The following is a 52,408-nucleotide window of genomic DNA, read 5'->3' as shown; positions in this document are numbered from 1 at the left end:
CCGCCGCCTGTCGGCGCCACCGATACAGCTGAAGAGGGCGGCGATCGGCGTCCCCGTCGACACCAGTTCGGCATACTCACACATGTGCCCGGGATCAATCAGCATCGTGCCATCGTCGATGAGGCTCTCAAGGCACTCGGCAAGGACTGGGATGCGTGGCCGGGCGTTCTCACAGCCTCGCGACTGGACCCATCAACCCGATTGTCGGGCGTCCTTGTGCTGCTCGCGGCAGTGGAGACCTTCGCAGCCCGTCCACAGATCGTGACGATCGACCCCTCCGACGAGACCCTCGACTGGCTCGGTCGAGCACGCGAGCCCTGGGCAAGCGTGGCGCGGATGCGACTTCCGTGGACAACGACCACCGCCACCACGGCGGTCTGGGCCGTGACCAACCGCGGCCTTTATGACGATCGACGGATCGCAATCGCACTTCGCGGCGCCCGACAGATCTGCTCCGAGGGGAAGGCAGATATCGGCCTACTCGACGCCCTTGCGGAGTGCGTCGCGTATCTGCAGGCGATCGAGCGCACCGCACGCTGGGAGCCACAGCTAAGAGAGCTGCTCAGCCTCGCAACACGGGTCATCACATCAGCCACGCCGCCCGAGATCCTCGACCTCTCGATGCTGGTCGACGGGGACACATGGGCCGACCCGGCGCGAGAGGCAGCTCGCTCCTTGCCGGCCGAGGACATCGCTCCCCTCGTCCGCCTGCTCAGCGACCTCGGGCCTCGACGGCCGCCGCAACGATGGCTACGCGACGTCGAGACCACGCTGAATCCACCGTCCGCGCGGCAGCTCCTGCACCGCTGGACCGAGCTGGCCAGCGCGGCGGACATCGTCCCCGAGTGGCCCGGCTCGATCGTCGGCGACTGCCGCGGCACCCTCTTCGTCGGAAGCAACGCCGACATCGTTCGGGCAGCCGTCTGGGCCACCAGTGTCCTGCGGGACGAAAGTTGGCCTGTCGAGCACCTCGTCGTTCTGGCCAGGCGCGGTGAGCTTCACAACGGTGCGCCGCAACTGCCCGAGCCGCTGGCTCTCAAGGTGGCAGCCGCGGCCGTCGACGCGCTCGCCGCCCGCGGCACCCCCGCCGACCGCATCGCCCTGGTGGGCCTCCTGACCGCACTACGGCGCCGCGATCTCACGAAGAAGGTCACCAACGCGCTGGGCGGCTCTCCCACCTGAGCGCGTGCGCGCGCTGAGCCCCGTGACAGAGCCGTCGAGCTACGGGTCCTTCCCTGCGCGGTATCGATATGCGGCATATCGCCGCCTGAGCGTCTGGCGAGGATGCTCTTGAGACGGGGTCGGACTTCGGTCTTGATCTCGACCTGGCAGATACCTACACAAGCCCGGCCGTGGCTCGGGTCTCGGCGCGCAAACCCGCCAAGGCGTCGAGGACCGCAGCCTCGAATGCGGCTGTCGCGGTCACCTCCGGAAAGCTGCCGCCGTTGTGGATGGCATCCCAAGCGGCGTCGGCCCGCTCCACTACGTTCTCGGGCGCAAAAAGTCGAACGGCCTCAAGCGCCTGAGCGGTCGATGTCGTCCATGGGTGCTGCCGCTCAACGGCCGCCAGATGCGCCGCGCGACACGCCTCGATGATCGCTTGGTCGCCGCCCGACTGGGCGTTGAGCAAGGAGTAGGTCGCACGGGAAATGGCGGAGTCCGCGGACATGAGTTCGCGACCGGCGTGCACTAAGGACGCCACCGCGTCGACGTAATGCTGGCGGCGCCAGATCACGTCGGCTCGCTTGTTGGCTCGTCTCTCCGCCTGGAAGTCGGAGATCGTCTTCAGTAACCAGCCGACCACAACGCCGGCGAAGCCGGTCAGAACCGCAAGCACGGCGTCACCCTGGCATACAAATCGGTCCGCGCGATACAAGTTGGCCATCGCAGGAACATGGGCGATGACCTGAGCGATGTCGGCAAGTGACGAGTCGAGTTCTGCGATGGCTGGCGTGCTTAGCCGCCGGCACCATTGCACTTTTGGTCTCGTGCTCGCGGGTGCTTTACGAGGTGCGGCCGCGAACGCGCGCGGCGGCCAGGGGTTCGCGCTCGCTGGCGGCGCGCGCCTCACAGTCAGTCCGCCGCTTGTCCGCGCCCATCCCTGACGTCCGAATCTGCAGCCGAGATCGGATGCAGCCAGGCGGCTTAGCGTCCCCAGACCTCGCAGGGATCTCCCTACCCGCACCTATCGTTTTGCGATAGGTTCCGCCCATGGCGAGGTCGGTCGTACTTCTCAAGGCGGTCATCGTCGCGGTCGTTGGCTGGTTGGTCCTCATGCAGGTGCTGGTGCTGCCGTGGACGGCTGGGACCTACGCCTTGAGGTATCCCGAGTTCGCCTGGATGCGATCACCGCTCCTTGTCCTCTCGATCGTGGCCCTGGCAGTCGTCGAGTTCGGCCTGCTCGGCGTTTGGCGGCTGTTGACGTTCGTCAGCGAGGGCGTCTTGTTCTGCTCCCCCGTAGCGGACCGCTGGGTGACCCGTGAGATCGGAGCGGTGGGGTTCGTGACGGTCCTCGGCGCGGCGATGCTGGTCATCATCGATCAGCCGATCGGCGTCGTCCTGTTGCCGGTCGAGGTGCTCCTCGGCGTTGCCGCGGTGCTGCTGGTCATCGTGCTTCGCGGCCTCCTTCGTGCGGCCGCCACTCAGCATCGTGAGCTGGAGTCGGTCGTCTGATGACGGTCGTGGTCGACCTCGAGCCGATGATGACCCTTCGAGGCATGGGCGTCGCCCAGCTGGCCAGCCTCATCGGCATCACACCCGCGAACCTCGCCGTGTTGAAGAACGGCCGAGCGAAAGCCGTACGGTTCACCACGCTCAATGCGCTTTGCGAGGTGCTCGATTGCCAGCCGGGCGACATCGTCCGGTGGGTCCCAGATGCTCCCGGTGAGCGCGACTGACCGCGTGGTGGCCCGCTTGCTGGCACGTCAAACGGTGAGACTCCTCACCGTGGTGCCAAGGAACAGACCCAGGAGGTGGCAGCGCTGTACGAGTCATGGCTGATCTCTTCGACCCCCTGAACGTCGGCGCGTGGACGCTGCCGAACCGGCTCGTGATGGCGCCGCTGACCCGCAACCGTGCCGAGGGCACCGTGCCCGGCAACCTTGCGGTGGAGTATTACTCCCAGCGCGCCTCCGCCGGCCTGATCATCACCGAGGGCAGCCAGCCCACCGCCGAGGGCCAGGGCTACCTGAACACCCCCGGCTTCCACTCCGAGGAGCAGCTCGCCGGGTGGCGCCGGGTCGCCGACGGCGTACACGCGAACGGCGGCCGGATCGTCGCGCAGCTGATGCACGCCGGACGGATCTCCCACCCTGACAACACCGGCGGTGAGGAGGTCATCGCCCCCAGCCCGGTGGCGGCCCCGGACGAGATGTTCACCGCCGAGGGGATGAAGCCGTTCCCGACTCCGCGCGAGATCACCGTCGAGGAGATGCCCTCGATCGTCGAGGGCTACGTGCAGGCCGCCCGCAACGCGGTCGAGGCCGGCCTCGATGGTGTCGAGGTGCATGGCGCCAACGGCTACCTCATCCACCAGTTCCTAGCGCCCGGCTCCAACCACCGCACGGACGAGTACGGCGGCTCGCCCGAGAACCGGGTCCGCTTCGCCCTCGAGGTCACCCGTGCGGTGGCCGACGCGATCGGTGCCGACCGGGTCGGCATCCGCATCTCGCCCGCTCACAACATCCAGGGCGCCACCGAGGAGGACCCGGCCGACGTCGCCGCGACCTACCGGCTCCTGGTCGAGGGCCTCGCGCCGCTCGGACTGGCCTACCTGAGCATCCTCGCCGACCCGAAGCAGGACCTGATCCAGGAGCTGCGCCGCTCCTTCGGCGGCGTGGTCATCGCCAACGACGGCTTCGGCGAGATCACCACCCGCGAGTCGGCGCAGGAGATCCTCGACAAGGACCTCGCCGACGCGGTGGCCGTCGGTCGGCTCTTCCTGGCCAACCCGGACCTGCCCGCTCGGTGGCGGACCGGCGCCGAGCTCAACGAGCCGAACCCCGACACCTTCTACGGCGGTGGCGCCGAGGGCTACACGGACTACCCGTTCCTCGACAGCTGATCAAGACGATCGCCCACCCGCGCGGCGGCGGCGGCGGCGAAGGTCAGACTCCGGGAAGTCGCCCACGTACGCCTCGAGGTCACGGGCCAGCCCCGGATCTGTCGACTGAGCCAGATCAACCGAGGTGACCCGCTGTGCACCCGCGCCGTATCGCCGCGTGTGCAGCCTTCTGCGCTGGACCCGTCACTGACGTGCTCGGGTCACCCTGCGGCGGTGCGCGCCGGTTCCTCCACGAACTCTTGGATCCGGCGCGCGCTGTCGACATGGTCCGCGGTCCAGATCAGCCGCACCGTGTGCCCACGGACCGATGCGTCGGCTGTCGTCACAGACTCGACGGCCTCCCGGAGTGCCTCGGCGAGCCGGTGGTCGGAGGCATCGGCCCTGGGCAACGCGCGCGGCACGGTCCCAGCGCCGGTCATCGCCTTGGCCATCGCAGCGAACCAGTCGGTCACCCGCTCCGTCATGACGATCAGCTCCACCTGCGCTTGCGAGACGTCGACGCCAACGCGCTCCTCGTCGCCCCAGAGGTCGGACACGGACTGGGCGGTCAGTCGCATCCCCGCGACTCCGGTCAGCAAGGATGCGACCTCGGCGAGGCTCAGTCGCTTGCGGCCACGCTCAGCAAGGTATTGCCGGAACGCATCGTCGAGACGACGGGCCGCAGCGGCGGCGCGTAGTGCGGCCCCCTCCGCCTCTGTTCGAGATCCATCGAGAGCGGTTCCATCCTCGACGGCCGTCCGCAGGTAGTCCGCGCACTCGGCGTAGGCCTCAGCCAAGGCCTGGCGGAGGACTCCCCCGGCACCTCTGGGCCAGAACACCGTCCCCACGACGAGGCTGACCGCACAGCCGATGGCCACGTCCTCGACACGGACCAGGCCGACCTGCCACCCGGCCGGGCTGATGATGTTGAAGAGGATCAGGAGCGTGACGGTGAACCCCGCCTGCCCCGCGGCGAAGGAGATCGCAGGTGCGACGCCGGCGGCAAGGATCGCGACGGGAAGCAGCACCCACAGCACAGGAGTGTTAGCGCCGATCACCAGAATCAGAACGGCCGCGATAGCGAACCCGATCGTGGTGCCGACGAGCCCGCGGACCGCGCTCTGCCCGGTGCTGAGCGCGTTGGACCGGAGCACCGACAGCGTGCCGAGGACGATCCAGAACGAGTGCTGCACCCCGCTCAGATGCGCGACCGCGACGGCACCGGCCAGAGCGACAGCGCCGCGGAGGCTGTTGCGCAGCCAGACCGAGTGCGGCTCGATGTGTGCCAGCGCCCGCTTCTGTGCCGAGGCGATCGCCCCTTCCAAACCCCGCGGTTGCTGGCCGAGCAGCTTGCGCCACCAGGAGCGCTGCTCAGCCGCCGTGGTGATCGCGATGTTCGCCGCGATGGCCCGCACGGCGAAGGCGAGCTCTTGGGCGCGGTAGCTCGGTCCGAGCGAGTCACCGAGCTCCATCGCGATGTCTGCACTCCTCGGCATCTCGACGACATCGAGAGCCGCCGTCTCCATGGCTCGGCGGGCACGGGCCAGGTCGTCGAGATGGTCATCCAGGCTGTCCTGCGGAGGCTGCTCGATGCTGAGAGCCTTGCCGGCGTGGTCAAGCAGCACGGCGGCTGCCGACTTGACCTCACGCACGGTCGGGTCGATCCGACTGGGTCGAGCGGCCGCGGCGTTGTCGAGGATCACGCTCAGCCAGATCAGCTCATCGACCAGCCGAACCACCGCGCGGTTCGCCGTGCTCAGCCCGGACGGTCGGTACGGCGTACCGAGGAACGTGCTGCGCAGATGCGCCACCGCTGCGTCAGACCGAGCGACTGCCTCCTCGACGTCCTCGCCATCCTGACCGTGCCGGCGCGCGACCTCAGCGGCCAGTCGTGCCGACAGCTGCCGGCAGGCCTCGGATGCCGCGGCGCGCAGTGGTTCGGTGCGGGGTGCGGGCCACAGCAGGGTCACCGCAGGCAGCGACACCGCCCCTGCCACCAGCCAGCCCAGCAGCCGGTCCGGGATCGCCGCCGGCGGAGCCGGTGTCGCGACAGGGAGGATGAAGGCCAGCAGGATCGCCGTACTCGCCGCCGCCAGTACCGAACTCACCACGCCCGCGAAGAGCACCGCGAACCCCACCACGAGCATCGTGGCGGTCGCCAGCCACGGATCACGTGAGACCAGCGTGGCGAGCGAGAGGAGTACGCAACCCACCCCGATCAGCGAGATCTGCGCTGCCAGCCGCTCACCGAGAGTTCCGCCGAAGTCGGCGAGCAACAGCATCGCGAACGACCCGAAGCCTGCGAACGTCGCCACCGTCGGGTTCCCGTTGACGTGAAGGACCACCGCGAAGAGCGCCGGCATCACGATGGCAGTCCTGGCTGCACGCCGAGTCGCGCGCAGGTTTCCATCTCGAGCGAGCAACCAGTCGCGAACCTGCCCCACCATGCCTCCGCCGCTCGAGGAGCGACCAGTCTCGTCGGTGAGCGCTGCCACGGCTACCCCTAGCGCGCGCCATCCGATGTGCGACGCAGACCTCCAACCTGCATCACACCGCCGCCAGTCGGCCGCAACCGACGTGCCGGGTCTGGCACTGGACGCCGTCTTCGGCTGGCGAGTTTGGCCTGCTGGTCGCCGGTGCCGGTCAGTTGCCGCCGGCAGGGAGTGCCTCGAGCATGACATCGGGGTGGTCGCGCGCGGTCGTCTTGGCCCGCCACTGGTCGACGAAGAGCGCGAGGTGGGTGCCGTCGCTGCGCTGCAGGACCTCGACGCCCCGGATCCCGGCCAGCGCGACGGCACCGCGGGCATCGGTACGCCGGGCCACCTGGTAGTCGAGCCGCGAGAAGCGGATGGGAGCGTTGAACTCGTTGGTCATCCGGTCCTCGACCACCTCGAACTGCATCGGCCCGACCGCCGCGAGGACCGGGTTCTGGTCACCGCGAAGGTCCGAGCGCAGCACCTGGACGACGCCCTCCTGGTCAAGCTGCTCGATACCGCGGCGGAATTGCTTGTAGCGGCCGATGTCGCCGGCGCTGGCGGTCATGAAGTGCTCGGGGGCGAAGGTGGGCACGGGCGGGTACTCGATCGCCGGGCCGATGTACACGGTGTCGCCTACCCGCAGCGCAGTCGCGTTCACCAAGCCGATGATGTCGCCGGCCTCGGCAGTCTCGACCGACGTCGTCTCGCGACCGAAGACCGCCTGGGCGAACTTCGTCGCGAAAGGCCGGCCGGTGGCAGCGTGAGTCACGACCATCCCGCGCTCGAACGAGCCGGACACAACCCGCGCGTAGGCGAGGCGGTCGCGGTGGGCGGCGTTCATCCCGGACTGCACCTTGAAGACGAAGGCGCTGAAGTCGTCGGTGACCTGGCGGACGGCGCCGTCGACGCCCGTGGTCGCGCCGGGAGCCGGGGCGAGTTCGAGCAGCGAGTCGAGGAGCTGGGCGACGCCGAAGTTCTGCAGCGCCGAGGCGAACATGATCGGCGTAGTGGCCCCGGCAAGGAACCGTTCCTGATCGTGGTCGGCCTCATCGAGCTTGAGCAGCTCGTGCTCCTCGACCGCGGCGGCCCAGGCCTGGGCGTCGACCTCCTCCACCTCGTTCGGCCCGATCCGTCGCTCGGGGGCGCGCGTGGCGCCGCCGGCGGTGCGGGTGTACTTCACGAACTCGCCCGTGCGACGGTCCAGCACCCCGCGGAAGTCTCCGGCCTCGCCGACCGGCCACGTCAGCGGTGTGGGGCGGAGCCCGATCTTCTCGTGGATGAGGTCCATGAGCTCCAGCGCGGAGAGGCCCGGCCGGTCCCACTTGTTGATCACGGTAATCACCGGGATGCCGCGCAGCGCGCAGACCCGGAACAGCTTGAGCGTCTGAGGTTCGAGGCCCTTGCCCGCATCGACCAGCATCACCGCCGAGTCAACGGCGGAGAGCACCCGGTAGGTGTCCTCGGAGAAGTCACTGTGACCGGGGGTGTCGACCAGGTTGACCACGTGGTCGCGGTAGGCGAACTGGAGCGCGGCCGAGGTGATCGAGATCCCGCGGGCCTTCTCCATCGCCATCCAGTCGGACACCGTGCCGCGCCGGTCGCCCTTGCCGTGGACGGCTCCGGCCTCGTTGATAGCCCGGGCATGCAGGGCGAGCGCCTCCGTCAGGGTCGACTTACCCGCGTCGGGGTGGCTGATGACGGCGAACGTACGGCGGGGGCGGGAGTCGGGCACCGGAAGAACCTAACGGTCGACCGGTCACTCCCTCGACTCGTGCGGGGCCCTTTCGCTCCGCCGCAGTCGAGAACGATGACGATTCTTGTCCCGGCTAGGTCGATCGGAGCGTCGTGGCGCGCGCTTGACGATGTGATGAGGCGAAGAAGGAGGCGGGGGTGGAGCCGGCGAGTGATCGGGCGGTCTGATGCGCTCGGTCAGAGCATCTCGAGGGGCCGCGGGCCGCGCGGCGGGGGGAAGGCCTCGTCCAGCATGCGCAGGTCCTGCTCGGTCAGACGCAGGTCGACAGCGGCCCGGTTCTCCAGCACGTGCTCGCGCGTACCGGCACGGGGGATCACGTTCACGCCGTCCCGGGCCATCACCCAGGCGAGCGCTACCTGCGCCGGGGTGGCGTCGTGCCCGTTCGCGACCGCGGTGATCATCGGGTGGCGCAGCAGGCGACCCTGCTCGATCGGCGAGTACGCCATCACCGGAAGCCCGTGCGCCCGCAACGTCCGAAGCAGGTCATACTCGATTCCCCGGCGGGTCAGGTTGTAGAGCACCTGGTCGGTCTGGACCGCCTCCCCACCGGGAACGCTCAGCAGCTCGGCCATGTCCCGGACGTCGAAGTTGCTGACGCCCCAGTAGCGGATCGTGCCGAGCCGGACCAGCTCCTCGAAGGCGCGCACCGTCTCCTCGAGCGGTACCTGGCCACGCCAGTGCAGCAGATACAGGTCGAGCCGCTCGGTGCCGAGCCGCCTGACGCTCTGGCGACACGCCTCGATGGTGCCCGCGTACGTCGCGTGTGAGGGTAAAACCTTGCTGACCAGGAACACCTCGTCCCGGCGTCCCGCGATCGCCTCGCCGACCAGCGCCTCGGCCGCGCCGTCGCCGTACATCTCGGCGGTGTCGATCAACGTGAGCCCGTGGTCGATGCCCAGGCGCAAGGCAGCCAACTCCGAGGCACGTCGGGCCGGACTCTCGCCCAGGTGCCAGGTGCCCAGACCCATCACGGGAATGGACTCGCCAGCAGGCAGCCGCACCATCGGGATGGACTCCATCGGCATCACCGGCCCCGCAGTTCCTACGCCGTTACGCGCCAGCCTAGCTCTTGCTGGCCGGCACGTGGCGGGTTGGGCGAGACCGCTGGCATTTCAACGTCACCGACGTACGGCGCGGACCGGGGAGATCCAGATGGCATGCGACCTGCGGAAACAGGCCCCATTCAGACGTTGAAGCGGAACTCCACCACGTCACCGTCGGCCATGACGTAGTCCTTGCCCTCCATCCGGACCTTGCCGGACTCACGGGCCTTCACCATCGAGCCGGCGGCCACCAGGTCCGAGAACGAGACGATCTCGGCCTTGATGAAGCCCTTCTGGAAGTCGGTGTGGATCACGCCTGCGGCCTCCGGGGCAGTGTCGCCCTTGCGGATGGTCCACGCGCGGGCCTCCTTCGGCCCTGCGGTGAGGTAGGTCTGCAGGCCGAGGGTGTCGAAGCCGACCCGGGCCAGCTGGTTGAGGCCGGACTCGCCGATGCCGAGGTCGGCGAGCATCTCGGCGGCCTCGTCGTCGGTCATCTCGATCAGCTCGGACTCGATCTTGGCGTCGAGGAAGATCGCCTCGGCCGGCGCGACCAGCTCGCGCATCGACTGCTTGAGCGCCTCGTCGGCGAGCTCGTCGGTGTCGCAGTTGAAGACGAAGATGAACGGCTTGGCGGTCAGCAGCGAGAGCTCGCGCAGCAGGGCGCGGTCGATCGAGGTGGCGATGATCGGCGTACCGGCCTCGAGGGCCTCCTTCGCCGCCTTGGCCGCCTCGAGGTTGGCGACCAGGTCCTTGTTCTTGCGCGACTCCTTCTCCAGCCGCACGATCGCCTTCTCGACGGTCTCCAGGTCGGCCAGGATCAGCTCGGTCGAGATGGTGGAGATGTCGTTGCCGGGGTTGACCTCGCCGTCGACGTGGGTGACGTCGTCGTCGCGGAAGACGCGGGTGACCTGGCAGATCGCGGCCGACTCACGGATGTGCGCGAGGAACTTGTTGCCCAGGCCCTCCCCCTGCGACGCGCCGCGGACGATGCCTGCGATGTCGACGAACTCCACCGTTGCGGGCAGCACCCGCTCGGAGCCGAACAGCTCGGCCAGCGTGCCCAGCCGCTCGTCCGGTACGCCGACGACGCCCACGTTGGGCTCGATCGTCGCGAACGGATAGTTCGCGGCGAGCACGTTGTTCTTGGTCAGCGCGTTGAAGAGCGTCGACTTGCCCGCGTTCGGGAGACCGACGATGCCGATGGTGAGAGCCACGGGAGACGAGTCTAGAGACTGCTGCGCCCGCTCACCGATTCGGTGGGCGGGCGCCACCGGCCTCCCTTCCACCCGAGCCATTGCTGGTGTTGGCTGGCCGCATGACCGTCGCGATCCACACCATCACCTTCGACTGCGCCGACGCGCTCACGCTGGCGCGGTTCTGGGCGACCCTGACCGACTGGCACGTCTTCCACGACGACGACCCGGAGGTGCTGGTCGCGCCGTACTATCCGAACGACGGCGTCGGGCTGCTGTTCATCCCCGTTCCCGAGGGCAAGACCGCCAAGAACCGGCTCCATCTCGACCTCGCGCCGACCGACGTGACCCGCGACGAGCAGGTCGAGATCGCCCTGCGCCTCGGCGCCACGCTCGTCGCCGACCACCGTCGCCCCGACGGGGGCGGCTGGGTGGTGCTCGCCGACCCCGAGGGCAACGAGTTCTGCATCGTCCGCTCGGACGCGGAGCGGGAGCCGGCTCCCCGGACGTTCCGGCTCGGCTGAGCGACGGTAGGTTTCGCAGGGTGCGCATCGCGACCTGGAACGTGAACTCCATCCGTACCCGCATCGATCGGGTGCACGCCTTCCTCGACCGGCACGAGATCGATGTCCTCGCCGTTCAGGAGACCAAGGCCAAGGTCGACCAGATCCCGACCATGGAGCTCGAGCTGCGCGGCTACGAGATGGCAGCGGTCGGCCACTCGCAGTGGAACGGCGTGGCGATCTTCTCCCGGGTCGGCCTCGACGACGTCCAGGTCGGGTTCGAGGGCATGCCCCTGTACGGCGAGCCCGAGCAGGCCGAGGCCCGCGCCATCTCCGCGGTGTGCGGCGGGGTGCGGGTGATGTCGCTCTACATCCCCAACGGCCGCAAGCCCGACGACCCGCACTACGTCTACAAGCTGGACTGGCTGGCCCGACTGCGCGACGCCTCGCAGGCGTGGCTGGACTCCCCCACCGCTCTGGTCGGCGACTGGAACGTGTGCCCCTTCGACGAGGACTGCTTCGACCCCTCGCAGTTCAAGAACTCCACCCACCTCACCCCGGCCGAGCGCGAGGCCTTCTTCGCGATCGAGCACGACTATCGCGATGTCGTCCGCCCCTACACCCCGGGGCCGGAGGTCTACACCTACTGGGACTACTACCGGCAGCGCTTCGAGCGCAACCGTGGCCTGCGGATCGACTTCGTGCTCGGCTCGCCGTCGTTCGCCGCGCGCGTGACCGGGGCGTTCATCGACCGCGACGAGCGCGACCCGGCGCAGGGCGTCGGGGCGCCGTCGGACCACGCTCCGGTCATCGTCGACCTGGCCGACTGAGTCGTGACGATGGTGCGGCCGGCCACGGCCTCCGACGTACCGGCGCTGCTGGCGCTGTGGGAGGTGGCCGCCGAGAACGACGCCCGACCGGCCGACAGCGCCGCGAAGGTCGAGCTGCTGCTGGCACGCGATCCGGAGGCGTGCATCCTCGCCGAGCAGGACGGCCGGGTGGTCGCCTCGCTCATCTCCGGCTGGGACGGTTGGCGGGCCCACCTCTATCGCCTGGCCGTGCACCCCGACGTACGCCGCCAGGGGGTCGGGCGACTGCTGATCGCGCACGCCGAGGAGCGCTTCCGCGCCCTCGGTGCTGGGCGGATCGATGCGATGGTGCTGGAGGGCAACGACCTGGGTCAGACCATCTGGCGAGCCGCCGGCTACGTGGCGCAGCCGGAGTGGCGGCGCTGGGTGAAGCCGCTCGGCTGAGTGGTGCGGTTTTGACCCCTAGGGGTCAGTGCCGAACGTTGTCGGGCAAAGCTTTGCCCCCCAAGCTGCGGTTTTGACCCCTGGGGGTCAAAACCGCCCCCGCCCGCGCCCCGCCGAAAACTGTCAGTGCTCCCTGCGACCCTCACGGCATGGAGATCTTCGCGCTCTTCGTCGCCCTGGTGGTCGGGCTCGCGCTCGGCGCCGTGATCGGCGTCTTCTGGATCCGCTCTCGGCCGGCCCAGCTGGAGGGGATGCTCGACCAGGCTGAGGTGATGCAGGGCCTCGACCGGCTCAGCGACCAGATGCACCACCTCGATCGCGCTCGGGCACAGTGGCAGGGGCAGTTCCATGCCCAGGTCGACCTGCTGCAGCGCGAGACCAGGTCGCTGTCCACTGCGCTGCGTCGCCCTCAGGTGCGCGGCCGATGGGGCGAGCTGCACCTGCGCCGCGCGGTCGAGCTGGCCGGCCTGGTGGACCGCTGCGACTTCACCGAGCAGGTCCGGCTCGAGGACGGTCACCTGCGTCCCGACCTGGTCGTCCACCTGGCGGGCGGCCGTCAGCTCGTCGTCGACGCGAAGGTGCCGCTCGATGCTCATCTCGACGCCACCAGCACCGATGACGAGGCCGAGCGCCACCACCACCTCAACCGGCACGCCCATCAGCTGCGGGCCCACATCGACCTGCTCTCCTCGAAGGCCTACTGGCGCTCGCTCCCGGAGAGTCCTGAGTTCGTGGTGCTCTTCGTCCCGGCCGAGTCGTTCCTCGCGGTGGCGCTGGAGACCGATCCCTCCCTGATCGAGTACGCCGCAGCACGTCAGGTCGTGCTCGCCACCCCGACCACGCTGATCGCGCTGCTGCGCACCGTCGCCCACGGCTGGTCGCACGAGACCCTGGCCGAGGAGGCCCGAGAGGTGCACCGGCTGGGCCGCGAGCTGCACCAGCGGCTCGCCACCTTCGGCGGCCACCTCGACGCACTCGGCCGGTCCCTCAATGCGTCCGTCACCCGCTACAACCAGGCGATCGGCTCCCTGGAGAGCCGGGTGCTGGTCACCGCTCGCCGTTTCGACGAGCTCGGCGTCACCGGCGACGCGCTGCCGACCCCGCAGCCGGTCACCCTCCATGCCGTGCGGCGTGCCGCCGAGCAGAGCGAGGCCGACGACCCTACCGTGGCGCTATAGGAGGATCAGGTGAGCAGGACTATCTGGGACGAAGGCCACGAGCCGGGCGGACGTGTTGTCGCGCTCGGGGTCGCGCTCGCCCTCACGGTCGCCGTGATCGACGGCCTGCTGGCGGGCCACGTCGAGCTGCTCTTCGACGTCTGCTTCGTGATGATCTGCGTCGGCGTCGCGCTGCTGGTGCACCCGCGTGACTTCTTCGCGGTCGGCGTGCTCCCGCCGCTGCTGATGCTGGGCATCTTCGGCCTGTTCTCGATGGGTGCCCGCGAGCGTATCGGCGCCGCGCCCGGCGACGGCTTCCTCCAGGCGTTGATCTCGGCGCTGGGCCACCACAGCATCGCGCTGTTCGTGGGTTACGGGCTGGCGCTGACCTGTCTGGTGATCCGGCGCAACAGGCCCAGCCGAGGCCGGGTCAGCCCAGGAAGCGCGACCAGTCGCCCGCGCCCTCCCGCACGATCTCAGGAGTATCACCCGACCAGTCGATGACCGTCGTCGGCTCGGCGGGAGTGTCACCGGCTTCGACGACGATGTCGACCTGGTGATCGAGCTCCTCCTTGACGTCCCAGCCGCTGGTCCGCGGCTCGGTCTCGCCCGGCAGGATCAACGTCGAGGACAGGATCGGCTCGCCGAGTTCCTCCAGCAGTGCGCGCACCACCACGTGATCGGGGATCCGCACGCCGACGGTCCGCTTCTTGGGGTGCAGCAGCCGGCGCGGCACCTCGGGCGTGGCCGGCAAAATGAACGTGAACGGCCCCGGCGTCGCGGCCCGCACCGCCCGGAAGGCGCTGTTGTCCACGTGCACCAGCTGACCCAACTGGGAGAAGTCGCGGCAGACCAGGGTGAAGTGGTGCCGATCGTCCAGGCCCCGGATCGCCAGGATCCGGTCGCGGCCGTCCTTGTTGCCGATGCGGGAGCCGAGCGCGTAGCCCGAGTCAGTCGGGTAGGCGATCAGCTGGTCATCGCGCAAGGCCTGCACGACCTGGGCGATCAGCCGTGGCTGCGGGTTGTCCGGGTGGACGTCGAGGTAGCGCGCCATCGTCCTACTCCTGCTCAGCGGCCAGCGGCCTTGAGGTCGCGCCGCAGCTCCTTGGGCAGCGCGAAGATCAGCGACTCGTCGGCGCTGTGCACGATCTGCGGCGAGGGATAGCCGCGCTCGGTCAGTGCGGCGAGCACCCCTTCGACCAGCTTCTCCGGCACGCTCGCCCCCGAGGTGACGGCGACAGAGCCGACGCCCTCGAACCACGCGTCCTGCAGCTCGCTGGCGTCGTCGACACGGTGTGCGTCGCGGGCACCCGCCTCGAGGGCCACCTCGACGAGCCGGACGGAGTTGGAGGAGTTGCCCGAGCCGACCACGATCACCAGGTCGGTGTCCTCGGAGATCTCCTTGACCGCGAGCTGACGGTTCTGGGTGGCATAGCAGATGTCGTCGCTGGGCGGGTCGATCATCTCCGGGAACCGCGTCCGCAGCGCGGCCACCGTCTCCATCGTCTCGTCGACCGACAGCGTGGTCTGGGAGAGCCAGACCACCTTCGCCGGGTCACGCACGACGAGGTTGGCCACGTCGGCGGGGCCCTCCACCAGCTGGGTGTGCTCGGGCGCCTCACCCATGGTCCCCTCGACCTCCTCGTGACCGGCATGACCGATCAGCAGGATGTCGTAGTCCTGGAGGGCGAACCGCCTGGCCTCCAGGTGCACCTTGGTGACCAGGGGGCACGTCGCATCGATGGTCTTGAGGCCACGGGCGGCGGCATCGGTGTGCACCGTCGGCGCCACGCCGTGCGCGGAGAAGACCACGGTGGCGCCGGACGGCACCTCGTCGAGCTCGTTGACGAAGATCGCGCCGCGCTCACGCAGGTCGCCGACGACGTGCTTGTTGTGCACGATCTCCTTGCGGACGTAGATGGGCGCGCCGTACAGCTCGAGCGCCTGCTCGACGGTGATCACCGCCCTGTCCACCCCGGCGCAGTAGCCGCGCGGGGAGGCCAGCAGGACGGCCTTCTCCTCCTCGGAGATGACGCGCGGGTTGCCGAGGTCGATGCTCATGCGGCGAGTCTACGGCCCCGCAGGCCTCCGTGAGACTGTCGGTGCCAGGTCCTACGGTGGACGAGCACCACGACTTATAGTCCCTTATAGCTTTCGTGACCTATAAAGACCTATCCCGCCCCGAGGAGGTGCCGTGCTCCCCAATCCCTACACACCCGGGGACCGCCCGCGCGTCTTCGTCGGTCGGGCGGCGGAGCGCCAGCTGCTCCGCGACAAGCTGGCCAGGATCGCGGCCTACGGCGAGATGATGGGCGCACTGACCATCGTCACCGGCCCCCGCGGCGTCGGCAAGACCTCGCTGCTGCGCGACGTCGCCGGGCAGGCCGAGGAGGACGGCTTCGTCGTCGCCTGGGTCTCCTGCGTCAAGCAGCACCCGTTCCTCGCCGAGATCGTCGACCGCGTCGAGCACAGCCTCGAGCGCGCCGAGGTCGCCGCTCCCGGCCCGCGGCGACTCAAGGACCTGACCGTCGAGCTCAGCGCCGGCTTCGCCAAGGTCCGTGCGCGCCTGGAGGCCGGGCCGGTGGCGCAGCCCACCGCCCTGGTCGGTCCGCTGGAGGACCTGCTCGGCCGCGCCGGCCGGTTGGTGCGCGAGCGCGGCGGCAGCGGGCTGATCGTGATGATCGACGAGCTGCATGCGCCGCTGGAGTCGACCCGGGAGTGGGAGTACGCCCCCGAGCAGCAGGCCCTGCTGCACGGCGGCGTGCTGCTGAACGCCGTACAGAACCTCGCCGGTGAGCGTGCCGGGCTCCCTGTCGGCGTGATCGGTGCCGGCCTGCCGCAGACCAAGAGCCTGCTGACCCGCGCCGCCACCTTCGGCGAGCGCAGCCATGAGCTCGTCCTGAGCGAGTTCGACGACACCGACGCGGCGCTGCTGCTCACCGAGCCGGCCACGGCGCTGGGCGTCACGTGGTCCCTCGATGCCGTCGCCGAGGTCGTGGAGACGGCCCGGGGCTATCCCCAGTCGCTCCAGATCCTCGGCGCCGCGACCTGGGATGCCGCCCGGCCCGAGCCCGGCTCAGTCCTGGACCTGGCCGCCGTCACGGCGGGATCGCAGTCGGCCCACAGCGCGCTCGCCTCGATCTTCGAGGCCCGCTGGGCGGTCGCCACCTCGGCCGAGCGGGCATTCCTCGTCGCGATGGCCCAGGTCGAGCGCCCCGTCGTACGCCGTGGCGAGATCGCAGCCCTGCTGTCCACCAGCACCGAGGCGCTGAGCATGGTGCGGCGCAACCTGATCGTCAAGGGCATCGTGGAGGAGGCCGGCTACGGCCGACTGCGCTTCACGATCCCCGGGTTCGAGCGGTTCGTCCTCGACCAGACCACCGGCAGGGAGGAGCACTGATGGCACTGGAGACCTCGCTCGAGTCACCGGCACCGGTGCGGCAGATCGCCAATGCGATCGCCGGCTGGGTCGACCGTCTCGGTCCGGTGTGGGTGGAGGGCCAGATCGCCCAGATCAGTCGCCGCCCAGGCATGCAGACCGTCTTCATGACCCTGCGCGACACCGTGGCCGACATCTCGGTCCCGGTGACCTGCAGCCGCACCCTCTTCGACGGCCTCAACCCGCCGCTCGTCGAGGGCGCCAGTGTCGTGGTCCACGGCAAGCCGTCCTACTACGCCAACCGCGGATCGCTCTCTCTGCAGGTCCGCGACATCCGGATGGTCGGGCTCGGCGAGCTGCTCGCGCGGCTGGAGCGCCGCCGGCAGCTGCTCGCTGCCGAGGGCCTGTTCGCGGTCGATCTCAAGCGACGGCTGCCGTTCCTGCCCGGCGCCGTGGGGCTGGTCACCGCGCCCAACTCAGCGGCCGAGCGCGACGTCCTCGAGAACGCCCGCCGGCGCTGGCCCGCGGTGCACTTCGAGGTCGCCTATGCCGCGATGCAGGGCTCGCGCAGTGCCGAGGAGGTCATCGGCGCGCTGCAGCGGCTCGACAAGAATCCCGATGTCGAGGTGATCGTGATCGCGCGCGGAGGCGGGTCCGTCGAGGACCTTCTGCCGTTCTCCGACGAGGCCCTGATCCGAGCGGTCCACGCCGCCACCACCCCCGTCGTCTCCGCCATCGGCCACGAGCCCGACTCCCCGCTGCTGGACCTGGTCGCCGACGTCCGCGCCTCGACCCCGACCGACGCCGCCAAGCTGGTGGTGCCCGACGTCGCCGAGGAGCTTCGACTGGTGGCGACGGCTCGCGAGCGGCTGCGCGGCACCCTCTCACAGTGGCTGCAGCGCGAGCAGAACCTGCTCGACGCGATGCGCTCCAGGCCCGCGCTGGCCGATCCGACCAGCCTGGTGACCAGCCGACTCGACGAGGTCGCCCAGTTGCGCGAGCGCAGCCGCCGATCGCTGAGGCACCAGCTCGATCGGGCCGGCGACGACATCGCCCACCAGCGCGCCCGTGCACGAGCACTGAGCCCGCTGGAGACGTTGCGCCGCGGCTATGCCGTCGTGCAGGACGCCGAGGGCCAGGTGCTGGCAGGCGTCACCGCCGTCGCCCCCGGCTCACCGCTCAGCATCCGGCTGGCCGACGGCCGGATCCACGCCACCACCGACGAGATCGAGACCGACCCGGTCGACACCAGCGAGGAGGGCCACGATGGCCAAGAGTGACGAGCAGCCCAAGCCGAGCTACGAGGAGGCACGCGAGGAGCTGATCGAGGTGGTCCGAAGCCTCGAGGCCGGCGGTACGACGCTGGAGGAGTCCCTCGCCCTGTGGGAGCGCGGCGAGCGGCTGGCCACCGTCTGCCAGGAGTGGCTCGAGGGTGCCCGGGAGCGGCTGCGCAAGGCCGCCGCGACGCAGGACTGACGGCTCAGGACAGACGGCTCAGGACTGCGCGCTGGCCGACGCTGAGGCGGTCGGCAGCTCGGCCCGGGTCAGGCGCTGCATGAAGGTGGTGAAGTCCGCCTTGTCCGCCGACCCGTAGACCAGCAGGACGTAGTCGCCCAGCTCCATCGCGTACCCGGTGTCGCCACCCCGGTCGGAGAACGTCGTCCAGGTGTCGCCCAGCGGAGTGTGCAGCGTCTTCTCGCCGTCGCTGGAGGCGTTCTTGTCGATGTAGGTGGACACCAGCGAGGCCACGGGGGCCGCCTCCAGGCGCAACCCGACGAAGGAGTCGTGGTCGGTCACCGCACCCAGGCTCCAGGCCGGCTTCGTGCCGAGACCGCTCTGCGGGACGTAGTCGGCACTGGTCGCCTTCCAGCCCTGCGGCAGCGAGGTCGGGTAGATGACCTTGAGCGGCGCGTCGGCGGCCTGCACGTCATGCACGGCGGAGCGATAGTCCACCGCGCTGCCTGCGACGTTCGGGGTGTCGTGGGTGAGGTTGTTCAGCGCCCAGTAGACGACCACGACGATGACCAGGACCACCATCGAGACGATCAGACCGTGAAAGGTCCGTGGATACCGACGGGCGCCCTGCTCACTCACCGCACCATCGTCTCAGGTGCCCCCAGGCCACACCGAAACGCCGATGCCCGGCCCCTAGGGTGTGACCCGTGATCGGGGTCGTCTGCCTAGTGGCGCTGCTGGTGACGGCCCACCGGCATCCCCGGCCCCGCACCGAGGCGTTGGTCGCGCTGGCAGCGGTGTTGCTCACCCTCGCCACCCGTTACGTCAGCCTCCACGCCGCCGGCGAGGCGATCCGGCCGTTGGCGCCGGTCGTCGGCTTCCTGGTCGCGATCCTGGTCGTCTCCGAAGTGTGCGCGCGGGCCGGGCTCTTCGATGCCGCTGCCGACCTGGTCAGGGAACGGTCCCACCGCGACCCGCACCGCCTCTTCATCGGCGTCTTCGTGCTGGCCGCGCTGGTCACCACGGTGCTGAGCCTCGACGCCACCGTCGTACTCCTGACGCCGGTCGTCGTCGGTGCCGCGCGCGGCCTAGGAGCCTCGGGGCGTCCCGGGGCCTACGCCTGCCTACGGCTGGCCAACTCCGGCTCGCTGCTGCTGCCGGTCTCCAACCTCACCAACCTGCTGGCCCTCCCCTATCTCTCGCTCACCTTCGGGTCCTTCGCGCTCCGGATGGCGCTGCCGCTCGCGGTCGTGCTGGTGGTCGAGTACGTCGGCCTGCGGCTGCTCTTCGCCAGCGAGCTGCGACGCTCCCCGGACCAACCGGTGACCGACACGCCGGAACCCACCACGGCCTCGTCCGGGGCGCGCGCGTGGCGGCTACCCGCGGCCGTGGTCACCCTGATGCTCATCGCCTTCGGCGTCCTGAGCCCGTTCGGCGTGGAGCCGTGGGTGCCTGCGGCCATCGCCGCGGCGACCCTCCTGACCTGGGGCGTACGCCGCGGCATCCTCTCCCCGACCGACGCCGTGCACGCGGCTCACCCGTCCTTCGCGCTGTGGGTGCTGGCCCTCGGCATCGTGGTCGCAGGCCTGTCGGCCGACTTCCTCGGCGACCTGGTGGACCGGGTGCTGCCCGACGGCACCGGCTTCGCCGACCTGCTGCTGATCGCCGTGATCGCCACCCTGGCGAGCACCCTGCTGGCCAACCTCTCCGCCACGCTGGTGATCGTCCCCGCCCTCGCCCCGCTCGGTGACACCGCGATCCTGGCCGCGCTGCTCGGACTCACCATCGGCGCCGGGCTGACCTGGACGGGCAGCCTGGCCAACCTGCTCTGGCGCCGCACGTTGGCGCGGGACGCGATCACGCCGGGGAACGGCCGTTTCCACCTGGTCTCGCTGACCTTGACGCCTGCTGCGCTCGTCGCCGCGGTGGCGGCGCTGTCGGTCACGCGCTAGGTCCGGCAAAAGCGACAGAAGTCTCGATCTATGGATCGTTCCAGCCGGGAACTGCCCCCTCGGGTCCCGCTACAGTCGCCCCATGAGCGACTCCTCCCACCTGCCCGAGCCCCTCGACGTCGCGCCGCAGGCGCCCGACCGCAACCTCGCGCTCGAGCTGGTCCGGGTCACCGAGGCAGCCGCGATGAGTGCCGCCCGGTGGGTCGGACGGGGCGACAAGAACGGCGCCGACGGGGTAGCGGTGAACGCGATGCGAGTGATGATCTCGACCGTCTCGATGGACGGCACCGTGGTCATCGGCGAGGGCGAGAAGGACAACGCCCCGATGCTCTACAACGGCGAGCGCGTCGGCGACGGCACCGGCCCCGAGGTCGATGTGGCGGTGGACCCGATCGACGGCACCACGCTCACCGCCAAGGGGATGAGCAACGCCGTCTCCGTGCTGGCGGCCGCACCGCGCGGCGCGATGTACGACCCGTCTGCCGTGTTCTACATGGAGAAGCTGGTCACCGGTCCCGAGGCCGCCGACGTGGTCGACATCCGCCTCCCGGTCGCCGAGAACGTCTCCCGGGTCGCGAAGGCCAAGGGCACCAAGCCCACTGACATCACCGTGATCGTCCTCGACCGCCCCCGCCACGCGGGCCTGGTCGAGGAGCTGCGCGCCGTCGGCGCCCGGATCAAGTTCATCACCGACGGCGACGTGGCGGGCGCCATCTCCGCGGCCCGCACCGGCTCCGGAGCCGACCTCCTGCTCGGCATCGGCGGTACGCCGGAGGGCATCGTGGCCGCCTGTGCGATGAAGGCGATGGGCGGCACCATCCAGGGTCGACTGTGGCCCAAGGACGACGACGAGCGGCAGAAGGCCCTGGACGCCGGCCACGACCTGGACCCCGACAACGTGCTCCACACCGATGACCTGGTCACCGGCGACGACTGCTTCTTCGTGGCCACCGGCATCACCGACGGCGACCTGATGCAGGGCGTGCGGTTCCTGCCCGGCGGCGGCGTGGTCACCGACTCGCTGGTGATGCGCTCGCGGTCGGGCACGATCCGCAAGATCACCTCCGAGCACCAGCTCTCCAAGCTTCAGGCCTACTCGGCGATCAACTTCGCCGGCTGAGCGACGACCACCCGACCTGCTCGACTCACAGCGGCTCGTCGAGCAGCCAGGAAACGCCGTGGACGGCCTGGGACGCCGTCCACACGCCGCCCTTGTCGAGGTTCTTGCGGCCCTCGGCACTGAGGAAGGCGTCGATCTTCTTCGGGATCGGTGTGCCACTGGGCGCTGTCGGCATGCCGTCGAGGATGTAGCGCTCGTGCTGGCGCTGGTCGAGGAAGAAGACCTCGTCCGAGTGCTGGATGTCGTAGGTCAGCAACGCCCCGGTGCGCCAGTTGCGCACCTTCTCGTCCTGCGGGACCTTCTTCCAGAAGACGCCGAAGAACTTCCAGATCGCGTGCACGTCGTGCGCAGAGCCGGTCAGCAGCAGCCAGTTCGGCACCGTGGTCCCATGGGCGTACTGCCGTCGGTAGGCGGCGAGCTGGGCAGGGGTATCCCGCTCGGGGTCCACGGTGAGCGTGATGAAGACGACGTTCTTGGCGGCGGCCGGATCGGCGTCGACCTGATGCGCGGTCTGCACCAGTGTGGCGGTGTCGATCGGGCAGGTCTCCTGACACAGCGTCATCGAGTCCGAGATCACCACCACCTTGCCCGCGAAGTCGGACAGGTGACGCACGGCGCCCGTGCTGTCGGTCAGCGGAGCCTGCAACAGGCTCGCGGGCAGGGCCTGGTCGATCCGGGTACCGACACCTGGTGACGGGGCGGCGACCTTCGCCGTACTGGAGGAGGCGCCGCAGGCGGCCACCAGCGGCAGGACGAGCAACAGCGCGACAAGGACCGAGGGACGCAGGCGGGGCACGTCTGGGCAGGCTACCTCCGCGCCACAAGGCAGCGGCGCCGTCCCCCACGTGAGGAGACGGCGCCGGCTGCTGGACGGGTGTGCTCGAGGCTCAGTCGGAGAGGCGCAGACCGCTCTCGGTGTCGAACACGTGCACGTCGGACGGGTCGGTGGTGACGTAGATGGTGTCGCCCTTGCGGACCTTGTCCTTGGAGCTGACGCGGACGATGACGGTCGAGGGGGTGCCCTCCACGTCGCAGGAGCCGTAGACGAACGAGTCCGAGCCGAGCTCCTCGACCACTGTCACCGAGACCGGCAGGCCGCCGTCCTCGGCACCGACGAGACGCCAGGCCTCCGGCCGCACACCGACCGTGATGTTTCCGGCCATCTTGTTCGCGGCGGTCGGGTCGACCGGCACGGCGTAGCCACCGATACTGGCCGCGCCGTTGTCGGCCTTGGCCTCGATGAGGTTCATCTGCGGGGACCCGATGAAGCCGGCGACGAAGAGGTTGACCGGCTTGGAGTAGAGGTTGAGCGGGGTGTCGACCTGCTGGATCTCGCCCTTGTTCATGACCGCGACCCGGTCACCCATCGTCATGGCCTCGACCTGGTCGTGGGTGACGTAGACGGTGGTGGTGCCGAGGTCGGCCTGCAGCTTGGCGATGTCCGTACGGGTCTGCACGCGCATCTTGGCGTCGAGGTTCGACAGCGGCTCGTCCATGCAGAAGACCTGCGGCTGGCGGACGATCGCCCGGCCCATCGCGACGCGCTGGCGCTGACCGCCGGACAGCGCCTTGGGCTTGCGCTCGAGGTACTCGGTCAGGCCCAGGATCCGGGCAGCCTCGTCGACGCGACGCTTGCGCTCGGCCGGGTCGACCTTGGCCATCTTGAGCGAGAAGGCCATGTTCTCGGCCACGGACATGTGCGGATAGAGCGCATAGTTCTGGAAGACCATCGCGATGTCGCGGTCCTTGGGCGGCATGGTGGTGACGTCGCGGTCGCCGATCAGGATCGTGCCCGAGGTCACCTCCTCGAGCCCGGCGAGCATGCGCAGGGTGGTCGACTTGCCGCAGCCGGAGGGGCCGACGAGCACCATGAACTCGCCGTCGCGAATCTCGAGGTCGATGCCAGGAACCGCCGGGCTGTCCGCCCCCGGATACCAGCGCTGGGCCTTCTGGAAGGTCACCGATGCCATGTTGAGTTGCTCCTTCACCGGCAGGTACGTGCCGGACGATCCGTAGTGAAGTGACGCCACAGGTGTGGCCCGGGTCACTCTACGTCATGCCCCCGTAGGCATGCCTACGACCCCGGAAGGGAACCGCTTCAACACTGGACGTCAGCGGCCTCAGGGGTCTACACCTGTGACATGGGTCACTGCCGACATCGGGAAAGGGCAGGCGCGATGAGGAGACCGCGACGAGGACGAGGGCTCGCTGTCCTCACGGCTGCTGCCTTGGCTTCGACCGCGCTGGCGGCGTGCAGCTCGGCCAGCGGCAGCAAGCCGGAGATCATCTGGTACACCAACCCGGACAACGGCGGGCAGGCCGCGCTGGCGAAGGCCTGCAGCACCTCCCAGTACACGATCACCACCCAGATCCTGCCGCAGGACGCCACCCAGCAGCGCGTGCAGCTGGCGCGCCGGCTCAACGCCCACGACAGCTCGATCGACCTGATGAGCCTGGACCCGGCGTACACCGCCGAGCTCGCGAACGCGGGCTACCTCGCCCCCATCCCGACAGCGCTCCAGACGCTCTTGAAGCTGCAGTCGTTCAAGGGCGCCGTCGCCGCCTCGAGTTGGGACGGCAAGCTCGCGGTGGCGCCGTTCTGGTCCAACACCCAGGTGCTCTGGTACCACAAGTCGGTCGCCCAGAAGGCGGGCCTGGACATGACCCAGCCGGTCACCTGGGCCCAGATCATCGACGCGGCCGCGAAGACCGGCACCAAGGTCGCGGTGCAGGCCAACAAGTACGAGGGCTACGTCGTGCTCATCAATGCGCTGGTGATGGGCGCCGGCGGCGACATCGCCAGCGACCTGACCAAGGGCGTGGACGCCAAGATCGACATCGACTCCCCGGCCGGTCGGGCAGCGGCGGGAGTGATCCAGAAGCTCGCCCACAGCTCCGCCGCGCCGCCGGACCTCTCGATCGCGCAGGAGGGCCAGTCGGAGTCGACCTTCGCCTCGCCGAGCGGCGGCTTCCTGACGAACTGGACCTACATCTACAGCGCGCACAGCAAAGCCATGGGCAAGGACCTCGGCTACGCCCGCTATCCCGAGACGGTGGCGGGCAAGGTCTCCCGCCCGCCGTACGGCGGCATCGGCATCGGGGTCAGCAAGTACTCCAAGCACGTCTCGCAAGACATGGCGGCGGTCAAGTGCCTGACGTCGCCCACCAGCCAGGGCAAGTACGCCGTGGCCGAGGGGAACATGCCCGCCAGCGCCGCCGGCTACGCCTACCCCCCGCTGCGGAAGGTCTATCCGGCAGACCTCCTGACACTGTTCCAGCAGAGCGTCGACCAGGCCGGTCCGCGACCCACCACGCCGTACTGGAGCGACATCTCCGGTGCGCTGCAGTCCACCTGGCACCCGCCGGCATCGGTGAACCAGGGCACGCCGGCGAAGTCGGCCAGTTTCATCAGTGACGTGCTGCACGGAAGGAGCCTGCTGTGACCACCACCGTCGCCACCGCCGCGACCCCACGCAAGCGGCAGGCCGCCACTGACCGGGCCGTCGCGGAGAACAGGCTCGGACTGAAGCTGGTCGCACCAGCCGTGGTCGTGATGCTCGTGGTGACCGCCTGGCCGATGATCCAGGCGCTCTACCTCTCGCTCTACCGCTACCGGCTGACCACCCCCAACGACCGGGCGTTCGTGGGCCTGCGCAACTACGGCACGATCCTGACCGACTCGCTCTTCTGGCACGACACGTTCAACACCGTGGTGATCATGGTGGTCAGCGTCGCCGTGGAGCTGGTGGTCGGCTTCATCTTCGCGATGGTGATGCACCGGGTGATCTTCGCCAGGGGCATCATCCGGACCTCGATCCTGATCCCCTACGGCATCATCACGGTGGTCTCGGCGTTCGCCTGGCAGTTCGCCTTCAGCCTCAACAACGGCTTCGTGAACAGCTGGTTCGCCTGGCTGCCGGGGATCCAGACCGGCGCGGACGCGACCAACTGGTTCGGCCACCACTGGCCGGCCATGTTCGCGATCATCGTCTCGGAGATCTGGAAGACGACGCCGTTCATGTCGCTGCTGCTCCTGGCGGGTCTCTCGCAGGTCTCCGAGGACATGATCGAGGCATCGCAGGTCGACGGCGCGACGTGGTGGCAGCGGCTGTGGAAGGTGATCCTGCCGAACATGCGGGCCGCGATCATGGTCGCGGTGCTGTTCCGTGCGCTGGACGCGTTCCGGATCTTCGACAACATCTACGTGATGACGCGCGGCGCGCAGAACACCGAGTCGTCATCCTTCCTGACCTACAGACAGGTGATCGAGCAGTTCCAGCTCGGTCTCGGATCGGCGCTCTCGGTGCTGCTCTTCCTCACCGTGCTGCTGCTGGCGTTCGGCATCGTCAAGCTGTTCCGGGTGGATCTCGCCCGCGCTCGAGGGGAGGCGTGATGGCCCGCAGGACGCGCAAGGCGCTGTTCGGCACCGGCGTCGGCTTCGTGGTGATCATGGTCTGGTGCCTGCTGCCGGTGGCCTGGATCCTGTCGCTCTCGTTCAAGTCCCAGGCCGAGACCAACTCGGGCAGCCCGCAGTTCCTGCCCAAGTCCTGGACGCTCCAGAACTACCGCGACATCCTCCACAACAGCGACTTCCTCTACGCGCTGCGCAACTCCTTCGGCATCGCGATCATCGCCACCTTGCTGTCGGTGATCTTCGCGACGCTGGCGGCGTACGCGATCGCCCGGCTGGACTTCAAGGGCAAGCGGCTGGTGCTCTCGCTCGCGCTGGCGATCGCGATGTTCCCGGTGGTCTCGCTGATCAGCCCGCTGTTCGACATGTGGCGCACGTTCCACCTGTTCAACACCTGGCCCGGCCTGATCATCCCCTACATGACCTTCACCCTCCCGCTGGCGATCTGGACGCTGTCGGCGTTCTTCCGCGAGATCCCGTGGGAGATGGAGCAGGCGGCGCAGGTCGATGGAGCCACGCCCTGGCAGGCGTTCCGCAAGGTGATCGTCCCGCTGGCCGCGCCGGGCGTGTTCACCGCCGCGATCCTGACCTTCTTCTTCGCGTGGAACGAGTTCGCCCTGGCGATCTCGCTCACCTCCACCACCGCTGCTCGCACCGTCCCGGCGCAGATGTCCTTCTTCGTCGGCAGCGACCCGTTCAACCCGCCGTACGGCCAGCTCGCCACGGCGTCGGTGATCGTCACGATCCCGATCGTGATCATCGTCCTGCTCTTCCAGCGCAAGATCGTCGCCGGCCTGACCTCCGGCGCAGTGAAGGGGTGACCCCATGGCGTCCATCACCATGAACCACATCGTCAAGAAGTACGGCGACGGCTTCCCAGCGGTCAACGACGTCAGCATCGACGTCGCCGACGGGGAGTTCATGATCCTGGTCGGGCCCTCCGGCTGCGGGAAGTCCACCCTGCTGCGGATGATCGTCGGTCTGGAGGACATCACCTCCGGCGACATGCTCATCGGCGATCGGCGGGTCAACGACCTGGCGCCGCGCGATCGCAACCTGGCGATGGTGTTCCAGAACTATGCGCTCTATCCGCACCTGACGGTCTACGAGAACATCGCGTTCCCGCTGCGGCTGGCCGGTGCTCCGGACAAGGAGGTCGAGGAGAAGGTCAGGGCCGCGGCGGAGACCCTCGAGCTCAACGAGCACCTCGAGCGCAAGCCGGCCAACCTCTCCGGCGGCCAGCGTCAGCGGGTCGCGATGGGCCGCGCGATCGTGCGCAACGCCGACGCGTTCCTCTTCGACGAGCCGCTGTCCAACCTCGACGCCAAGCTGCGCGGCCAGATGCGCACCGAGATCTCACGGCTGCAGAAGCGCCTGGGCATCACGACCGTCTACGTCACCCACGACCAGATCGAGGCGATGACGCTGGGCGACCGGGTGGCCGTCCTCAAGCGCGGCCTGCTCCAGCAGCTGGCCACGCCGCGGGAGCTCTACGACAACCCCGCCAACCTCTTCGTCGCCGGGTTCATCGGCTCGCCGCCGATGAACTTCATGCCGGCGACCGTCGAGGGCACCACCTTGAAGCTCCCCTTCGGCGAGGTCGAGATCCCCGCAGAGAAGGCCGAGCGGGCTGCCGGCGCGGGGCTGCTCATCGCCGGCATCCGCCCGGAGAGCTTTGCGGAGGCATCGGCGCCGCACCTGCGCGACGTCAACGAGGCCAACACCTTCGAGGCCAACGTGGACGTGGTCGAGTGGCTCGGCAACGAGACCTACGCCTACGTCCCGTTCGAGGCACCGCCCGAGGTGCAGAGCCAGCTCACCCAGCTGGAGCAGGAGCTGGACGGCGAGGTGGTCCGGACCCAGCTGGTGATCACCCTCGACGGCTCCAGCGAGGTGCGCGAAGGTGACACGGTCAAGATCTGGATGGACGCCGCCAAGGTGCACCTCTTCGACCCGAAGACCACCGAGAACCTGACCGTCGACCTCGACCACGCCGGCCGGATCCCCGGCCGGGAGGACGCCCTCGCCGCCTCGGCCGGCCCCGCTCCCGGCACCACCCCCGCGGAGTCCTGACCACGACCGCTATCGGCGCTCGACGCTGACGCCGCCCATCACGCACCAGCCGCGGATCACCAGCCGCGGGCTGCCAGTGGTGGCGACGTTGCCACGCGTGTCGCTGTAGCCGCCCAGGACCGAGGTCATCTCGAAGACCACCTCCACCTCGGGCGGCACGATCAGGGTCACCCCACCCCAGAATGCCTGGACGGTGAGCTCGCAGGTCTCGGCGGCGTACGTCGCCTGCCGCAGGTCGAGGCTGGCACCGCCCAGCACCGCGGTGACCTGCATGGCCACCGGCACCTGCCAAACCCCCTTGCGCTCGAAGCCGCTCAGGACGGCCCGGTGCCGCTCGGGCTCGGCCGGCAGGTGGCCGTGCGCGATCACCGGGCGGCTCGGGGTCGCCGGAGCCGGCGGCGGGGAGTACGGCGGGGAGTACGGCGTCGGCAGGTCCTCGGTCAGCGGGACCAGGTCGGCGGCCGTCTTGGCGCCGTACGCCGCCTCCAGACGCTCGTCGAGCTCCTCCAGCGTCAGGCGCCCCTCCCCCGCGGCCTGCCGCAGGATCTCGGTCACCTCGTGCCGCTCGGCATCGCCGATGCGTACGGCTGGTCGCGCGTCGCGGCCATCGTTGCGTTCGGGACGGTCCAGGTCACCCATGCGCCTCAGCGTAGTGAGGTCTCGGCCTGGGAATCGCGCTAAGCGGTCGCTGTTTCGGCGGCCATTCCTACAGTGTCGGCGGCCATTCCTACGGTTTCGGCGAGGTAGCGGCGCACGGCCAGCGCCGCCGCCCGGCCTGCCCGGGTGGCGCCGATCGTGCTGGCCGAGGGCCCGTAGCCGACCAGCTGCACGCGTGGGTCGGCGGCCGCCGTGACGGCGGTCTGCACGTCAGAGCCGCCGGACTGCAGGGCGATCCCGCCGTACCGGGTGCGCAGGTGCAGCGGCGCGAGGTGCTCGACGGCCGGGCGGAACCCGGTCGCCCAGAGGATCACGTCGACGGCCTCTAAGGCAGCGTCCGAGCCTGTCGAAGCCTCGCTCCAGCGCACGCCGTCCGGCTCGATCCTGGTGAACATCGGCCGCCGCCGATAGGCGCCCAGGCTCTCCGCCAGGCGCTCCTGAGGCCGCAGCGCGAGTCCCGTCACGCTGACCACGCTCGCCGGTGGGCGACCTTCACGGACCCGGTCGAGCACCCGGCCGATCGCGGCCCGGCCATCGAAGCCGCCCTCGTTCCAGACGGGCACCCGGCGGGTGACCCAGAGCGTGTCGGTGATCGGCGCGAGCTCACCGAGGAACTGGACCGCCGAGGCACCGCCACCCACGACCAGCACCCGCTTGCCGCGGAAGTGCTCGGGACCCGGGTAGTCCACGGTGTGCAGCTGCTCACCGCGGAAGGTGTCGGCGCCGGGGTAGTAGGGCACGAACGGCCGGTCCCAGGTGCCTGTCGCGTTCACGATCGTGCGGCCGCGCCAGCTGCGCGACCCGGCGTGCACGACGAGCAGCTCGCCCTGGCTGGTCACCCGGTCGACCCGCGCCGGCCGCTCGACCGGCAGCGCGTGCGTCGTCTCGTAGTCGCCGAACCACGCTGGCACGACCACGTTCGCCCGATCGCCCGAGCCGCCGGGCGCGGCGGCGTCGGGCAGGTCGGCGACGCCGTGCACATCGGCCATGGTCAACGAGTCCCAGCGGTGCTGCCAGGCGCCGCCGGGGCGCTCGGCCGCGTCCAGCACCACGTGGTCGATCCCCAGCCGCTTCAGGTGGTACGACGCCGACAGCCCGGCCTGACCGGCTCCGATCACCACCGCGTCGTAGACATGCACACCCGTGGAACGGCCTGGCGCGCGCCGCTATGCCCACTCAGCGGGTGAGGTCCGTCGCCTCCTCGATCCGGCCGAGCTTGTGCGGGTTGCGGACCGCGTAGAGCCGGGTGATCCGGCCCTCCTCGACGACCATGCTGATCGCCGAGGTGCCGACCGGGTCGGGGCCGTCCATCCGAAGCGCCGGTGCGCCGTTGATCCAGACCATCCGCAGCTCGGTGCCGTCGGCGTAGCGCGGGAAGTTTCGCAGGAAGGCCGCGATCTTCGTCGCGCCGCGGATCGGGACCCGCGCCGCCTGGGCGAACCCACCACCGTCGGCGATGAGCACCACCTCGGGCGCGAGCACGTCCATCAGTGCCTGGACGTCGCCGCCCTGCATCGCGGCGATGAACCGCTCCAGCACCGCCCGCTGCTCGCTGTGGTCGACGGCGACCCGCGGTCGGCGTGCCGCCACGTGCGAGCGCGCTCGGTGACCGATCTGCCGTACGGCGGCGGCTGTCTTGTCCACCGCAGCGGCGATCTCGTCGTAAGGCAGGTCGAAGACCTCCCGGAGCACGAAGACGGCTCGCTCGGTCGGCGTGAGCGTCTCCAGCACCGTCAGCATGGCCACCGAGACGCTCTCGGCCAGCTCCACGTCGGCAGCGACATCGGGCGTGGTGAGCAGCGGCTCGGGCAGCCACTCGCCGACGTACTCCTCCTTGCGGCGGGCGAGGGTGCGCAGCCGGTTCAACGCCTGCCGGGTGACCGCGCGCACCAGGTAGGCGCGGGCGTCCTGCACCTCGCTCTGGTCGATGGCCGCCCACCGCAGCCAGGTCTCCTGCACCACGTCCTCCGCGTCGGCGGCGGAGCCGAGCATCTCGTAGGCGACGGTGAAGAGCAGGCTGCGGTGGGTGACGAACGGGTCCGTCATGCCGATGACGCTACCGACTCGTCCCCCGAGCTTGTCGAGGCGCCTCGACAAGCTCGGCGGACGGAAGGCTGAGAGGTCGCAACCCGCAAGCAGCGGCGAACCCCTCCGACTCGATGCCGAGCGCGACGTTGGACCGGGTGGTCAGGTTGGCGAACCCGATCACCGCCGTCAGCTCCAGGAACCCCGGTGCCCCGAGCTGCTCCAGCAGGCCGGCGGCCATCTCGTCGGTCACGGCCACCGGCGTCTGGGTCATCGCCTCGGCGTACGCCATCGCGTCCCGCTCCAGCGGGCTGAAGACCGTCGACTCGCGCCACCGCGGCACCTCACGCGCCTTGTCCATGTCGAGGCCGAGGTTGTTCGCCTGGAAGTAGTTGAAGTCCAGGCACCACGTGCAGCCGATGTAGGAGGCCACCGCCATGTGCGCGAAGGACTTCAGCCCCTCATCGCACTCGTGCCACTTCTGCAGCTTCTGGCCGTAGCCCATGCTGGCCTTCAGCGCCGGCAGGTGGTGCCACATCACACCCAGCGACTCGGGAACCCGGCCAAACATGCGACCGGCGAACCTCTTCACCACCGCGCCGTACAGCCCGGTGATCTCCTTCGGGGGGACCCTGGTGGTCATCTCGCTCACTCCTTCAAGTCAGTGACACCATCCAGACACCGCCCGGCTTCGAGGTGTGACACCGGCGAGGGTTATCGTTCTGAGCCGTGGCCGACGCTCCCTTTCTCTACAGCGACCTGCTCCCCACCGGTGAGGACACGACTCCTTACCGGCTGATCACCGCCGAGGGGGTCAGCACGGTCGAGGTCAGCCAGGAAGACGGCACCACCCAGACGTTCCTCAAGGTGGACCCGGAGGCGATCCGGCGGCTGACCTACGAGGCAATCCACGACATCCAGCACTACCTGCGCCCGGCCCACCTCAGGCAGCTGCGCAAGATCATCGACGACCCGGAGGCGTCCGGGAATGACCGCTTCGTGGCGCTCGACCTGCTCAAGAACGTGAACATCTCCGCTGGCGGCGTGCTGCCGATGTGCCAGGACACCGGCACCGCGATCGTGATGGGCAAGAAGGCCGAGGGCGTGCTGACCGGCGTCGACGACGCCCAGGTCATCTCACGCGGCATCTACGACGCCTACACCACGCTCAACCTGCGCTACTCCCAGCTCGCGCCGATCACGATGTACGACGAGGCGCCGACCGGGAACAACCTGCCCGCCCAGATCGAGCTCTACGCCACCGAGAACCGCGGCAAGCCGGAGTACAAGTTCCTCTTCATGGCCAAGGGCGGCGGCTCGGCCAACAAGTCCTTCCTCTACCAGGAGACGAAGGCGATCTTGAACCCGAAGCGCATCCTGGAGTTCCTCGACGAGAAGCTCAAGTCGCTCGGGACGGCCGCCTGCCCGCCGTACCACCTGGCTGTCGTGATCGGCGGCACCTCGGCGGAGTTCGCGCTCAAGACCGCGAAGTACGCCAGCGCGCACTACCTCGACAACATGCCCACCTCCGGTGACGTGTCGGGCCACGGCTTCCGCGACGTCGAGCTGGAGGAGGAGGTCTTCAAGCTGACCCAGTCCTTCGGCATCGGGGCCCAGTTCGGCGGCAAGTACTTCTGCCACGACGTCCGCGTGATCCGGCTCCCCCGGCACGGTGCCTCGTGCCCGGTCGCGATCGCCGTCTCCTGCTCGGCCGACCGCCAGGCGCTGGGCAAGATCACCGCCGAGGGCGTCTTCCTCGAGCAGCTGGAGACCGACCCGGCGCAGTACATGCCCTCGGCCGGCGTCGCCGAGGACATCTCGGCCGGCGAGGTGGTCAAGATCGACCTCAACCAGCCGATGGACGACATCTTGGCGACCCTTTCCCAGCTCCCGGTCAAGACCCGACTCTCGCTGACCGGCCCGCTCGTCGTCGCCCGCGACATCGCGCACGCCAAGATCAAGGAGCGGCTCGACGCGGGCGAGGAGATGCCCGACTACCTGAAGGACCACCCGGTCTACTACGCCGGGCCGGCCAAGACCCCGACCGGGATGGCGTCCGGTTCGTTCGGCCCGACCACGGCCGGCCGGATGGACTCCTACGTCGAGCAGTTCCAGGCGGCCGGCGGCTCGAAGGTGATGCTGGCCAAGGGCAACCGGTCCAAGGTCGTCACCGATGCCTGCCACACCCACGGCGGCTTCTACCTCGGCTCGATCGGTGGCCCGGCCGCCCGGCTCGCGCAGGACTGCATCAAGTCGGTCTCGGTGCTCGAGTACGAGGAGCTCGGCATGGAGGCGATCTGGAAGATCGAGGTCGAGGACTTCCCGGCCTTCATCGTGGTCGACGACAAGGGCAACGACTTCTTCACCGACCCCGCGGGCACGACGACGGTGCCGCTGAGCGGCATCCGGGTGCGATCGCGCGAGCGCTGAGGGCCGGCCCCACGCACGTGTCACCGTGACACTTCGCGCGACGCCCCACAAACACCCGGCATGATGGCGCACGTGGAGGAAGTAGCACGCAGCCAGTCCGATCGCGGCGAGCTGGTGCTGCGCCGACTCGACGACGGCTCGCTGGAGCTGCGCGCGAACGGCGTGTTCGTGATGGACACCGTCGAGACCACCACCGAACGCGAGCTCGCCACCCGCGCACTCGCCCTGCACGGCAACGCCGCCAGCGTGCTGATCGGCGGCCTCGGCCTCGGGTTCACGCTGGCAGCCACGCTCGCGGATCCTCGCGTGGCCGAGGTCAACGTCGTGGAGATCGAGCCCGCACTGGTGGGCTGGTTGCGCGACGGCACGGTGCCACACGGTCGTGCCCTGCTGGCCGACCCGCGAGTCACCGTGAGCGTGGCTGACGTGGCCCGTGCACTCGCCGAGGCCCCGCCGTCGGCGTACGACCTCGTGCTGCTGGACGTGGACAACGGTCCGGGCTACCTGGTGCACGACGCCAACGCCGACCTCTACCGCGCTCCCGCGCTGGAGGAGGCACGGCGGGCGACCCGCCCCGGAGGCATGGTGGTGGTCTGGAGCGCGGCGGAGTCACCCGAGCTCGAGGAGACGATGGCGGGCGTCTTCGGCCGCTGGCGCACCGATGCGGTCTCCTACGATGTCGACCTGCAAGGTCGCGCGGAGACCTACTGGCTCTACGTCGGGCACGTCGCCGGCGTCTGAGCCCTACTCGTCCTCGAGCCGCTCCCCCAGCCGCGGCCCCTTCGGCTTGAGCTCCTGGTCGCGGCGGTTCTCCGGCGGTACGCCGTCGGGTCCGGCGCCGCGCGCGTCCGGGTCGCCCGACTCGCTGTCGGGGTAGCCGGCCGTCGAGTCCTCGGGACTGATCGGGGTGTCCTTGTCGTCCTCGTCGAGTCGACCTACCTCGGAGACCTGGCCTTCGGACTGTTGCTCGCTCATGTAACCCGGTAGCCCGCGGGGTCCCGGAGCACTCCACCCGAGTGCGGCGTTCTGCGTCGTCGTGGGTTCGTCGTGGGTTCGGCGTTGGTCCGGCGGGGCGAGCGTGTGCGGGCATAAGACGGGTACTTTCGGTGCTATGCCCGATGTGACCGGCACCGATGTGAGCGAGCAAGAGTTCCGTATCGAGCACGACAGCATGGGCGAGGTGCGCGTCCCGCGCGACGCCCTCTGGCGAGCGCAGACCCAGCGAGCCGTCGAGAACTTCCCGATCTCGGGCACTCCGATCGAGCCGGCCCTGATCCATGCGATCGCGCACGTCAAGGCTGCCGCTGCCGCCGTCAACGCCGAGCTCGGCGTGATCACCGACGAGCAGGCGCACGCGATCGTGGCTGCCTCTGACGAGGTGGTCGGGGGCGGGCACGACGACGCCTTCCCGATCGATGTCTTCCAGACAGGCTCGGGCACCTCGTCGAACATGAACGCCAACGAGGTCATCGCCACCCTCGTGGAGCGCTCCGGCGCCCCGAGTGTGCACCCCAACGACCACGTCAACGCCTCCCAGTCCTCCAACGACACCTTCCCGACGGCCATCCACGTCGCCGCGGCGGTCGCGGTCAGCGAGCAGCTGCTGCCGGCGCTGGAGGTGCTCGCAGGCTCGCTGGAGCGCAAGGCCGAGGAGTTCGCCGGGCTGGTCAAGGCCGGACGCACCCATCTCATGGACGCCACCCCTGTCACGCTCGGACAGGAGTTCGGCGGCTACGCCGCCACCATCCGGTACGCCGGCGAGCGTCTCGAGGCGGTCCTCCCCCGCGTCCGCGAGCTGCCGCTCGGCGGGACCGCCGTCGGCACCGGCATCAACACACCGGCCGGCTTCCCGCAGGCGGTGATCGCCGAGCTGTCGCGGCGTACGGGGCAGGCCTTCACCGAGGCCCGCAACCACTTCGAGGCCCAGGGCACGCGCGACTCGCTGGTCGAGCTCTCCGGCGTGCTCAAGACGATCGCGGTGGGGCTGATCAAGATCAACAACGACCTCCGCTGGATGTCCTCGGGTCCGACCGCGGGCCTGGCCGAGATCCACCTGCCCGACCTGCAGCCGGGCTCCTCGATCATGCCCGGCAAGGTGAACCCGGTGCTGCCCGAGGCGACCCTGATGGTGGCCTTCCAGGTGATCGGCAACGACGCCGCCGTCACCGCCGCCGGCGCGTCCGGCTCCTTCGAGCTCAACGTCGCGATGCCCGTCATCGCGCGCAACCTGCTGGAGTCGATCCGGCTGCTGTCGGCCTCGATGACGGTGCTCGCGCAGCGGACCGTGGACGGCATCACCGCGAACGCCGAACGGCTGCGCTCCTACGCCGAGTCCTCGCCCTCGATCGTCACTCCGCTCAACCGCTCGATCGGCTACGAGGCCGCTGCCAAGATCGCCAAGCAGGCACTGGCCGACGGAGCGACGATCCGCGAGACGGTGCTCAAGCTGGGATACGTCGATCGTGGGGAGCTCACCCTTGAGCAGCTCGATGCGGCTCTCGACGTGGAGTCGATGACGCACCCGTAGGTCGAGAGGTCACCTTCTGCCGGTCGAGAGGTCACTTCCCGACGGTCGAGAGGTCACCCCCGACCGTCGAGAGGTCAGTTCGTGCATCACCATCGGACTACGCGAGGCGCGGCCGGGTCGTCGTGCGCGATGACGATGCTGGCCCGCTCCAGCGGGCGCTCCTCGGCCAGGTAGAGGTCGCAGGCGGCCAGGTAGCGGCCGTCATGCGCTGCGGCAGCCGCCGCGGCACCACCGAGCCGGCCTGCGTCGCGTGCGACACCGCGCGCCAGCGCCGTCTCGCGCGCGGCATCGAGGTAGATCACCTCGTCCCACAGCGCACGCAGGGCGCCTCGCTGGAGGAACGTGCAGTCGAAGACCACGATCGTCCGCGACCCGGCGACGGCGTACGCGTCGGTGATGACGGCGTCGCTCGCCATCTCGTGCACCGCTGTCGCGTAGCGGCGTGACCCACCCGGTCCGAGCGGGCGCAGCACGCGCTCGGCGAGCGCGTCGAAGTCGTAGGCGTCCTCGTAGTAGCCGCGCGCGGAGTCGCGGCCCTGCCGGTAGCGCACGGTCTGGGGATGGTGGAAGCCGTCCGAGTCCAGGTGTACGGCGTCCGCACCGCGGGCCGTGATGACCCGCACGAGCTCGGCCGCGAACGTGCTCTTGCCGACGCCGCACGGCCCGTCGACACCCACGCGCAGCGGATGGCCCTGGTCATGTGCGACGAGGCGACCGGCAAGAAGGCCGAGGACGTCGTCGCGGGCGCTCACCGGACCACCATGCTCGTCATCTCAACCAGCACCAGTGACCTCTCGACCCGCCGAAAGTGACCTCTCGACGGTTCGGGGTGACCTCTCGACGCGCGGAAGGTGACCTCTCGGCTTAGTACCAGCCGTGGGACTGGGAGTGTCCCCAGGCGCCGCAGGGGCTGCCGTAGCGGTCCTCGATGTAGCCCAGGCCCCACTTGATCTGGGTCTCGGCGTTGGTCTGCCAGTCGGGACCGGCCGAGGCCATCTTCGAGCCAGGCAGGGACTGCGGGATGCCGTAGGCACCCGAGGGGTTGGCGGCGTTGACGCGCCAGCCGGACTCGCGGTTCCACAGGTCGACCAGGCAGCTGAACTGGTCGCCGCTCCAGCCGTAGTTGCCCAGCAGTGCGCTGGCGATCGACTTCGGGTCGCCGGTCGACATGTCCTCGGTCTCGACGACCGCACGGGCGGCCGTGCCGGCCGAGGTAGCGAGCGCGGCCTCCTTGGCCGGGTCGACGGCGTCGCGGCGATCGGATCGGGAGATGACCGCCGTGCGGCGTACGGCCGACGCGGCCGAGCCGGCCGTCGACGTCGACGTCGTGGCGGACGCCGACGGTGAGGCGGACGGCGAGGTCACGCTGTGCGCGATCGGCGCGGCGACATCTGCGGCGGTGGCCAGCGTCGGCCCTGCGGAGAGCGCCAGCCCGCCACCAACCGTCGTGCCGGTGCCGGCAACGGCGATCGCGGAGAGGACCAGGGTCTTCTTCAGTGCCTTCTTGGGGGCCTCGACGAGGGGTCGCTCAGGGGCTCCCCGATGCTTCGGGGTGTATGCGGCGTGCTTCGACAAGGCGCTCGTCTCTGGGTATCGGGGCCAGGGGCGTTGGCAAAATGACTCGACCCACCATGCATGACCCATCAACTGGTTGCAAACCGAACCACCCAGTTACGTCGAAAAAACAGGACCCCTGGACGCCACTGTTGCCACAGCAGCACCAGGGGTCCCGTCCGTCTCGGGTTGCCGAGACAACGTGCGGTCAGAGCACCACGTTCTCCAGCATCTCGGTCACCAGCGCCGCGATCGGCGAGCGCTCGGAGCGGGTCAAGGTGACGTGGGCGAACAGCGGGTGCCCCTTGAGCTTCTCCACCACCGCGACCACCCCGTCGTGACGACCGACCCTCAGGTTGTCGCGCTGCGCGATGTCGTGGGTGAGGACGACCTTCGAGTTCGCGCCGATCCGGGAGAGCACCGTGAGGAGCACGTTGCGCTCCAGCGACTGCGCCTCGTCCACGATCACGTAGGAGTCGTGCAGCGAGCGGCCGCGGATGTGGGTCAGCGGGAGCACCTCGAGCATGCCTCGGTCGAGGATCTCGTCGATGACGTCCTGCGAGGTGACCGCCCCGAGCGTGTCGAAGACCGCCTGGCCCCACGGACCCATCTTCTCGGCCTCGGTGCCGGGCAGGTAGCCCAGCTCCTGACCGCCGACCGCGAAGAGCGGGCGGAAGATGACGACCTTCTTGTGCTGCCGGCGCTCCATCACCGCCTCCAGACCGGCACACAGCGCGAGGGCCGACTTGCCGGTGCCGGCGCGGCCGCCGAGCGAGACGATGCCGACCTCGGGATCCAGCAGCATCTCGAGGGCGATCCGCTGCTCCGCAGAGCGGCCGTGCAGCCCGAACGCCTCACGATCGCCGCGGACCAGGTGGACCTGCTTGTCGGGTCCGACCCGGCCGAGGGCGGTCCCGCGATCCGAGAGCAGCACCAGACCGGTGTGGCACGGCAGCTCGCGGGCGACGCCGAGGTCGAGCACGCCGTCGTCGTACAGCTCGTTGAGATCGTCGGAGGTGACATCGAGTTCGGTCATGCCGGAGTAGCCCGGGTCGGAGTCGGAGATCGCCTCCCCGCGGTACTCCTCGGCGGTCAGGCCGACTGCCGAGGCCTTGATCCGCATCGGCAGGTCCTTGGACACCACGGTGACGTCGAAGCCCTCGGCGCTGAGGTTGCAGGCGACGGCGAGGATGCGGGTGTCATTGTCGCCGAGCCGGAAGCCCGACGGCAGTGTCGAGGGGTCGGTGTGGTTGAGCTCGACCCGGATCGAGCCGCCGTCCTCACCGATCGGGACCGCCTCGTCGAGACGACCGTGCGTGATGCGCAGCTCGTCGAGCTGGCGCAGCGCCGTACGGGCGAAGTAGCCGAGCTCGGGGTGGTGCCGCTTGGCCTCCAGCTCGGTGATGACGACGACTGGGAGGACCACCTCGTGCTCGGCGAACCGCTTCAGCGCTCCCGGATCGGAGAGCAGGACGCTGGTATCGAGGACGAAGGTGCGGACCTTAGGACTCGCGGGCTTGCGGGTTGCCTTGGTCGTGGATGCCTGGGCGGGCACGGCGTTCACCCCTCACGGACCCAGGCGCGCACTCATCGCCCCGGTCCTAGTTCTCGCACATGGACCGGGCTGCCCGAAGGCCGGAGTGCCGACCTCCCCCACCGCGGCACGAATCGTGCCGAGTGATGTAGTCGTGAATGCTCACGAACGGGCCTCCTGGTACGGCGGGCTTCCCCACCCGCCGGTGATTCGAAGGTAGATCCGGTACCCGTTCAGATGTGGCAACACGCCGAACCTGGAATGTGAACGTTAGATTGCGTGACCCGGCGGAATCTGACGTCGCTGGCGCGCGTGGCGCCAAGTCGGAGGAGCGAAGCCGGTCTGGGAGCGGAGCGACCGCCGAGCGACGACAACGCCGGCGACGCGCCGTCAGCGACGCCAGGCGGCGTCAGGCGGCGTCAGCGGCCGAGGCGACGCTCACGCTGGGCATAGGCCCGTAGCGCGCGCAGGAAGTCGACCCGACGGAAGTCGGGCCAGTAGGCCTCGCAGAAGTAGAACTCGCTCTTGGCGCTCTGCCACAGCAGGAACCCGCCGAGCCGCTGCTCCCCGCTGGTGCGGATCACCAGGTCCGGATCGGGCTGGCCGGCGGTGTAGAGGCGGCCCTCGATCTCCTCGGCGATGTGCTCGGGCGTGAGCTCCTCGACGGCGATGTCGTTGGCGACGACCTCATGCAGCAGGCCCCGTACGGCGTCGGCGATCTCGCGGCGACCGCCGTATCCAACCGCGACGTTGACGAGCATCCCGTCGACGTCGCGGGTCGCCTCCTCGGCGGCTTTGAGCCGCTCGGCGACCTGCGGCGGGAGCAGGTCGAGCGCACCGACGGGGTGAAGTCGCCACCGGCGCTGGTCGGCCAGCGAGTCGACCGCCTCGGTGATGATCTGCAGCAGCGGCTCGAGCTCGGCTGCGGGCCGGTTGAGGTTGTCGGTGGAGAGCAGCCAGAGGGTGACCACCTCGGTGCCGACCTCGTCGCACCAGGTCAACAGCGGCTCGATGTTCGCAGCGCCCGCCCGGTGGCCGTGCGCGGTGTCGCGGCCGACGGCCTTGGCCCAGCGGCGGTTGCCGTCGAGCATCACGCCGATGTGCTGGGGCAGCTTCGCGGAGTCGAGCCTGGCCTGGAGCCGTGCCTCGTAGGCCGGGTAGAGGACCCGCCGTACTCCGTCCTTCCAGTCAGCCACGTCCCTAGGTTAACCGTGTCATGCCCCGACTGGCCGATCGATGGCTGTGAGGAGGTTGTGCCCGGCGGGTACCGTCTCCCCATGAGTGAGACCACCGACAGCCCGCGTACCGGTCTCGGGCCCGCTGCCGGAGCGATCACGGGATCGATCGCCGAGTCGATCACCGAGAAGGTCGCGGAGATCAAGCCGAAGCTTCGCGGCTGGCTGCACCTGGCCACCGCCCCGCTGGTGCTGGCCGCCGGCATCGTGCTGATCGCGCTCTCCCCCAACGCCCGCGCCGTCCTCGGCGCGTCGATCTACACCGCCGCCGCGCTGCTGCTGTTCACCGTCTCGGCGGTCTACCACCGCGGCAACGGCCACTGGTCGCCGCGGGTCTACAACCTGCTCAAGCGCTGGGACCACGCCAACATCATGGTGATGATCGCCGGCTCCTACACGCCGTTCGCGCTGCTGCTGCTGAACGGCACCTCGCGCTGGGTGCTGCTGACGCTGGTCTGGGCAGGTGCCATCGGCGGCGTGTTCTTCCGGGTGTTCTGGAACAGTGCCCCGCGCTGGCTCTACGTCCCCATCTACCTCGCACTCGGGTGGGCGGCGATCTTCTTCATCCCGTCCTTCCTCTCCGGTGCCGAGGCGCTCGGCGCCGGGGTGGGGATCGCGGTCTTCACCCTGATCTGCGTGGGCGGCGCGCTCTACACCTTCGGTGGCGTCGTCTACGGCTTCAAGCGGCCGAACCCGTGGCCGCGCGTGTTCGGCTTCCACGAGGTGTTCCACGCGTTCACGATCCTGGCCTTCGCGGCTCACTACGCCGGCGTCTCGCTGGCGACGTACTCGCTGCGCTGAGACTCACAACTGACCCGGGTCGGTGACCGGACGCTCGCAGACGAACCCCCGGCAGACGTACGCCGCGGCCTTGCCCCCGACCGCCTCGCGCCCCTGGAGCAGCGGGATCCCCGCGATGGGGCCGTCGGCCACCACCACGACGGCGCCGGGACGGCGACGGGCACGCTCGGCCAGCGCGTCGCGCTCCGGGCCCGCGGGGCCGACGACGGCGATCTCCTCGGGGCCGTCCGCCATCACGGCCGCGGCCGTCAGGGACCACCCCGCGAACCGTGGCGCCTGCGCCATCAGGCCTCCGACCGTGGCCAGCGCCTCCTCGGCGGCCTGCCGGTAGCAGCCCTCGCCCGTCAGCGCGTGTGCGGTGACCAGCGCGTGGATCATCGCGCTGGTCCCGGACGGGGAGGCGTTGTCGCCGGGGTCGCGGGGTCGCGTCACCAGTGTCTCGGCGTCCGCAGCGGTGTCGAAGAAGCCGCCGTCGTCGGCTCGGAAGCGGGCCAGGGCGTCGTCGAGCAGGCCGGTCGCGGCATGCAGCCAGCGCGGGTCGGAGGTCGCCTGGAGGAGGCTGAGGAAGCCCATCGCCACGCAGCCGTAGTCCTCGAGCACACCCGCGTGACGACCCGCGACGCCGTCGCGGCTGACCCGCAGGAGCCGGCCGTCAGCGTCCCTGTGCACGCGGAGCAGCAGCTCCCCCGCGGCGACCGCCGCCTCGACATAGCGCGGCTCGCCCAGCAGCAGGCCGGCATCGCCAGCCCGCTGATCGCGAGGCCGTTCCAGGCGGCCACGACCTTGTCGTCGCGCGCGGGGCGCGGTCGCTGCCCGCGTACGTCGAGCAGTCGCGCCCTGACCTCGGCGAGGCGTCGCTGCTCCTCTGCGGGCGGCTGGTGGCGCAGCTGCAGGGTCGACGTACCGTGCTCGAAGGTGCCCTGCTCGGTGACGTCGAAGACCTTCGCGGCCCAGGCGCCGCGGTCGACGCCGAGTGCCTCGGTCAGGTGCGCAGGCGTCCAGACGTAGAAGGCGCCCTCGACGTGCCGACCGGTGCCGTCGTCGGAGTCGGCATCCAGCGCGGAGGCGAAGCCGCCCTCGGCGGTGCCCAGCTCGCGGATCATCCAGTCCGCACTCTCCCGGGCGACCCGGTCGCCGAGCGCAGTGTCGAGGCGGGCGTAGAGGCCGACCAGCTGGGCGTTGTCGTAGAGCATCTTCTCGAAGTGCGGCACCACCCAGCCGCGATCCACGCTGTAGCGCGCGAAGCCGCCGCCGAGCTGGTCGTACATGCCGCCGCCGGCCATCGCGGCCGCTGTCCGGTGCAGCATGTGCCGCGCGCGATCCGCGTCGGTCGAGTCCGTCGAGGCCAACCGCAGGAACTCCAGCACCATCGACGGCGGGAACTTCGGCGCACCGCCGAAGCCACCCGCCATCGGATCGAACTCGCCGGCCAGCTTCTCCAGCGCGGCCGCCAGATCGACCTCCGACGTACCTGCGGCGACGTGCGGCTGCGCGAGGTGGGCCCGGATGTTGTCCGCGACGCCGGCGACCTCGCCCCGCCGCTCCCGCCACGCCTCACTGAGCGCCTGCAGCACCTGGGTGAACGCCGGCTGCCCGTGCCGCGGCTGATCGGGGAAGTAGGTGCCGGCGAAGAACGGCGTGCCCTCGTGGTCGAGCACGCACGTCATCGGCCACCCACCCTGCCCCGTCATCGCGGTGGTCGCGGCCATGTAGACCGCATCGACATCAGGCCGCTCCTCGCGATCGACCTTGATCGCCACGAAGTGCTCGTTCATGTACGCCGCCGTCGCGGCATCCTCGAACGACTCGTGCGCCATCACGTGGCACCAGTGGCAGGCCGCGTATCCTACGGACAACAATACTGGTGCATCACGGCGCTTCGCCTCGGCGAATGCCTCGGGTTCCCACTCCCACCAATCCACCGGGTTCTGAGCGTGCTGGAGCAGGTACGGGCTGGTCGCGGCGGCGAGGCGGTTGGCCATTTCCTGTTACTCCTCATGAGTGGCACGTGCATCAGTTTCTTTACCGAGTGATGCACGAAGTGATGCACGAGATGGGCTTATCGTGGATCGGGCAGCAGGTCGCTCGGGATCCGCTGACACCAGCGTAGGAGGCGGTCGCATGGCCACGCGCGCTCAACCGAAGCTGCTTGCCCAGGGCAAGCCGCGCATGCTCGGCGGCTCGGCGCGTGGGTGGCGGGTGCGGCTGTACGCGCCGTCCGCGGGGAGCAACAACTACCAGGTGTTCTTCCGGGCGCCGGCCGGCGACGGCGAACCCTGGAAGCGGGTGCTGCGGCGCGCTGCCTCCGAGGAGGAGGCGCGCAAGATCTTCGACCAGGCCGAGCGGGCGCTGGACACCGAGCAGGGGTTGCCGGTCGGCGCCGACGTGCGCGCGTCGCGGACCATCCGGATGCTGGGCGAGGAGTACCTCGACGACAGCCGCAAGCGCGGCAAGCAGCCGCGCACCATGGAGGGCCGGCAATCCCGGCTCAACGCCCACATCGTGCCGACCATCGGCGACGTACCCGTGGCGAAATGGCGCATCCAGCACAGCCGCGCCGTCATGGAGAAGGGGTCGGCGACGCTCCACTCCCAACGCGGCCGCGAGGACCTGCGCGGCCAGATGGCGGCGATGCGCAAGCTGGCATGGCGCATGGGGTGGCTCGACCGCTCGATCGACCCACTCGACGGCCTCGACATCGGACGATCGACCGTCCTGCAGGGCGCCACCACCCACTACGTCGACCCACGACTGCGACCGGAGACCCGACAGGTGCGCGCGATGGCAGCCGCCGCCGACAAGCTGTGCGGCCCCGGGGGCACGGATCCCCTCATGACGCGACTGCCGTTGTTGGGCACGAAGATCCGCGTCGCCGGCTTCGGCGGTCTCAGGCTCGGCGAGCAGAACGGGCTGCGTGCGATCGACGTCTTCTTCGACCGCGGCTATGTCCTAGTTAATGGCTCGTGGGTCACGCCGCGCCACGCGCCCGGCTTCCGAGGCCCGGTCAAGAACCAGGTCCTCCACGAGGTCCCGCTCCCCCGCTCGCTGATGCGCGACGAGCTCCTCCCCCGCGCCAAGGAACTGCTCGGCCTGCCCGCCAGGGCGTCGCTCCAGCAGGTGCTCAACGCCCAGGAGGAGGAGCGCCAGCGTCGAGCCCAACTCGCCACGCGCTCGAAGGACACGTCACTGGCTTGGTGGAACTACCCCGTCCCACCCGAGGAGGAGCAGTGGCTCTTCGTCGACAACGTCACCGGCCTGCCGGTGAAGCCCGAGATGCACAACGAGCGCTGGCACCGCGTCCGCGCGTGGGTCGAGGAGAACGACCCCGACAACGCCTGGCCCAAGACGATCGTCTACCGCAACCTTCGGCACCACGCCGCCACGAAGTGGTTCCACGACGAGCTCGGCGAGCCCTGGGAGGTCGTCGCCCAGTACCTCGGCGACAAGCTCACCACCGTCCTCAACCACTACGTCCGCGCCGGCGAAGACGCCCTCCGCGACTCGGTCAACAAGCTGTCGACCCGATGAAGTGCTGCGTACGCGGCGGTGTGACGCACTAGTTTTCTTGTGCCCTCCGGAGCCCCCAGGCCTACGATTCGTGTGCACGCCTCGAGGTATCTGGACTGCGACGACCGGCTGGCGTGGCTCCGGCTGCGGGCGACTCGGCAGAGCGCTGCGAACGCGGATACCGCCTCGAGGCGTGCCTGAAGGCGACGGTGTGACGCGAGTGCGCGGACTCTTGCGTCGTGCGTGCGCATTGACCGGGATCTGGTGCGCCGTTGACGCACGAAGCTGTCGTTCGCCGGACGAGTATGTGGTTGGCGTCTTAGCCTGCGGAGCATGGGTTGGTTCAACCGCCGCAACTCGGCAAATGTCTCCGCCACTGCCAAACCGGACTGGTACACCGATCCGGCCGCTCCAGGACAGCTCCGCTATTGGGACGGAACGGCGTGGACGGACCGCTTCGCACCGATGTCCGACGAGCAGACGTCAGCCGTCGCAGGCGCGCCACCAGCGCGAGGAGTGCGCGCCAGCGACGGGCGCCCATTCGGCCGGCCCGTGCCGCCGTGGTCGGAGAAGCTCGTACATCAAGACATCGTCGGCGAGTCCTTCCACGAAGACGCATTCAAGGCCATCGCTGCGGAGTACGGCCAACGCAGCCTGCCCGAATATGGCTACGAGATCCCAGAGGCCACGGCCGCGATCGTGCCCGACCCTGACAACAAGTTCGACCCCAACGCCGTTGCCGTGTGGGTCGAGGGCAAGCACCTTGTCGGCCACCTCCCGCGGGAGGTCGCTGCCGCCTATGCCCCGAAACTTGAGGCGCTCGACCGCGGCACCTACCTACGAGTGCAGGCGCGGGTATGGATCGGGCGCGACGATTGGGACCAGAACACGGGAGCCCAGAAGAAGGACGGGGTTCGCGGCAGCGTCAGCGTCCGCCTGCCCGAACTGAACGGCATTACAGCGTTCAACGACCTGCCCGACGAGCCCCACACTGTGCTGCCTTGGGGCCGTGCCACCCAGGTCACGGGTGAAGAGCTGCATATGGACGTACTACGCACGTTCGCGCTCGGATCCGACCCGCGCCATGTGGCGGCGACCCTGCATGTGATCGAGGAGGCGCGTCGGAGCGGTGATCCGGTGCGCTTGGTGGAGGTACGTCTGGACGGCGAGCGCGTCGGAGTAATGAGCAAGGTGACGAGCGAGCAGATCCACGACCTCGTCACATTCGTCGCTGACAAGGGCCGCGTTCCCGTCGCTCGCGCGATCGTGAAGGGGTCAGACCTCCGCGCCGAAGTGACGGTGCATGTCGCACGCACGAGCGAGGTCCCGCATAAGTGGCTCAACTCGATCCAGGCACCATGACCTCACTCCGTTCGCGCTCGCACGCCGCGACGTGCGGGCGCGATACCTCCAGTCCGCCGCGGCGGTGTGACGCAGCTCGGGACGGCGCTCCCGCGGTGGATGCGATCAATCGCCGCTGAGATTCTCCCGCAGCGGGTCTGGAATGGCGCCGGGTTTCAGAGCTTCGCGGACCGCACGCTCCCAGTCGTGCCAGCGTGCCGGATCCGAACGCATGTATTGGTGGAACAGCACTAACCCCTCGTCGGGGTCGGACTCCAGATCAATGTACGAGGCAGTCATGAGGAACGCGGCCCGGTACCCTGTTCGAGCGTCAACGTCTGGGGAAGAGGCATGTCGGTGGTCACCGGATGATGCTTTCACCCGGCACTTGCCTCGTTCACGCAGCGCCGGCAGATCCTTGCGTCCCGTTGGCGGCGAAACGACGCACGTCGGGGACCGCGCTGTCAACGGCATCCGGTGGCGCCGGGGCGCGCGACTCGCGGCAGATCCGTGGCGATGTGGCGGCTACTGCTTCACGAGGGTCCCGACCGTCACGTGCGGCCAGTGGATGCCGTTGAAGTCGAGCATCACCAGCTGGGTGTACTGCAGTTGCTCCTTGTCCGGTTGGCCCCCGGTACCCGCGATCGTCTCGATCCAGAGTGTCGCCTCGACACGCACGGCATTGGCGTTGCCTCCGGGAGGGTTGCCGCTCGCGGCCAGGAACGCCGTGTTGGCGGTACCGCCCCCGGCTTTGACGACGCTGTGATTGGTCGCCACGCGCAGGACCGTCACGTGCTTCAAGGACGTGCCGTGCACCGCGGACTGGAGTGCAGCCTGGAGCACGCTGTTGGGGTTCTTGACCATGGCCTGCGTCACCCCGGGAGCCACGAACCGGAACTGGGTCGGCTGGGACAGATCCAGCTCGTTGAACGTCCCAGCCACGTTCTCAAATTGGGCGTTCGCCGGTGCCCCTGGCCGAAGAAGAACGGCAGGATGTTGTTGTTCGGGATGTGCAGCGAGCCGTCCGGCGCGACCGAAGCGATGCCTTGGGCGAGGATGGCAGTGCCGTGCGGGATCGACGCCATGCGGACCACCGATTCCGGTTCGTGGGGATCAGTCGTGGGAGGCACCCTGGCCCAGATCCCAGGCTCGATGTGGAGTCCCGCGCCCGTACTCGACTCGCTGATCTGCTGCATGTAGGTCAGGCCGTGCATCTCGATGTCGTGCATCGCGAGGCCGCGGTTGGGGATGGCGCCATTGATCCGGGTGAACACCAGGGTCTCGTCGGTTCTATTCAACTCCAGGAAGCGATCGTGCTGGGTGACCCGGTGTGGCCTCCAGATGGCGTTGAAGCCATGGCCCTTCCAGGTGCCCACGAGGCCTGCCAATGCCCCGAGGGGATGGGGTGCCGCCTTGCGGGCGGCGGCCTCACCCACCTCTGCGCTTTCTGTCTCAGGCGTGGCCAGCCCCGCGAACGCGAAGTCCGAGTCCGTTTGCGTACGTGCCGTCATGACGTCTCCTTCCATCGGCGCAGCCGTAGTGCCGTCACCGTGGCTTCTGGTCGGAGCCGACGTCGCGACGCCGCTGTGGGGACGGTATTCACGGCTGGACCCCCGGCGGCCTCTGGCGGACGGAGATCGCCGGAATGAGGTATCGCCCGCCTGTTTCGTCCTGACCCAGTCCCAAGAGCAGGCCCTAAGAGAAGGTCGCGCTGGAGGTCATGCGACCCGCGAGGCGACCCGCCCGGCGCCGTCGACGCACGCTGACATCGGCAGATCCCGTCGCGCTGGATCGGCGGGGTCGGTACGCCGGGCGTAGCCGATGCTCAGGTCAGCACAGAGGCAAGGCCCGATGGAGAAGAGGCCTGGCCGAGAGGCGCAGACAGGCGCCGTCTCCTATTCGTGGATGCACGACCGCGGAGGGCCGACCGATCGCGCTCACGCTGACGGCCCGAGCAGGTAGGGCAGCCGTCGGGACAGGAACCAACGTGGGAACTCGTCGCGCAGGCGCCAGAGCCCGGCGTCGATGACGAAGTGAGCCATGACCAGCCCGAGATAGCAGCCGTACAGCCCGCGTACGGCGCCGTGTGCGGTGTGCAGGTGCGACGCCTGGCTCAGCGCCAGGCCCGCGATCAGTGCGATGTTGACCATGACCAGCACGCCGAGCTGAGGCGAGGCGGAGGCGTCGAGCGGTGCGGCCGAGAGCAGGCCGACGAGCAGGAGGTACTGCATGCCGTGGGCCATCGTGATGCCGGCAACGGCGGCGTACGGCGAGGGAAAGATGAACACCGGTACGAAGAACAGCAGCGAGGTCATGTAGACCGCAACGAACGCTCGGTGCCGCTCGGACCGGCGGCGGCCGACCATGGCGAGAGCGCCTGCGGCCGCGGCGACGACGAAGAGCGTCTCCCCGCCATCGAAGAGCCAGGTGAGAGAGACGCGCGGCGAGAGATCGAGGAGCGCCGGGTGCGCGATCAGCGCCGCGATCCCCCCGACGCCGGACCAGATGAGTGCGTGCCGCTCGATCCTCGAGAGCGGGCGGACGCGCGTGGCGCGCGCCGCGAGAGCGGCGATGCCGAGGTTCTGTTTCTGGAAGTGGAAGAACTGCCAGGCGAAGAACCCCAACAACGCCTCGACGAGCAACGCCGCCGGTGCCGCGATGACCGCGACAGCGGCGACGGCGACGAGCAGCAGTGGGGCCCACACGTAGCGGAGGCGATGCGCTCTCATGTGCGTGCGCACCTCGGGAACGGTGTAGAACCATGCGGTGGCACCGACGTGGGCCGAAGAACCGACGAACAGCAGCCACACCAAAGCCGGACCCGGACGTGTGCCGGCCCTAGGTGCCAACGCGACGGCAACGACGATGGGCAGCAGCGTCAGCGCGATGGTCGCGACCAGCCAGAAGCGATGCTGGCCGCGCCGCGGCACAGCGATCGGCGGATCAGCCGCCGCCACAGCCGCCCGCTGCTCCTGCCGCCTCGTGCAGCGAGATGGCCGCGATGACGATCACGACGGCCAGGGCAAGCAGCACCAGCAGCACAACGCGCGGCCAGATCCGCGTGCGCTTCGGGTCCTCTGGCTGGTCCGTCAGGGCGCCCTCGTCGAGATGCGGGATCAGGTCCGTCACTGCTGCACCTCCACGTCGCTGGTCTCGAGTGGACTCAAGGTAGCGCGCTCATGTGCCCGCCGTTGCCAGATTCCTAGCCGCGAGGGGAAGGCAGTACGCCGAAACACAGACGCTCCGTGGACCATCGCGAGCGAACCCGGTAGTTCGCACTCGCGCCCCGCTCGCGGCGCTCAGATACCCGAACGCGCGAGCAACCGGCAGTCGCCTCGTGTGCCATCCCGATGCGATGGGATCGTCATCCCAACGTCCGCGCGAGTGCTTGATTCGTACTACCCGGGCACCCGCTCGGTGATCGGATCACGATCTCGGACGACGCGAGCCCGGTTCGCGGCGGTGTGACGCACCGTCGAGGCCTTGGATCGGGCATGAACGTTCTTCCCTAATGCGAGTATTCCGCACGTGACTGAGCGCCTTCGGCCCGACCTCATCGCTCGCCTCCATCGCGTGGCGATCGACTTCGTCATCCCCGCGGGCCTCCACGTCGACGACGCGGTGCGGGTGGCTGAGGACCTGGTGGCGTCGGGCTTCGAGGGCGAGGCGACGCTCGACGTCGCAATCTTGGATCGCAATAGCGTCGGCAGTGACGCTGAGCGGCTGGTGCGGGCAATGCTCTCGGAGCACGGCATCGAAGTGCAGGTTACGGGCGAGGAGGATGCGAGGTACGGCGTGCTGCTGCGTGCGTTCGGCTACTGGGACCTGTCGATCCGCTATCTCGAGGAATCGTTCTACGCTCGGATTCCTGAGTGGGACGACCAAGATCCGCTCGACCGGGCGCTCGTGACCATGCTCGACGAGCGCGATCATGCGACAACGCCAGCCGAGCGTGATGCCGTCGTGCGGAGGATGCGCGCTGTGGTGCGCAAGCACGTCGCTGCTGGGTGACTCTTGCGTGCCGTTCACCGACAGATGAGGCCCCTGGCAAGCGGCGAATGACGCACGTCGGGACCGCGCTGTCAGCGGCAGATCCGGCCGCGTGCCGCGGATGGCATGCACGGCTTGCACGGGCGGACCCACCGGCGCCGCGCCTGACGCTCACGGACGGTTGTTGGTGTCGCCTGGGCTGGTCCGCCGGGACGCGGCATACTACCGACAAGGTACTTAGAGGTCGCGTGCGCGGCGACGGTTCGCGAGCATGAACGCTCCGGCGGCCAAGACGGTCAAGACGCCCATCTCGGGGAACCCGACACCGAATCCGATGATGGATGCCCCGCCGATCCACACGGCCAAGAACAACACGATCCCCAAGACGGGATGGGGAAGCCGCCAGATCATGACGCCAGTCTCCCACGTGGTCAGGCAGGCGTAAGGCGGATCTGCTCGGGTCGCGGCAGATGCGGTAAGTCGGCTGTAGCGAGTGTCAGCCGCCACCCGCAGGGACCGCGGTGCCGCGGCGTATCCACCGTTCGCGAGCGCTGACGTGCATACCTGGGACATGATTTGTCCATGAACGTTGCGTCGGCCTCAGGAACGCCTGCCTGGCGCCGGCTCGACCAACTCATGCTGGTCAGCCTCCTCACAGCCGGTGGCTTCTGGCTTCTACTGCTCTCGCCGCCCTGGGATACCGAAGGTTCCGACGGCGTCGGGTTCTTCCTGACCACTGCGACTTATGTGCTGCTCGGTGCGCTAGCGATGGCGGGCCTCTACGCCCGCGAGGAAGTCACCCTGAAGCAAGAAGTCTTGATGCTCGTCGCCGTCTGGACCGCCGCGGTACTCCTATGGACAGCGAGGTGGCTCAACCTCGGCGTCACGGCGGAACACCACCCCGGCACGGCGTATCTGGTCAACGGAGTGTCGTGGACTGGGAGCATCTTTTCGGGGCTATGGATCGCCACGCCCTGTTTCCTGGCGTGGCAGCTGCTCGCGCTGTCCATCCGCGCCGCTTGGCGGCGGCTATCAGCACGACGCCGGTGCGCAGGGAGCGCCGCCGGCGGCCCGACCGGCGCATCGGGGCTGAGATAGGGCGAGCCGCGGGCTCACCGGGGTCCACAGGCATGGCGCGACGGGCCAGCACGAGTCGCGGCAGATCCGGTCACCGGCAACTACGATCACGCCTCGTGAAAAGCACGGTGTCTGTCACTTGCGAACAACGCATCTCAGCGGCTCCGCCCGTGGTCTGGGCGATCGTCGCTGACCCGAAGATGCAGGAGCGTCTGGACCCGAGATGTCGTGTCGAGTCCGCGACGGGCGACTGGCGGGCTGCGGGCTCGGAGTTCATCCTCAACGTTCGCGGCGTTCGTCTGCGCTACGTCGTCACTCAGGCTGAGCCTGGAGTCCGTTGGGTGGCAAGCGTCGACCGAGCCGGGAAACTGGCAGGTGCTCAGGGCGGTGAACTCGCCGCTGACGGGACGGGCACCCTGTTGCGCTGGACCGTGAACATCTCAGCTGGTCCGCTGGTGCGTCGACTCGCTCAGCGGACCTGTGAACGTGAGTTGCCGAAATGGCTTGGCGCCGTCGAGCGCGAGGCACTCGCGAGCGTTCCGTAGGACCCCACCGGCCCATCCGCCCATCGGCAGTCCGGTAGGCGCACATGGGTCGCGGGCGAACGCCGCTGCGGCCTGGTCTCGCGTGCCCGCTACAGGCCGAGGGGATGCTCGGAAAGCCATCCGGCGAACCGGCTCGCCAGTGCGTCACGCTCAACGGTGGACCGAGCGATCACGTCGGCGCCTCCGTCATAGGGGTGATACAGCCAGCTCAGGTCCCGGGGCATGAGGATCACGCCCCCCGCCTGATCGTCAGCGACTAAGCGCAGCAGCGGGTCGAGCTCTACAAGCATTGCGACGCTGGTGACGAAGAGGTGCCACCAAACCGCGCCGTACTCGTCCGGTTCGAGGAGTAGCGACCGCCACAGGGTCGCGTTGGGAGCCGACCGCGCGAGCTGTCGATCTCGACGGCGCGGGCGAGTACTCGGGCTCCACGACGTCGTCACCACCAGCAGTTCGCCGCCTGGTGCGCCGAGCGCTGTGAGGACGGCGTGATGCCGCGCGAGAACTTCGGCGTGCTCGTCCTCGCTACTGGCATAGCGCTTGCCCGCAGGCAGGCTGTGGAAGCGGACCCAAAGGTCGTGGTAGCCACGGAGCTCATGGGCCACGGGAGGACACTCCGGGAACCTGGCGTCCCAGGACGCGGCAAGCTGGGCCCACTGAGGGTCCGGTGAGATCCTCGGCAATAGCCGATCGACCGACCAAGCCCACGCTTTGGAGAGTTGCCGCCACGGGTCCACGCCGGGAAGCCTACGGTCCCCAGCCGCTTCCACCCCACTGGGCCTAATTTCGTGCAAGTTGCGGCAGATGCGTGCGGTTATCCGCGCTCCGGCAGGAGGCGAGCGGCTGAAATCCTGACGAAGTACCGCCGCCAGTAGGGCCCAGGGACCCAAGGCACGTCGTCGGACTTCCAATCTGCTGGGTCGAGGTCATCGCGTGTAGCGCGACGGGCCGCGAGCCATCCGTCGAACGACTCGTCAGCCTGCTCCCCGGGAGCGGGCCCTGCGACGAGGTCGAAGAAGACGTGGTCGTCCGCTGTCAGTCTCTTCAGCAGATCCGCGCAGGCGTCGGCCTCGCGATCGTGGACTTCAAGGGAGAACTCGCCGCCACGCTCTGAGTAGAAGACCACCCAAGCTTCCGCTCGATGCTCGATGACGAAGGCGTCATCGAGATGTGCGCCGTACAGGTGAAAGGTGCCCGAGCACACCGATGGCATCGAGATGGTCTGCCAACTGGCTGCGCGTCTGCGGAGCGACGACCGAAGCGGACATGGCGGGATGGTGGGGCCTGACCCCGGTTCTTGGACACGCTGAATCCAGCACCTGGTGCTGGGGAAGCGAGATGATCCGAGAACTATGGCCAGGAAGAACTACTCCG

Annotated in this window: 56 protein-coding genes; 28 read left to right on the top strand and 28 right to left on the bottom strand. The window is 69.2% G+C overall.

The genetic code is table 11. The features are described 5' to 3' along the window. Positions 1 to 1,182, top strand: a 1,182-nt coding sequence (locus tag H036_RS0120715; protein WP_232421923.1) for a hypothetical protein, incomplete at its 5' end; no start/stop codon positions are given. A 154-nt stretch (positions 1,183 to 1,336) separates the two neighbouring features. Here the strand turns inward: H036_RS0120715 and H036_RS0120710 are convergent. After that, positions 1,337 to 1,885 carry a hypothetical protein gene (locus tag H036_RS0120710; protein WP_017936728.1) on the bottom strand — a complete coding sequence of 183 codons (549 nt, stop codon included), beginning with the start codon at positions 1,883 to 1,885 and terminating at the stop codon, positions 1,337 to 1,339. A 326-nt stretch (positions 1,886 to 2,211) separates the two neighbouring features. Here H036_RS0120710 and H036_RS0120705 point away from each other — a divergent pair, with 326 nt between their 5' ends. The 3 genes from H036_RS0120705 to H036_RS0120695 all read left to right on the top strand — a co-directional run bounded on the left by H036_RS0120705 (position 2,212) and on the right by H036_RS0120695 (position 4,063). Next, a complete protein-coding gene (locus H036_RS0120705; protein WP_017936727.1) occupies positions 2,212 to 2,673 on the top strand; it encodes a DUF2975 domain-containing protein in 462 nt (153 codons plus the stop codon). Then, a complete protein-coding gene (locus H036_RS0120700; protein WP_017936726.1) occupies positions 2,673 to 2,897 on the top strand; it encodes a helix-turn-helix domain-containing protein in 225 nt (74 codons plus the stop codon). Before H036_RS0120705 ends, H036_RS0120700 begins: the two co-directional genes overlap by 1 nt. Before the next feature lie 95 nt (positions 2,898 to 2,992). Continuing rightward, entirely contained in the window at positions 2,993 to 4,063 is a 1,071-nt protein-coding gene (locus H036_RS0120695) for an alkene reductase (RefSeq protein WP_017936725.1), read from the top strand. Positions 4,064 to 4,263: 200 nt separating this feature from the next. Here H036_RS0120695 and H036_RS0120690 read toward each other — a convergent pair whose 3' ends face one another. The 4 genes from H036_RS0120690 to ychF form a co-directional block, all read right to left on the bottom strand. Further along, positions 4,264 to 6,405: an FUSC family protein gene (locus H036_RS0120690; protein ID WP_017936724.1), complete on the bottom strand. Its 2,142-nt coding sequence runs from the start codon at positions 6,403 to 6,405 to the stop codon at positions 4,264 to 4,266. A gap of 280 nt (positions 6,406 to 6,685) precedes the next feature. Beyond that, positions 6,686 to 8,251, bottom strand: a complete 1,566-nt coding sequence (locus tag H036_RS0120685; protein ID WP_017936723.1) for a peptide chain release factor 3 — start codon at positions 8,249 to 8,251, stop codon at positions 6,686 to 6,688. 197 nt (positions 8,252 to 8,448) lie between these two features. Next, entirely contained in the window at positions 8,449 to 9,297 is an 849-nt protein-coding gene (locus tag H036_RS0120680) for an aldo/keto reductase (protein ID WP_026146220.1), read from the bottom strand. Between the two features lie 158 nt (positions 9,298 to 9,455). Then, positions 9,456 to 10,529, bottom strand: a complete 1,074-nt coding sequence (gene ychF, locus H036_RS0120675) for a redox-regulated ATPase YchF (protein ID WP_017936721.1) — start codon at positions 10,527 to 10,529, stop codon at positions 9,456 to 9,458. Positions 10,530 to 10,630: 101 nt separating this feature from the next. Between ychF and H036_RS0120670 the strand changes: the two genes are divergently transcribed. From H036_RS0120670 to H036_RS0120650, 5 genes are all read left to right on the top strand, one after another. Next, entirely contained in the window at positions 10,631 to 11,032 is a 402-nt protein-coding gene (locus H036_RS0120670) for a VOC family protein (RefSeq protein ID WP_017936720.1), read from the top strand. Between the two features lie 20 nt (positions 11,033 to 11,052). Then, complete coding sequence (locus tag H036_RS0120665) at positions 11,053 to 11,841, top strand: exodeoxyribonuclease III (protein ID WP_017936719.1); 789 nt, start codon at positions 11,053 to 11,055, stop codon at positions 11,839 to 11,841. A gap of 9 nt (positions 11,842 to 11,850) precedes the next feature. Continuing rightward, the gene (locus H036_RS0120660; protein WP_036489531.1) at positions 11,851 to 12,264 is read left to right on the top strand and encodes a GNAT family N-acetyltransferase; all 414 of its coding nucleotides are present in this window, start codon (positions 11,851 to 11,853) and stop codon (positions 12,262 to 12,264) included. A gap of 149 nt (positions 12,265 to 12,413) precedes the next feature. Then, on the top strand, positions 12,414 to 13,442 hold the full coding sequence (locus H036_RS0120655) for a DNA recombination protein RmuC (protein WP_017936717.1): 1,029 nt from the start codon (positions 12,414 to 12,416) through the stop codon (positions 13,440 to 13,442). 9 nt (positions 13,443 to 13,451) lie between these two features. Continuing rightward, positions 13,452 to 13,925: a DUF6542 domain-containing protein gene (locus H036_RS0120650; protein ID WP_017936716.1), complete on the top strand. Its 474-nt coding sequence runs from the start codon at positions 13,452 to 13,454 to the stop codon at positions 13,923 to 13,925. On the opposite strand, the gene H036_RS0120645 is transcribed toward H036_RS0120650, so the two are convergent. Both H036_RS0120645 and H036_RS0120640 read right to left on the bottom strand, forming a co-directional pair. Beyond that, positions 13,852 to 14,475 (bottom strand): L-threonylcarbamoyladenylate synthase, encoded by a 624-nt coding sequence (locus H036_RS0120645; RefSeq protein WP_017936715.1) that lies wholly within the window; start codon positions 14,473 to 14,475, stop codon positions 13,852 to 13,854. The two genes, H036_RS0120650 and H036_RS0120645, sit on opposite strands and share 74 nt — an antisense overlap. Positions 14,476 to 14,489: 14 nt before the next feature. Next, complete coding sequence (locus tag H036_RS0120640; RefSeq protein WP_017936714.1) at positions 14,490 to 15,482, bottom strand: 4-hydroxy-3-methylbut-2-enyl diphosphate reductase; 993 nt, start codon at positions 15,480 to 15,482, stop codon at positions 14,490 to 14,492. A 133-nt stretch (positions 15,483 to 15,615) separates the two neighbouring features. On the opposite strand from H036_RS0120640, the gene H036_RS0120635 reads away from it, so the two are divergent. From H036_RS0120635 to H036_RS0120625, 3 genes are read left to right on the top strand one after another with little or no spacing between them, the layout of a single operon-like run. After that, entirely contained in the window at positions 15,616 to 16,821 is a 1,206-nt protein-coding gene (locus tag H036_RS0120635) for an ATP-binding protein (protein WP_017936713.1), read from the top strand. After that, positions 16,821 to 18,080, top strand: coding sequence for an exodeoxyribonuclease VII large subunit (gene xseA / locus H036_RS0120630; RefSeq protein ID WP_017936712.1), 1,260 nt, complete (start codon positions 16,821 to 16,823; stop codon positions 18,078 to 18,080). Before H036_RS0120635 ends, xseA begins: the two co-directional genes overlap by 1 nt. Further along, on the top strand, positions 18,067 to 18,276 hold the full coding sequence (locus tag H036_RS0120625; RefSeq protein ID WP_017936711.1) for an exodeoxyribonuclease VII small subunit: 210 nt from the start codon (positions 18,067 to 18,069) through the stop codon (positions 18,274 to 18,276). The genes xseA and H036_RS0120625 overlap by 14 nt, the downstream gene beginning before the upstream one ends. Before the next feature lie 18 nt (positions 18,277 to 18,294). Here H036_RS0120625 and H036_RS0120620 read toward each other — a convergent pair whose 3' ends face one another. Further along, on the bottom strand, positions 18,295 to 18,894 hold the full coding sequence (locus tag H036_RS0120620; RefSeq protein WP_017936710.1) for a DUF4245 family protein: 600 nt from the start codon (positions 18,892 to 18,894) through the stop codon (positions 18,295 to 18,297). Positions 18,895 to 18,962: 68 nt separating this feature from the next. Between H036_RS0120620 and H036_RS0120615 the strand changes: the two genes are divergently transcribed. Next, positions 18,963 to 20,207 (top strand): SLC13 family permease, encoded by a 1,245-nt coding sequence (locus tag H036_RS0120615; RefSeq protein ID WP_081615653.1) that lies wholly within the window; start codon positions 18,963 to 18,965, stop codon positions 20,205 to 20,207. Between the two features lie 82 nt (positions 20,208 to 20,289). Beyond that, positions 20,290 to 21,327, top strand: coding sequence for a class II fructose-bisphosphatase (gene glpX, locus H036_RS0120610; protein ID WP_017936708.1), 1,038 nt, complete (start codon positions 20,290 to 20,292; stop codon positions 21,325 to 21,327). 25 nt (positions 21,328 to 21,352) lie between these two features. Here the strand turns inward: glpX and H036_RS24690 are convergent, their stop codons facing one another. Both H036_RS24690 and H036_RS0120600 read right to left on the bottom strand, forming a co-directional pair. Further along, positions 21,353 to 22,123: an SCO family protein gene (locus tag H036_RS24690; RefSeq protein ID WP_017936707.1), complete on the bottom strand. Its 771-nt coding sequence runs from the start codon at positions 22,121 to 22,123 to the stop codon at positions 21,353 to 21,355. 91 nt (positions 22,124 to 22,214) lie between these two features. Further along, on the bottom strand, positions 22,215 to 23,297 hold the full coding sequence (locus H036_RS0120600; RefSeq protein ID WP_026146218.1) for an ABC transporter ATP-binding protein: 1,083 nt from the start codon (positions 23,295 to 23,297) through the stop codon (positions 22,215 to 22,217). 258 nt (positions 23,298 to 23,555) lie between these two features. On the opposite strand from H036_RS0120600, the gene H036_RS0120595 reads away from it, so the two are divergent. The 4 genes from H036_RS0120595 to H036_RS0120580 are packed head-to-tail and all read left to right on the top strand — an operon-like array spanning position 23,556 to position 27,811. Further along, positions 23,556 to 24,770, top strand: a complete 1,215-nt coding sequence (locus H036_RS0120595) for an extracellular solute-binding protein (protein ID WP_017936705.1) — start codon at positions 23,556 to 23,558, stop codon at positions 24,768 to 24,770. Then, complete coding sequence (locus tag H036_RS0120590) at positions 24,767 to 25,720, top strand: carbohydrate ABC transporter permease (RefSeq protein WP_017936704.1); 954 nt, start codon at positions 24,767 to 24,769, stop codon at positions 25,718 to 25,720. Before H036_RS0120595 ends, H036_RS0120590 begins: the two co-directional genes overlap by 4 nt. Then, positions 25,720 to 26,559 carry a carbohydrate ABC transporter permease gene (locus H036_RS0120585; RefSeq protein WP_017936703.1) on the top strand — a complete coding sequence of 280 codons (840 nt, stop codon included), beginning with the start codon at positions 25,720 to 25,722 and terminating at the stop codon, positions 26,557 to 26,559. The genes H036_RS0120590 and H036_RS0120585 overlap by 1 nt, the downstream gene beginning before the upstream one ends. Positions 26,560 to 26,563: 4 nt before the next feature. Further along, positions 26,564 to 27,811, top strand: coding sequence for an ABC transporter ATP-binding protein (locus H036_RS0120580; RefSeq protein ID WP_017936702.1), 1,248 nt, complete (start codon positions 26,564 to 26,566; stop codon positions 27,809 to 27,811). Positions 27,812 to 27,820: 9 nt separating this feature from the next. Here the strand turns inward: H036_RS0120580 and H036_RS23975 are convergent, their stop codons facing one another. The 4 genes from H036_RS23975 to H036_RS23970 are packed head-to-tail and all read right to left on the bottom strand — an operon-like array spanning position 27,821 to position 31,136. After that, positions 27,821 to 28,450: a DUF1707 SHOCT-like domain-containing protein gene (locus tag H036_RS23975; protein ID WP_017936701.1), complete on the bottom strand. Its 630-nt coding sequence runs from the start codon at positions 28,448 to 28,450 to the stop codon at positions 27,821 to 27,823. A 38-nt stretch (positions 28,451 to 28,488) separates the two neighbouring features. Continuing rightward, positions 28,489 to 29,607 (bottom strand): NAD(P)-binding domain-containing protein, encoded by a 1,119-nt coding sequence (locus tag H036_RS0120570; RefSeq protein ID WP_017936700.1) that lies wholly within the window; start codon positions 29,605 to 29,607, stop codon positions 28,489 to 28,491. A 37-nt stretch (positions 29,608 to 29,644) separates the two neighbouring features. Further along, the gene (locus H036_RS0120565; protein ID WP_017936699.1) at positions 29,645 to 30,514 is read right to left on the bottom strand and encodes an RNA polymerase sigma-70 factor; all 870 of its coding nucleotides are present in this window, start codon (positions 30,512 to 30,514) and stop codon (positions 29,645 to 29,647) included. Positions 30,515 to 30,524: 10 nt separating this feature from the next. Further along, positions 30,525 to 31,136, bottom strand: coding sequence for a carboxymuconolactone decarboxylase family protein (locus tag H036_RS23970; RefSeq protein WP_017936698.1), 612 nt, complete (start codon positions 31,134 to 31,136; stop codon positions 30,525 to 30,527). Between the two features lie 86 nt (positions 31,137 to 31,222). Between H036_RS23970 and H036_RS0120555 the strand changes: the two genes are divergently transcribed. Beyond that, positions 31,223 to 32,923 (top strand): fumarate hydratase, encoded by a 1,701-nt coding sequence (locus H036_RS0120555; protein WP_017936697.1) that lies wholly within the window; start codon positions 31,223 to 31,225, stop codon positions 32,921 to 32,923. Positions 32,924 to 32,986: 63 nt separating this feature from the next. Continuing rightward, the gene (locus H036_RS0120550; RefSeq protein ID WP_157417732.1) at positions 32,987 to 33,664 is read left to right on the top strand and encodes a spermidine synthase; all 678 of its coding nucleotides are present in this window, start codon (positions 32,987 to 32,989) and stop codon (positions 33,662 to 33,664) included. A gap of 3 nt (positions 33,665 to 33,667) precedes the next feature. Here H036_RS0120550 and H036_RS0120545 read toward each other — a convergent pair whose 3' ends face one another. Beyond that, positions 33,668 to 33,898 carry a hypothetical protein gene (locus H036_RS0120545; RefSeq protein WP_017936695.1) on the bottom strand — a complete coding sequence of 77 codons (231 nt, stop codon included), beginning with the start codon at positions 33,896 to 33,898 and terminating at the stop codon, positions 33,668 to 33,670. A gap of 136 nt (positions 33,899 to 34,034) precedes the next feature. On the opposite strand from H036_RS0120545, the gene H036_RS0120540 reads away from it, so the two are divergent. Continuing rightward, the gene (locus tag H036_RS0120540; RefSeq protein ID WP_017936694.1) at positions 34,035 to 35,450 is read left to right on the top strand and encodes a class II fumarate hydratase; all 1,416 of its coding nucleotides are present in this window, start codon (positions 34,035 to 34,037) and stop codon (positions 35,448 to 35,450) included. A gap of 86 nt (positions 35,451 to 35,536) precedes the next feature. Here H036_RS0120540 and H036_RS0120535 read toward each other — a convergent pair whose 3' ends face one another. The 4 genes from H036_RS0120535 to H036_RS0120520 all read right to left on the bottom strand — a co-directional run bounded on the left by H036_RS0120535 (position 35,537) and on the right by H036_RS0120520 (position 39,734). Then, a complete protein-coding gene (locus tag H036_RS0120535) occupies positions 35,537 to 36,202 on the bottom strand; it encodes a uridine kinase (RefSeq protein WP_026146214.1) in 666 nt (221 codons plus the stop codon). A 112-nt stretch (positions 36,203 to 36,314) separates the two neighbouring features. After that, positions 36,315 to 37,025 (bottom strand): hypothetical protein, encoded by a 711-nt coding sequence (locus H036_RS0120530; RefSeq protein WP_017936691.1) that lies wholly within the window; start codon positions 37,023 to 37,025, stop codon positions 36,315 to 36,317. 187 nt (positions 37,026 to 37,212) lie between these two features. Continuing rightward, entirely contained in the window at positions 37,213 to 38,559 is a 1,347-nt protein-coding gene (locus H036_RS0120525) for a PhoH family protein (RefSeq protein ID WP_198290040.1), read from the bottom strand. Between the two features lie 398 nt (positions 38,560 to 38,957). Then, positions 38,958 to 39,734, bottom strand: a complete 777-nt coding sequence (locus H036_RS0120520) for an isoprenyl transferase (protein ID WP_017936689.1) — start codon at positions 39,732 to 39,734, stop codon at positions 38,958 to 38,960. 81 nt (positions 39,735 to 39,815) lie between these two features. On the opposite strand from H036_RS0120520, the gene trhA reads away from it, so the two are divergent. Continuing rightward, the gene (trhA, locus tag H036_RS0120515; RefSeq protein ID WP_017936688.1) at positions 39,816 to 40,574 is read left to right on the top strand and encodes a PAQR family membrane homeostasis protein TrhA; all 759 of its coding nucleotides are present in this window, start codon (positions 39,816 to 39,818) and stop codon (positions 40,572 to 40,574) included. A gap of 3 nt (positions 40,575 to 40,577) precedes the next feature. Here the strand turns inward: trhA and H036_RS26025 are convergent, their stop codons facing one another. Both H036_RS26025 and H036_RS23965 read right to left on the bottom strand, forming a co-directional pair. Beyond that, entirely contained in the window at positions 40,578 to 41,006 is a 429-nt protein-coding gene (locus H036_RS26025) for a hypothetical protein (RefSeq protein ID WP_232421922.1), read from the bottom strand. Continuing rightward, a complete protein-coding gene (locus tag H036_RS23965; protein WP_232421921.1) occupies positions 41,003 to 42,556 on the bottom strand; it encodes a thioredoxin domain-containing protein in 1,554 nt (517 codons plus the stop codon). The genes H036_RS26025 and H036_RS23965 overlap by 4 nt, the downstream gene beginning before the upstream one ends. Before the next feature lie 139 nt (positions 42,557 to 42,695). Here H036_RS23965 and H036_RS0120505 point away from each other — a divergent pair, with 139 nt between their 5' ends. Both H036_RS0120505 and H036_RS24685 read left to right on the top strand, forming a co-directional pair. After that, positions 42,696 to 44,102, top strand: a complete 1,407-nt coding sequence (locus H036_RS0120505; RefSeq protein WP_017936686.1) for a tyrosine-type recombinase/integrase — start codon at positions 42,696 to 42,698, stop codon at positions 44,100 to 44,102. A 312-nt stretch (positions 44,103 to 44,414) separates the two neighbouring features. After that, entirely contained in the window at positions 44,415 to 45,443 is a 1,029-nt protein-coding gene (locus tag H036_RS24685; RefSeq protein WP_081615650.1) for a DUF2510 domain-containing protein, read from the top strand. Positions 45,444 to 45,548: 105 nt separating this feature from the next. On the opposite strand, the gene H036_RS25590 is transcribed toward H036_RS24685, so the two are convergent. From H036_RS25590 to H036_RS0120480, 5 genes are all read right to left on the bottom strand, one after another. Then, positions 45,549 to 45,722 (bottom strand): hypothetical protein, encoded by a 174-nt coding sequence (locus H036_RS25590; protein WP_157417730.1) that lies wholly within the window; start codon positions 45,720 to 45,722, stop codon positions 45,549 to 45,551. A 225-nt stretch (positions 45,723 to 45,947) separates the two neighbouring features. After that, complete coding sequence (locus tag H036_RS0120495) at positions 45,948 to 46,298, bottom strand: hypothetical protein (RefSeq protein ID WP_157417729.1); 351 nt, start codon at positions 46,296 to 46,298, stop codon at positions 45,948 to 45,950. Next, positions 46,295 to 46,933 (bottom strand): hypothetical protein, encoded by a 639-nt coding sequence (locus tag H036_RS0120490; protein ID WP_017936683.1) that lies wholly within the window; start codon positions 46,931 to 46,933, stop codon positions 46,295 to 46,297. Before H036_RS0120490 ends, H036_RS0120495 begins: the two co-directional genes overlap by 4 nt. 426 nt (positions 46,934 to 47,359) lie before the next feature. Next, entirely contained in the window at positions 47,360 to 48,379 is a 1,020-nt protein-coding gene (locus H036_RS0120485; protein ID WP_017936682.1) for a hypothetical protein, read from the bottom strand. After that, positions 48,366 to 48,551 carry a hypothetical protein gene (locus H036_RS0120480; protein ID WP_017936681.1) on the bottom strand — a complete coding sequence of 62 codons (186 nt, stop codon included), beginning with the start codon at positions 48,549 to 48,551 and terminating at the stop codon, positions 48,366 to 48,368. Before H036_RS0120480 ends, H036_RS0120485 begins: the two co-directional genes overlap by 14 nt. 444 nt (positions 48,552 to 48,995) lie before the next feature. On the opposite strand from H036_RS0120480, the gene H036_RS0120475 reads away from it, so the two are divergent. The 4 genes from H036_RS0120475 (at position 48,996) to H036_RS25575 (ending at position 51,034) form a co-directional block, all read left to right on the top strand. Beyond that, positions 48,996 to 49,433, top strand: a complete 438-nt coding sequence (locus H036_RS0120475; RefSeq protein ID WP_157417727.1) for a hypothetical protein — start codon at positions 48,996 to 48,998, stop codon at positions 49,431 to 49,433. A gap of 250 nt (positions 49,434 to 49,683) precedes the next feature. Next, positions 49,684 to 49,857 carry a hypothetical protein gene (locus H036_RS25585; RefSeq protein ID WP_157417725.1) on the top strand — a complete coding sequence of 58 codons (174 nt, stop codon included), beginning with the start codon at positions 49,684 to 49,686 and terminating at the stop codon, positions 49,855 to 49,857. A gap of 137 nt (positions 49,858 to 49,994) precedes the next feature. After that, positions 49,995 to 50,510, top strand: coding sequence for a hypothetical protein (locus H036_RS25580; protein WP_157417723.1), 516 nt, complete (start codon positions 49,995 to 49,997; stop codon positions 50,508 to 50,510). A 32-nt stretch (positions 50,511 to 50,542) separates the two neighbouring features. Next, entirely contained in the window at positions 50,543 to 51,034 is a 492-nt protein-coding gene (locus tag H036_RS25575; protein WP_269745937.1) for an SRPBCC family protein, read from the top strand. An 89-nt stretch (positions 51,035 to 51,123) separates the two neighbouring features. On the opposite strand, the gene H036_RS0120460 is transcribed toward H036_RS25575, so the two are convergent. Next, positions 51,124 to 51,639, bottom strand: a complete 516-nt coding sequence (locus tag H036_RS0120460) for a DUF3885 domain-containing protein (RefSeq protein WP_157417719.1) — start codon at positions 51,637 to 51,639, stop codon at positions 51,124 to 51,126. 209 nt (positions 51,640 to 51,848) lie between these two features. Continuing rightward, positions 51,849 to 52,160: a hypothetical protein gene (locus H036_RS0120455; protein ID WP_157417717.1), complete on the bottom strand. Its 312-nt coding sequence runs from the start codon at positions 52,158 to 52,160 to the stop codon at positions 51,849 to 51,851. Positions 52,161 to 52,408 lie beyond the last annotated feature (248 nt).

The sequence above is a fragment of the Nocardioides sp. Iso805N genome, assembly GCF_000364605.1.
Classification (GTDB): Bacteria; Actinomycetota; Actinomycetes; order Propionibacteriales; family Nocardioidaceae; genus Nocardioides.
The sequence above is the reverse complement of the archived record's forward strand: the minus strand, read 5'-3'. Positions and strand labels throughout refer to the sequence as shown.

What these genes read in the sequence shown, in the direction of transcription:
- H036_RS0120710 (WP_017936728.1), bottom strand. Translation starts at nt 1,885, where the DNA reads ATGGCCAACTTGTATCGCGCGGACCGATTTGTATGCCAGGGTGACGCC.
- H036_RS0120705 (WP_017936727.1), top strand. Translation starts at nt 2,212, where the DNA reads ATGGCGAGGTCGGTCGTACTTCTCAAGGCGGTCATCGTCGCGGTCGTT.
- H036_RS0120700 (WP_017936726.1), top strand. Translation starts at nt 2,673, where the DNA reads ATGACGGTCGTGGTCGACCTCGAGCCGATGATGACCCTTCGAGGCATG.
- H036_RS0120695 (WP_017936725.1), top strand. Translation starts at nt 2,993, where the DNA reads ATGGCTGATCTCTTCGACCCCCTGAACGTCGGCGCGTGGACGCTGCCG.
- H036_RS0120690 (WP_017936724.1), bottom strand. Translation starts at nt 6,405, where the DNA reads ATGCCGGCGCTCTTCGCGGTGGTCCTTCACGTCAACGGGAACCCGACG.
- H036_RS0120680 (WP_026146220.1), bottom strand. Translation starts at nt 9,297, where the DNA reads ATGCCGATGGAGTCCATCCCGATGGTGCGGCTGCCTGCTGGCGAGTCC.
- H036_RS0120670 (WP_017936720.1), top strand. Translation starts at nt 10,631, where the DNA reads ATGACCGTCGCGATCCACACCATCACCTTCGACTGCGCCGACGCGCTC.
- H036_RS0120660 (WP_036489531.1), top strand. Translation starts at nt 11,851, where the DNA reads ATGGTGCGGCCGGCCACGGCCTCCGACGTACCGGCGCTGCTGGCGCTG.
- H036_RS0120655 (WP_017936717.1), top strand. Translation starts at nt 12,414, where the DNA reads ATGGAGATCTTCGCGCTCTTCGTCGCCCTGGTGGTCGGGCTCGCGCTC.
- H036_RS0120645 (WP_017936715.1), bottom strand. Translation starts at nt 14,475, where the DNA reads ATGGCGCGCTACCTCGACGTCCACCCGGACAACCCGCAGCCACGGCTG.
- H036_RS0120640 (WP_017936714.1), bottom strand. Translation starts at nt 15,482, where the DNA reads ATGAGCATCGACCTCGGCAACCCGCGCGTCATCTCCGAGGAGGAGAAG.
- xseA (WP_017936712.1), top strand. Translation starts at nt 16,821, where the DNA reads ATGGCACTGGAGACCTCGCTCGAGTCACCGGCACCGGTGCGGCAGATC.
- H036_RS0120625 (WP_017936711.1), top strand. Translation starts at nt 18,067, where the DNA reads ATGGCCAAGAGTGACGAGCAGCCCAAGCCGAGCTACGAGGAGGCACGC.
- glpX (WP_017936708.1), top strand. Translation starts at nt 20,290, where the DNA reads ATGAGCGACTCCTCCCACCTGCCCGAGCCCCTCGACGTCGCGCCGCAG.
- H036_RS0120600 (WP_026146218.1), bottom strand. Translation starts at nt 23,297, where the DNA reads ATGGCATCGGTGACCTTCCAGAAGGCCCAGCGCTGGTATCCGGGGGCG.
- H036_RS0120585 (WP_017936703.1), top strand. Translation starts at nt 25,720, where the DNA reads ATGGCCCGCAGGACGCGCAAGGCGCTGTTCGGCACCGGCGTCGGCTTC.
- H036_RS0120580 (WP_017936702.1), top strand. Translation starts at nt 26,564, where the DNA reads ATGGCGTCCATCACCATGAACCACATCGTCAAGAAGTACGGCGACGGC.
- H036_RS23975 (WP_017936701.1), bottom strand. Translation starts at nt 28,450, where the DNA reads ATGGGTGACCTGGACCGTCCCGAACGCAACGATGGCCGCGACGCGCGA.
- H036_RS0120565 (WP_017936699.1), bottom strand. Translation starts at nt 30,514, where the DNA reads ATGACGGACCCGTTCGTCACCCACCGCAGCCTGCTCTTCACCGTCGCC.
- H036_RS23970 (WP_017936698.1), bottom strand. Translation starts at nt 31,136, where the DNA reads ATGACCACCAGGGTCCCCCCGAAGGAGATCACCGGGCTGTACGGCGCG.
- H036_RS0120550 (WP_157417732.1), top strand. Translation starts at nt 32,987, where the DNA reads ATGGCGCACGTGGAGGAAGTAGCACGCAGCCAGTCCGATCGCGGCGAG.
- H036_RS0120545 (WP_017936695.1), bottom strand. Translation starts at nt 33,898, where the DNA reads ATGAGCGAGCAACAGTCCGAAGGCCAGGTCTCCGAGGTAGGTCGACTC.
- H036_RS0120540 (WP_017936694.1), top strand. Translation starts at nt 34,035, where the DNA reads ATGCCCGATGTGACCGGCACCGATGTGAGCGAGCAAGAGTTCCGTATC.
- trhA (WP_017936688.1), top strand. Translation starts at nt 39,816, where the DNA reads ATGAGTGAGACCACCGACAGCCCGCGTACCGGTCTCGGGCCCGCTGCC.
- H036_RS23965 (WP_232421921.1), bottom strand. Translation starts at nt 42,556, where the DNA reads ATGGCCAACCGCCTCGCCGCCGCGACCAGCCCGTACCTGCTCCAGCAC.
- H036_RS0120505 (WP_017936686.1), top strand. Translation starts at nt 42,696, where the DNA reads ATGGCCACGCGCGCTCAACCGAAGCTGCTTGCCCAGGGCAAGCCGCGC.
- H036_RS24685 (WP_081615650.1), top strand. Translation starts at nt 44,415, where the DNA reads ATGGGTTGGTTCAACCGCCGCAACTCGGCAAATGTCTCCGCCACTGCC.
- H036_RS25590 (WP_157417730.1), bottom strand. Translation starts at nt 45,722, where the DNA reads ATGACTGCCTCGTACATTGATCTGGAGTCCGACCCCGACGAGGGGTTA.
- H036_RS0120490 (WP_017936683.1), bottom strand. Translation starts at nt 46,933, where the DNA reads ATGACGGCACGTACGCAAACGGACTCGGACTTCGCGTTCGCGGGGCTG.
- H036_RS25585 (WP_157417725.1), top strand. Translation starts at nt 49,684, where the DNA reads ATGAACGCTCCGGCGGCCAAGACGGTCAAGACGCCCATCTCGGGGAAC.
- H036_RS25580 (WP_157417723.1), top strand. Translation starts at nt 49,995, where the DNA reads ATGAACGTTGCGTCGGCCTCAGGAACGCCTGCCTGGCGCCGGCTCGAC.
- H036_RS25575 (WP_269745937.1), top strand. Translation starts at nt 50,543, where the DNA reads ATGGCGCGACGGGCCAGCACGAGTCGCGGCAGATCCGGTCACCGGCAA.